We start from the raw sequence: 52,190 nt of genomic DNA on the forward strand, positions 1-52,190 counted from the left end.
CAGCGAGGCAGACGCCGGGCGCCATGCACCTTCTGGATGAAATGCTTGATCATCTGCTCGGCGACTTCGATGTCGGAGATGACGCCATCGCGGATGGGCCGGACAACCCTGATCTGCCTCGGTGCCTTGCCCATCATCAGCTTCGCATCGTCACCCACGGCCTTGACCCGGCTCGATCCGTCGACGGTCTCGATCGCAACGACGGAAGGCTCGTTGAGAATGATGCCCCGACCACGGACATAAACCAGCGTGTTCGCGGTGCCGAGATCGATTGCCATGTCCTGGGAAAACGCGCTTAGCCAGCGTTTGAAAATCATCGAGATCGAGACCCTGTTGTTCAGATGCGGCTTGGGGCGAACCCGTCTGGAGCCGGATCCGGGTAGGCGCTGCGCGTGTTTCGACCGCATGACAATGGAGACGGGAAAGAGCGTAGGCCGGTCCGCAGACGGAGCGGCAGATGCGTGGACGGAGCAAAATCCTCTTGGTTTACGGAAAAATATCCGGCTTAACGTGCCTTACTCGGCTTGCCTGAAACTCGTGAAATTCGACAGCTCCTTCCAGATTTGAGATAAATCAAATCGTTGCTGTATGCAAATTTAGTGTAAAAATATTGCATTTAATGAGAGGGGTCAGCGGTAACGTTTTTCTCAAGGTCAGGGGAATCAGGTGCCGTCAGGCAATTTGTTGAAGTCGGTCAAATCCGATGCTCCCGCTTCACTTGTCGTTTCCCTGGTCGCATTACCGCTTTGTCTCGGTGTCGCACTGGCGTCCGGTGCGCCGCTCTTTTCCGGCATCATTGCGGGTGTGGTCGGCGGCGTGGTCGTCGGGGCCCTGTCCGGAGCCCGATTGTCGGTGAGCGGACCTGCGGCGGGGCTCACCGTCATCGTCTTCGACGCCATTCAGGCGCTCCCGAGCTTCGAGGCGTTTCTGCTGGCGGTGGTTCTTGCCGGCATCATGCAAATCCTGTTCGGCCTGACCCGATCGGGCGTTCTCAGCGAGTTCGTCCCATCCTCGGTGGTTACCGGGATGCTCGCCGCGATCGGCCTCATCCTGATCCTCAAGCAGGTACCCCATGCGGTCGGTTATGACGGCGACTATTCCGGCAGTTTCGCCTTCTTCCAGGCGAACGGCTACAACACCTTCTCGGCAATCTCGCATGCGCTGCGGGAGAGCGTTCTGTGGGGCGCGCTCCTGATAAGCTCCGCAAGCCTCTTTTTTCTCTTCTGGTGGGATCATGCCCGCCCCTCAACGGGAGTGCTCAGGTTCGTTCCTGGACCGTTGATCGTCGTGCTGATCGGCGTTCTCGGCAATCTGATGCTGGGCCATGTCGCACCTGCGCTTCACATTCCGCCTTCGCATCTCGTCCAGGTGCCGGTTGCGAACGGTGTCGGCGACTTTTTATCGCTATTCGAACTTCCGGATTTCTCCGCGATCGGGAACCGCGCAGTCTGGGCCACCGCGGTGACGGTGGCGATCGTCGCGACGCTGGAATCGCTTCTCAGCGTCAAGGCGGTCGACGAGATCGACCCGCGACGCGCGTTGACGGACAAGAACCGCGAACTGTTCGCGCAGGGCAGCGGCAACATCGTCTCGGGCCTGATGGGGGGTATTCCCGTCACGTCGGTCATCGTCCGCTCGTCGGCGAATGTCGAGGCGGGCGCGGAGAGCAAGTTATCGACCATCCTGCACGGGACATGGCTGTTGCTGAGTGTCATGCTGATTCCGACGGTGCTGAACCATATCCCGCTGTCCGCGCTGGCCGCGATCCTGATCGCGACAGGCTACAAGCTGGCCAAGCCCAAGCTGTTTCTCCAACGCTATCGACAGGGCTGGACGCAGTTCATCCCCTTCGTCGCCACCGTCGCGGCCATCCTCCTGACGGATTTGCTGACCGGCATCCTGGTCGGTCTGGCGATCGGCTTCGTTTTCGTCGTGGGGAGGAATTTTCGTTCGGCGATCACCTTTGTCTGCGACGATGATGATTGCCTCATCCGCGCCCGACGAAACCTGTACTTCATCCACAAATATGAACTGCAACGCGAGCTGGCGCGCGTCCCCGATGGCCGCAACCTCCTAATCGACCTTTCGTCGACGAGCTACGTCGATCTCGACAATATTGATGTCATCAATGCGTTCATCACGGGAGCGAAATACCGCGACATCAGGGTGGTTGTCCGGGGCGACATCGCCCGCCGCAGCGCCCCGCTCATCAATGCCCCCGGGCTCGAGGTCAGTTTCGCATGAGATTGTACAAACAGCTGCTCCTCGCCAACCGCGCTTGGTCGTTTGAACTGCTCGACGAGAACAGTGACTTCTTCAGCCGGCAGGTTGCGGGTCAGAAGCCCGATTTTCTGTGGATCGGGTGTTCAGATAGCAGGGTTGGCCCCGAGCAGATCACGATGACGCCCCCAGGCGGCATGTTCATTCATCGCAACATTGCGAACCTGATCGACGACCACGACCTGAATTGCATGGCGGTGCTGCAATATGCGGTCTGCGTTTTGGAGGTGAAGCATATCATTCTGTGCGGGCACCATGGCTGCGGGGGGATCAAGGCGGCGCGAACCGGTGGCACCGAAGGTGCGGTCGATCGATGGCTTGCCAACGCCCGCGACGTTCATTCGGCGCACGCCGCAGAGATCGAGGATGCCGGTGACGAAGACGCGTGCATCAATCGGTTCGTCGAGGTCAATGTTCGCGAGCAGCTCATTCGCCTCGCCCGTACAGCCGTCGTGCAGAAACGCTGGGCATCCGGCGTTCCGCTGGCGCTGCATGGCTGGGTCTATGATCTGCGCGACGGCGTGATCAAGCCGCTGCTGGAACTCGATGCCGCAGCGCCGCTCGACGACGTCGAGGCGCCCGCGCCGGTCCTCTGACCGGCCTCGAAGTCTCGTCGTTTGGGGAATGACTCTTGGCCGGTACCGCCCCGCCTTGCGGCGCCAGGTGAAACGCATTCCGAGACATGGCGGGCATTCGTACCGGCGACAGTCTATGAAGGGGGCGTGCGGAGTCGTTCGGGCGGCGCAGACGACAGCGACTGCCCGTTGACGCGATATGTGTCCGCCGGCTTTCACGCCAAAGGATCATAGATGTCGCACGATACGACTCTCATCACCACGATCGTCATGGGACTGGTGTTTGCCTTCGGCGGCGGATTCGTCGCCATCAGACTGAAGCTGCCGCCCCTCGTCGGCTACCTGATCGGCGGTATCGCGGCCGGACCGTTTACGCCGGGGTTCGTCGGCAATGCCGGGCTTGCCAACCAGCTCGCCGAAATTGGCGTCATCCTCCTTATGTTCGGCGTGGGACTGCATTTCTCGGTCCGCGATCTGATGGCAGTACGGCGGATCGCCATTCCCGGTGCCATCGTCCAGATCATCATCGCCACGTCATTGGGCGCTGGCCTGTCCTACTTGTGGGGTTGGACCGCCGGCTCTGGCATCGTCTTCGGCCTCGCCTTGTCGGTTGGATCGACGGTGGTACTCTTGCGCGCGCTCGAGCAGCGCAATGCGCTCGATTCGATCGATGGCCGGATCGCCGTGGGATGGTTGATCGTCGAGGACCTCGCGATGGTGCTGGCGCTTGTGCTGCTCCCGGCGCTGGCTGGCGTTCTTGGCGGAACCGCGGGGAGCATGCCCGGCTACGGGGCGATCGCTTCAGCGCTGTTCCTCACGCTCGGCAAAGTGGGTCTCTTTCTTGTGCTGGTGCTCGTCATCGGCTCACGTGCCGTACCGTGGGTTCTCAAGCAGGTCGCCCGCACCGGCTCTCGCGAACTGTTTACCCTGTCCATCCTCGCGACCGCCCTTGGCATCGCTTACGGTTCTGCCGCACTGTTCGATGTGTCCTTTGCTCTCGGCGCCTTCTTCGCCGGCGTGGTCTTGAATGAAAGCGATTTCAGCCATCAGGCGGCAGCGGACTCGCTGCCGTTTCAAGATGCGTTCGCCGTTCTCTTTTTCGTATCAGTCGGCATGCTGTTCGATCCCGGCATTCTCCTGCGGGAGCCGCTGGCGGTCGCGGCGGTGTTTGTGATCATAACGATCGGCAAGGCAACGGCGGCCTTCGCGATCGTTCTTGCTTTTCGGTATCCAGTTCGGACCGCGCTCACCGTTTCCGCCAGTCTCGCGCAGATTGGCGAATTTTCGTTCATTCTCATCGGGCTCGGGACGGAACTCGGGATCGTGCCGGCGGAGTCCCGAGATCTCATTCTTGCCGGTGCTTTACTCTCCATCACGCTGAATCCGCTGCTATTCGCCGGCTTCGATCGCCTGGATCGGCTGCTGCACCGGCACCCGCGCATTCTTGCGGTGATCGAGCCGGCAGGCCTGGCGCTGTCCCACCTGTCTGACGTCGGCACCGCTGATGCGCCCCATGACCACGCGGTAATCGTGGGCTATGGTCGCGTTGGGCGGGTCGTGGGCAGACTGCTCAGGGAGCACGACCTTCCCGTGGTGGTCGTGGACAGGGATCGCCGCCGGGTAGAAGCGCTACGGGCCGAGGGGATTGCTGCAATCTATGGCGATGCGGCTACGCCGGGAGTGCTCGAAGCCGCGGGAGCCGGCCAGGCTCATTTGCTCGTCGTGGCAACACCCGAAGGTTTCCAGACCCGTCGCATCATAGCGAGCGCGCGGTCGCTCAACCCCGCAATCGACACCGCGGTGCGCACGCAGAGCGAGGCGGAAGTCGCGTATCTCGAAAGCCAGCGCGTCGGCCTTGCCATCCTCGGTGCGCGCGAACTGTCCTTCGGCCTGGCGAAATACGCGTTGCTCAGTTTCGGCGTCTCCACCGCGCGAGCGGCCGATATCATTCACCACCAGCGGATCGCCGGAGATGGCGGTGCATTCGAGCGGCGAACCGATGTTGACATGCTCGACGCACCGGAACGACGGAATCGCCGGTCGGACGACGGGGAACGCGCATAAATGGATGCGTCGAGGGCCTGCATGGCGTGGTGGGCGGAAGACTGCAGCCCGGTCGATTCGGCGGCGTCATTTCCCGGCTCGTTCTTCCGCGCGAGGAAGAAGCGAAGCATTTCGCGCGAGGCGTCCGGGTCCGCGGGATCGGTGTGAGAGACCAGCCGGCCGCCGCCCGACCAGCAATGCCCGCTGCCATGGATCGTCCAATCCTCCAGCATCACATGTCCAACCCGTCACGGAAGGTGCGCCCCGTGAACGCGCGGCCTAACGATGACGAGCCGGATTGAGCCTCGGAGGTGAGAGGTCCCGGGGCCGCCTGCTCGAGATTGGCCAGAAGGCCGGCGGCGTTCGATGGATGCACGATGCGATCATTGTCGCCGTGAAAGACGATGGTTGGATGCTGGGCCGGCAGTCTGCGATCTGGCGCGGCTCCCGGTTGCCGCCTATTGCCGCCGTCGCCTCCCTCAGCGTGCTGATATCGCCGACGGCTAGGCTGGAATGCACGCCCACTGCTGCAAACATCTCCGGATAGGCGGCGGCGATAATGGCTGCCGCGGCGCCGCCGCGGAAATGCCGGCGATGTCGGCGCGAGTGCTGAGCCTTGCCGAGCGCGAGGAGATTTCCAGGGGGGCCGGGGCGTTCGCTCCGCTCGACCGCTGCCCAACTCGGCCGGTCGCCGACGACGATCAGCCGGAAGATCGCGCGCATCGGCGGTCGGGACCGGTGTCGCGCTGCCCTGTCCGATTGGGCGGTGTGGGAGCGTGCGCTGCTCCCCAAGGCCTGCAAGTTGGCTTGCCATCCGAGCTTGCGCCGAAAAGTGCGGCGAAGCTGCGCCGTAAATGGTCGCCACAGCAAATCGCGAGTTGGATAGGGGGCAGCTTCGCCAACCAAGAGCAGCAGCGCGTGTCACACGCGACGATCTACAAGAGCCTCTACATCCAGGCGCGCGGCGTCCTGAAACAGGAGTTGCTCGAGCATCTTCGGGCGAAACGCACGATCCGGCGCCCGCGCCATGCGAGCCTCAAGGGCGACGGGCTCGCCCAGATCAAAGATGCGGTCCCGATCAGTGCGCGGCCGGCGTCGGTCGAGGATCGTGCCGTGCCCGGCCACTGGGAAGGCGATCTCATCGCCGGCGCACGCGGCAGCCATGTCGTGACGCTGGTCGACCGCCGGTCGCGCTACGTGATCCTGGCCAATTTCGCGAACCGGCAAACCGCGACCGTCGTCTCGGCTCTGATCGGGCAGGCGCGCAAACTCCCCGGCGAACTCTGCCGCTCGCTGACCTTGGACCGCGGCAAGGAACTTGCCGACCATCGCCGCTTCACCCTTGCATCAAACGTGCAGGTCTATTTCTGCGATCCGCAGAGCCCTTGGCAGCGCGGCACCAACGAAAACACCAACCGCCTGCTGCGCCAGTACCTCCCAAAGGGCATCGACCTCTCCACCTTCAGCCAGGCACGGCTCGGCGCTATCCACCGCCGACTCAACGAACAACCCAGCAAAACCGTGAACTACCAAACTCCAGCCGAGACCTTCGCCCGGGCCGTTGCGGCCACCGATTGAACCCGTCCCCAAAGCACGACGCAATCCGCTGTTTCAAAAGTGCCTTCGTATGGTCGCGCCCTCCGACTACCAAACCGTCACTTCTATTCATTTCTTCAGGAAACATCTGATCCGTTTTCGACACTGATATAAGCCAATATGATAACCGTTTTGAGCATGTAATGGTGCGGCGATGGACAACGCGTTTGTTTCGAAGCTCAAGGGTCTCGCGCCGTTGGTGCCAGGCGAGATCGCGGCATTGGAAGCCGCTACCGGTTCACCGTTGAGATATGGGGCCCGGCATGACCTGATCCGCGAGGGAGACCGCCCTGGGCCAGTGTTCGTCGTGATTGAGGGTTGGGCCTGCCGTTACAAGATCTTGCCCAACGGCACGAGGCAGATCCTCGCCTATCTGATGCCCGGCGACTCCTGCGATCTCCATATCGGCCTGCTGGCTGAGATGGATCACAGCATCCAGACGATCACGCCCGCCGTCGTCGCGACGATCGGACGCGAGGAGATGGATGATCTGATGGCGCGACATCGCGGCATCGCAAAGGCGATGTATGTCGCGCAGCTTATTGACGAGGGAACGATGCGCGCGTGGATCACCAGCATGGGGCGCCGCGCCAGTATCGAGCGCGTGGCGCATTTGATGTGCGAGCTATATCTAAGGGCGCGCAACATCGGGCTTACCGCCGAGCCAACGCTCAGCCTGCCGCTTTCACAGCTTCTGCTCGCGGACTCGCTGGGCATGACGCCGGTACATCTCAATCGGGTGTTGAAGGATCTCCGCCTTGGCGGTGCGATGAACCTGGAGCGTGGGCGACTCCTGATCACTGACCCCCAGCAGCTGATCGAGATTGCAGGGTTCGATGAAAATTACCTGCACAGGCGGCTGCGACCGGCAGGCTGATGATTGATGCGGTCTGTCCCAACCGAGCGTTTACCACCTCCTCAAACGACCTGAGGTCCACTGGACTTCAAGCCGCATGATCGCTTCCACGCCAAATCGATCAGTTCGATACCTTGCGCCTTCAACGCCGCCTGAGTCCGGTTACCGACCTGAAGCTTTCGCAACACCGTCCTTACAGTGAGCTTGACGGTCATCTCGCTCAGGCAAAGCGCTTCGGCGATCGTCTTATTGGACATGCCGTGAACCAATCCGGCAAGGACAGCTTGTCCGCGTATGCTGAGCACGCTCGCGTCCCACTCGCCGGCTTTTTGACGGGAAACGGGTATCGGTCGACCTGCGAACGTGTCGAGGAATGCCGCCGGCACTACCCGCTCGCCCAGCAGCACCAAAGCCAGCTTGATAAGGAATGACTGATGCGGCTCCTGGCTGCTGAGACAGCCACGCCCGCCAGCGGCAAAGACACGGAACATCAGATCGAGGTCAAATCCATCGGCAAGGACGACGATAGGTGGCATCTGGATGCCCGGGGCAATTTCGAGGATGTGGCCGAATCCGGCATCATCGAACGTGCCGCGATCGATGATGACAAGCTCCTCTGCCATCGAAACGCGGTTGTGCAGCGCGACCGTATCACCGCCGTCACCCGTCACTGCGTAACCGCCGCCGCCCAGGATCCGGCATAACCCTTCGCGTGAAAGCGGGTTGCGCACGATCAGCGTTGTCATGACAGTGCGCACCTCCGGCGTTGCGACGCGCGTGGGCAGTGCGTTCTCAGCCACAGCGATCCCTTCAGGTCACGAACTTTACCGCCCGATGCATCTCATCACGCCCGTTCGGTTCCCCTGTAGATGCAAATGTGCAATCAACTATCGAACATGGATCAATTTCCATATGATACGGTTCCGATCGCATCTCTGCAGGGTGATCAAAGATGGGGTCGGTTCCGGTTGAGGGCAAAAGGACGCCCTGGGCGGGAACGAGGCCAAATGGCAGGAGCCAATCACCATCTCGATCGCGTACGGCCGCTCACGTCTGTTGGCGAACATGGTCGCCGTTCGATAAGCCAACTCGAAGGTAGGGTGCATGCGGCTGACCACAGTACGATACATGTCGAGGATTGCGATGGCTGCCGCGTTGCTGATCGCGACACAGGCTTCGCTAGCCGAGGACCAACTTGTCGCTTGCCGCGGTGACGCAAGCGTCTGTCAAACATTGGTGAAGGGCGAGCAGGAACTCGAATCGATGCTGGTCTCCGGCGCTGTAAACATCGTTGCCGGGCTGTTCCCCGATGACGCCGTCTGGACGCTTGCAAGCGGCGAACGAAGAGGCGATCGCCAAACTGCGGGATGCTCCGCGATTGACGAGCAGTTGGCTCCTGCGAGCAGTGTCTTCCAACACGGCACGGTGGCAATCGTCGTTTGGAAGGAGAGCTGCCGAAATCGAGCGATGGACCGTGAGCAGCACTCCTTCGGCACCGACACGTGGATGTTGAAGGGCAACGGTTAGCAGATCAACGCTTCCCAAGAAGCGCGCCTTCCACCGGCACCGACGCGGTGGGTACGTCGGTGCCCCATCACTTTCCGACGCTTGCTGGCCAGCATCCTGGCGCCGACCCATGTCCGAGAGGGATAAAGACCCGCCCGGCCGCCTCGGGCGCACTGGGCGAAAAGCGGACGTCGCCCTCAATTCGGGGCTGCGAGGGCTGCTTCTTCCACATTTCGCCGATCCGCGCGCCGGGAGCCGACTGTGCGGACGACCCCAACGGGACGAATCGGTTCGGCAGCTCACGGTGCCGCCCCTGGGAGAAGTGCGCGCTGCTGGTGACCGCCAGGCACCGTCCGGTTTCAAGCCTCGCCCTTGCCGACCGCGGCGACGAGATTTGGCGCGAAGCGGACATTACGCGTGGAAATGGGGCCACGCCAGCTCACGCCCCATTGCAGACGCGGCTGCTACCGGCCAAAGCGATCACGACACAGGGGGCCCATGCATGCGCACAGAGCTGGTCGAGATATACTCCGATGCAGCGAACGCGGCCGTCATGCGCCATCCCGGACGAAAGTTTCCGGGAATGCTCATTCAGGGAGATTCGCTGCATAATCTCAGCCGCATGGCGGCCACGGCGCTTGCAGGAGCAGAGCCGGATTCAGACCATTGGTACGATTTGAAGGAGCTTGCGGATGACCTTCAGTCGAGGTTCGACTTCTATTCCCAAGTTATGCGCGAGCACAATTTGAAGCTCCCCTTTTTCGATGGGGGCGAATGACCTCTTCCCGCTTTGCGACGCTTCGTTGCCACCATCTTGGTGCCGACCTATGTCCGAAGGGGGACAACCGGGCCGACCGCTTTCGGGCGGGCCGGGACGGCGATGGTTGATGGATCCTGGCGCTAAGCGGACCTCGCGCTGGATGCGGGTATCGGCCGAAATGAAAGGACAGCTCTGCCGTCTGCAAATGTGCGCCGACCTAACCCTTGTCTGGTAGAGCCCTTGCCGCCATCCCATACCCCCCCTTCGATATCGCCGTGCCTCTATCGAGACACGCGCCTTGCTCGTCGGCTTCGACAACGCAAGCCAGTTCGTCATCATGCGTAACTCATGGGGCGTGCAGCGTCCAAAAGGAACGGCGGGTTCAATCGGTGGCTGCAACGCATCATTCGCCAGGCGGGAGGGGGCGCGATCGATTGACTCGGCGCGAGTTCATCGCGCTCACTGCGATGCACACACTATGGTGTCAGGTGCCACCAGCCCTAGATGGACTGATCAAGCGCCTCGTTCCAGACAGCGGCACCTTTCTCATGCCCATCGACGCCTTCGAAGAAGGATTGCACTGCTGCGTTGACGTCGAAATCTTCGCAGTTCGCCCACTGAACCAGCTTGGGCTTGTAAACACTAAAGGGGTCGGATGAACCCTTGGGCCGATAGGGAATAGCCATCACGGCTTCCGATCCCGGCGAGAAGTACGACCTGATCTCGACAATGATGGCATCGAACCTTTCATCGTTGAGCGGAATGCTGCCGTCGTACAACAACACGGCATCATTCGCGTCGTGCTCATTCAATGTGAGCTTGTCCTTTCCCAATGCGACGGCGGTTTCGAGGCTCTCCGTCACGAGCCGTTCCATTCGCCGCTCCCCCGCCTCGGTCGTATAGCCGAAGATCGGAGTAAAAATCTCCCCGTCCGAGACACACCAGATCGCGTGAGCCGAGAGAAATCCGGCCAGATTGAAAGCGGTAATCACGGTGTTTTCCTAGATTGCAGGGATGCCAAGGGTGAACAGGGGCGGAGTCTCATCCTGATATAAAAGGGGCTAGGGCCATCGCCCTGTCAAGAAAATGCAGCCGATGCTAAACGACTGCGATTGGGTCGCTAGCTGACGTCCCTGCCGCTAGGCGTCGAACGGCAATTTTCGCGGGTCACCTTTCTCGAAGCGGACAGATGCCTAGCGGCCCAATCTCAGTCGGCGCATGAGACCAGAGGAGCGAACCCTAAACGTCGGCATTTGACAGAACCTGTCATTCCAAGGGTCACCGGGGAATGGCAGAAAGGTCCCAAAAAGCGACGTGAGGCGCTGACCCGTCACGGCCGCGCACAGCGCGACATGGTCTGGTCGGAGGCAGACCCAACCCACCGCTCAACCCCGTCTGTTTTCGGCCATACTCTGACGTCAGGTCTTCGCCATGGGTCGGTGACGATTGCCCGTCACATCGCCTACATGGTCAATCAAGGCCGAGATCAGCGCCTGAACCTGTTCGGCTTTGAAGCCGCCGTCATAAGGCTGGACGCCCCCGATGAGGTGGCGCCGGTTCCATTTCCAGTAGGGCGCCAAGATCTGCGTCAATCGAGTTGTCTCATCGCAGTCGCAGCCAAAGCCCGTCACGTTGGCGTACGCCAAGGATCGATCAACATGCAGGCCGATATTGCGGGCGCACCAATCGTCGGGGAAACCGACGTCCAGCAGATGTGATGATATTGCGAGTTGTACCACGATACCGGCGGAGTAGAGGAAGTCCGTCCAATCCGCCGGCGCATCTGCCGAGAGAAGCATCATGAACCGCCGAGCCCTGTGGTAGCGTACATGGCTCAGTTCACGGCCATCCTGTGTGCGCTTGAGCCGGATCGGTTCTGCACCGTAGAGCGCCCATAGGTCTGCCAGCGGAGAATTGTAGATGGTCCGCGGCGCTAAGGCCGTTGGCGGTGGGGCATTCAACGCACGTTGCGATCCAGCAGGAACAGGATGGTCCATTGTCGCCTCCGGTCCGCATTGGGCTACCATGGCGGGGTAACGAGACGGATGCGGCGCAGTCCCGAACTCCCGCACGCTAGGCGCGGGAGCCGCCGGAGCTGGTAACATGCAGATCACATGCGCCGCCGCCTTTAACCCGGAGGTTTGGACATGCGCGACGGCACCCCGGAAACCGTAGTGTCCGAGTCCGTTTGATCTGCGGGATTACCAGTCCCGGCGCTGCCTTTTGCACAGCGCCTCAGTACGATAGCAGAAGCCGGCCTATGCGCAAAGGCGCTTCGCGAGGGAGAGCATCCCGATGGACGCAAGGCGCACCTGACGGGCGAGCCGCGCAGAGCACGAATGCGCCCTCGATCCCCGCGACGACGATCTGCAGTTCGCGCTGCCGGGCAAGCGGGGGATGGCCAAGACCGGTTCGTATCACGTCTGTCTTGGTCCGTTCGCCGCGCCGTCGCCACCACCCCGCACGGGATTGTCCATCAGGTCGGCAATCACGTCGCCGATGGTGTTGGCGGTTGCGATGAGGTCGCTGTCATCGAGGTGGGCATAGCGCACCGTCGACTGGATGTTGCTGTGTCCGAGCAGTTTGCCGATCATCGGCAGCGTCTCCGACATCGCCGCGGCATGGCTGGCATAGCTGTGGCGAAGGTCGTGCACCCGCACGCGGCCAAATCCGAGACGCTCGCGCAGACGAGACCAATAGCTGTAAAAGTCGATGAAGCTGCCTGTCTCATCGTTCCAGAATAGCTCCGCCCTGCCCCGCGCGCGCGGTATCTGATCGATCACCGCCCGCGCCGCCGATCCCAGCCAGACGGTCCGCGGCCCCGTCTTGCTGTCCACAAGCTTGAGCCGACGGCCGCTGACCTGTGCCCATGTAAGATTGCGGATTTCCGATAGCCGGCATCCGGTCAGCAGCAAGAGGCGAAGCCCCGCCACCTGGAGGGGCTGCTGCTCCGCGTCCTCCTCAAGCGCCCTGCCCAGCCGTGCAAGCTCATCAACGCGAAGGAAGCGCGCCTTCCGCCGCGGCGGATAGCGCCTGATACCACTGGCGGGGTTCGATCCCTCCGGCCGCAAGCCCCACGCCGTAGCCTTGTTGAAGGCGGCCTGCAGGATCGAGAGCGTCCTGTTCGCCGCCCCCGGACCGCCCGCCGCCGCGATGGCTGCGAACCAACGCGATACGTCGGCGCGATCGATCTCGTCCATGCACTTCGAACCGAATGCGGGATCCAGATATAGGCGTCGGTAGATATTGTGCGTCCGCAGAGTCGACGGCTTCCAGGTCGGAGCTGCGCGCGCCCAGTAGATCCCGAGGAAGTCCTTGAAGAATGGATAAGCGCGCGTTTTCTTCCGATCGGCCGCCGGGTTCTCACCGACCTGCGCACGCAGGATGATGCGGCGCGCAATGGCAAGAGCCGCACTCTTGCCGATGAGCACGGTGTTGCACATCGTCACTGTGCGCAGCCTTCCGTCCATATGCACCTGCACGATGTAGACGCTCTTGCCGCTGTAGTAATGGCGAATCCCGAAGCCGGGCAGCTTGCGCGACCATCGGGTAATGCGGTGCTGACCGATGCGGGCATCGCGAGACAGGGCCTCGATCCCGACAGTGCCCATCTCGTCGGCGATGATCCGTTGCAGGGTCCGCGCGTTCATGAGCGCATCCCCAGCGCCTGCGCGATCGATGCCGACACCCGCTCGGCGGCATCAACAATCGCCTCGTCCGCGAGATGGGCATAGCGCGCGGTTGTCTCGGGCAGCATATGGCCGAGAAGCTTGCCGACCTTCGCCAGCGAAATGCCGTGCATGATCGCGACCGAGGCGAATGTGTGCCGCAGGTCGTGCAAGCGTACGTCCGGGATCGCGGCGGCGCGCCGGACTTCATTCCACAGCGTATCGATCAGCTTCTGGTTCAAAACGCCTTGGAAGGCGGCGCCCGATGCCGCTCGCCCGAAACGGTCGAGAACGGAATTGGCCTGTGCATTCAGATAGAGGCGTTTTGGCCCGGTCTTGCTGTCGGGAAGGTCGATGTAATCCGCACCGATCCATTCCCAGTGCAGTCCAGCGATCTCCCCGCGCCGAGCGCCGGTATAAATGAGCAGCCGGACGAAGGCGGTAAATTCCGGAATGCTGCCCTCGCGCTGCGCCAGCACAGCCGCGAGCCGTTGAAACTCGCGCCTGGTCAGATAGCGCTCCTTGAGCGGCCGCTTGTAGCGGGCGATGCCCTTGCAGGGGTTGGACCCCTCCGGGCGATAGCCGAGCTTCTCGGCGTACCCCAGCATGATGGACAGCACCGGGATCGAGCGATTGAAGACCCCGCTCCGCTCGACCAGACTGTCGCGCCACGACACGACATCCGCGCGCGTGATCTGGGCAACCGGCTTGTCACCGAAGATCGACTTCAATCTGCCTTCGATCGTGTAGCGGTTGCTCCGTTGGGTGCTGGGTTTCCAGTGCGGAGCGTAATCGGTCCAGAACTCCTCCACGAACTCGGCGAAGGTCACCAGAGGTTTGGCGGCCGAGGGCAGCACGGGTTGCGGGAGTCCGTCGAGCGCCGCGGCGGCGAGAAGGCGCTTAGCCGCCACACGGGCGAGCGCGGGCGACATTTCGCGCGCGTCGCCGAGACTCTCGCGCCGGGTCTTACCGCGGTGGCGATATTGCACGATCCAGCGCTTCGCTCCGGCGGCGGTGTGACGCAAACCGAAGCCCTTGACCTCATTGTCCCAGACGAAGCCCGTCGTGGCGAACCGCCGACGCGCTACGTTTCCATTCAGCCGCTCGCGTGCCGGCTGAGCGAGGGGGTGATTCGAGCTCGATTCTGGCTGGAAATCAGCGAGCAAATGGCCATCGGAAGCCTTCAAACTTCGCTCACTTTTGACAACAGAATATGGTCTTATCGCGCTGTTTTGGTTTACTTTATTTTTCGGCTCGCGCTCCTCGGGGCATTCGGTGTGCTTCTCTCTCCGAGGTTAGTTCCTGTTGCTTTTGTTGTTTTGGGCCTGTTCCAGATTGCGTGGTTTCGCGGTTTCGGTGGGGCCTTGCCCGCCCTTTGGGCGGAACGAACCATCTCGTCGCGAAGCGTGAAGAGCCTTGCGGGCCGCAGCTGTTGGCGACCGGAGCGCCAGTAGTTCTGGGCGCGTCTCCGTGGATCGAAATCAGGCATCGGGCTGGGTCCGATCGTGGTTGATCATGGCGTCGTTCCGACGCCGGCGCGTGGCCGATTCATCCGCCGGAGCGCAGCTCGGGCGGGGTCGATCCGGCGGTGCGCAGCGCCGCCGGTCCCGGCAGCGGATCGTCACCCGGCAGGGCGGAGACAAGGCGCAGCCTTGGCTCCGGGAGCCCGTTCGGCGACGGCCCTGCAGGGGCCGGCGTTGAGCGGGCGAGTAGAGCCGCGGTCGGCGTCGCGGAACGCGGCGCCGAGCCGCCAGCGCTGCCCTGACTTCCTTCTTCTGACCCGCCTTCAGCCCCTGCCCATCGCAGCGTTATGCCGCTGCGTAGCAGCGGCCCGATCGTGAGGGCTCGATGCCCTCGCGATCGGTCGGCGCCGGCGCTGAACCCGGGCAGGTCGTAGCCATGCCGGCGATGCGTAGCGGCGTGCCGGCCGAAGAGCCGGCGCGTCATGCGAGCGAGGACGGCGCGACCGCTTTCCCGATCAGACGGCGTGCGATAAAGAGGCGGTGTCCACAGCCCGATCGCATGGACAAGGACCGACATATGTCGAAAGCATTGAAGTCGCAGCGAGCGGCCCTCGAGGCCGAACAGAAGAGGCTGGAAGCGCGTTTGAAGGAGCTGCAGCAGCGCGAACGCGAAGCCGCGATCGAAGCGGTGGAGCGGGCCGGATTGCTGAAGCTGGATATCGATCGGCTCGGCGAATTGGTGGGCCGTATAAAGACGCTTGGCGTCGACGAAGTCGAGCGCCGGCTGGGCGAGGCCGGCAAGCCGCGCGCTGTGCCAGTATCGGATGAAGGCGGGCGCCAGACCGCGATGTCCGATGCGGCGCAGGGATTGGCGGCATAGCAGTCGGCGCGGCGAAGCCGCGCCTGGACGGGGCGGGCTCGATGCCCGCCACGGCCACACGCCGCCGACAAGAAAAATGGGGACCGGCGCGAGCCGGTCCCCATGTTCGTTCAGGCGCCAGCGGGCGATGCGTAGCGGCGTGCAGGCCGGCGGGCCTGCGCGGCACGCGAGCGAGGCGGGCGGCGGCCTATATGGTGACCGCTTGCCCGCCTCGCCTGTGGGGTTAGTCGATCTCGATCCCGCGCGCGGCAAGCGTCTAGGCGGCGTCGTGTGGGATGATCTCGAAGTCGCTGGATCCGAACCGTGAATGCGGCGGAAGGGTCGACGCGGCGCCGATCCTTCCGAGCCAATCATGCGGCCTGTTCGGCGCGGTTGTTGGGGTTGTTGACGATGTGCAGCGGGATGCGCGCCGCGCGGAGGCGCTGCGCGAGATTGGCCTGAACGCCAGTCCCTTCGCAGACGACCGCTTCGACGGGTTTCAGCGCGAGAAGCCGCTCGTTGCGCACGAAGGCGGCGCGGTTCTTGAACCGGCGATCAAGCCGGAACTGGATCGTCTTGACGCCACGCGCGGCGGCCCATGCGTGCGCGATGGCATCGCAGCCCTTTGACTGGGCCGTGGTGACGAGGATCATCTCGGGAATGCGCGCCTTGATCCGGTCGAGGCCATTCCACAGAAGCTCGCTGTCGTCCCACTGGGCACCACCCGAAAACACGACGATCGGACCCTCGGGCGCAAATTCCTCGGTGCGCTTGCGGTTGCGAGCCGCGAGATAGTCGCGGGCGTCGATCATCGACGCGGTGACGGCACCCGAAACCCGGCTGCCGCGCACGGGCGAGAAAGGCTTGCCGGTCTCGATGCGGTACATTTCCGAGGCATGATCGCGCATGCATTCCAGCGCTTCGCGGCAACCCTGCAGGGTCTGGCAAAGGAGTTGTGTCTCTTCCAGCTCGTTCGCGTAGATCTCCGACGGATCGAAGGTGCGGGCCAGCTCGCCGAGCTGCCTGGCGGCATCGTCTTCGCGGTCGGCGACGCGCTTGGCGACGATGTGAAAGCTGTTTGCGAAACCCCATGCGAGTTCTGCGGCGTGCGCCTCCATGCGCGTATCGCGGAACACGTCGAACAGCGTCGCCATCATCAACTCGACGGCGGCGCGGGCCTGATCCGGATCCGGCATCGCGATCTCTTCGGGCGCGTCGACGATGGACATTTTCGCGAGCAAGCTATGCTCGATAAAGCCATCCTCGAAGGTCTGCGCGGCGGCTTCGTCGTGGTTGGTGTCGGCGATGTAGCGGGCGACGTCGGCGAAGTTGGTGAAGCGGGTCATGGGATGCCTCCGGAAAGTCTGGGCGGGAGGCTGATCCACTCCCGCCCGATTGCGATGTTTCAGCCTTCGGCGCCCTCGGTCTCGCGAGCCTTGCGGCCCTTGCCGCCGCGCGCGGGCGGGTTCGCGAAGTCGTTGGGCGCGGTGCCTTCGCCGAGGCCTTCGCCACGCTCGCCAGCGTCGTCCTGGGCGGCTTCCTCACCGGGGAGCGGCGGCATCTCGTCATTGCCCTTGCGGTTCATGGCGCGATCGACATCGGGGCGCGCGGTGCGGCGCTGCCAGACGATGTTGTAGCTCTCGTCTTCCTGCTGGAACGCGGTGACATAGAGCGGCTTCTCAAAGCTCGGATCGTCGATCTTGCCATTGAGGAAGGCCGAACCATCGCGGTTGGAAAACATCTCGAAGAAGGCGCCGACCTGCACCCATTCCTTGGCGGCCGACAGCGCGAAGATTTCGAATTTCGGCGCGTTCGGATTGGTCGAGCTGACTTCGCGCAGGGCGATCGTCAGGGAAAAGGCCATTGCCGAGACGCGGCCGGTGAAGGTGCCGCGATCGTTGCGCTTGATCGAACCGATGTTCATGATGATATCTCCCGATTTACTTGGTGGAACCTGATTTGAGGGGCTGGCTTTTCTCCGCCTCCCTCGCCCTATTCTTAGCAAAATCGGGGTTTTCGGCCTATCTCATTGTTTTCTTGACTGATTTCCATCGTACTTGGTGAACCGGAGCCTGACCGCCGCGCAGCGGCCGCAAGAGACGTATCGCCGAAGGCGATGCCGACATGGTCCTTCGAGCGCGCGGGGCGTGTCGCCGTCCATCGCACTCGGAGCCACCGTCGCCTGTGGCCCAAGGCGCAGGCCCTGTCGTCGCGGGCAACAGAAATGACGGAGGCTCCGCCGCTTTAGCGGTGGAAACCGTAGGGCCTTTAGGCCCGGTATTTCTGTTGAGCCGGCATCGGCGACAGACAGACGTATCGGCCGCTTGCGGCCGGTGCTTTTCATGGCGGCGACCGCGGACGGGCGGGTCTGCAACGCAGGGACACTGGCGAGGGTGGCGCAGAGTGCGATGGACGGCCCGCGCGAAAAGGACACCGCTTGCGCCGCCCCGGCGCAAGCGGGTGCGGAGCTGGCGCCAGGTGCAGGCTTCAGCCGGATGACCATGGCGGCTCGGGCAGATCTTGCGGAGCGTCGGGAGCGATCGTCTTGGGGTCGCGGATGAACTGGGTCTGGAACTCCGTCGTCATGTGCGGACGCCCTGCGCGGTCGCGCCATTCGCGGTGGTCCCAGAAGCCTGCGAGCGCGACGGACGCGCCGCTGCCGAGAGGCTTGCAGATCATCTGGATGTCGTCCTGATGATAGTGCGGCACCCAGTAGACGGCGACCACGGCAACCCCGGTATCGTCGGTGCCACGCAGGATGATCTGCTGGGCGCCGCCGCGGGTGAAGCGGTGCTCGGCGTCCTCGCTGAGCACGACGAGGATGGTCATGCGCACGCAGGTTTCCCGGCGGGCAATGTCGTCGCGAATGGCGCGCTCGCGGCGTTCGGTTTCCTGTCGCTCGCGGCGCGCATCGCGCTCGGCCGGGTCCTCGTCGAGAAGGCGTCTGAAGTCGATCATGGAATGTCTCCGGCTGAGTGTTGCTCGCCTGAAAGATCCGCCTCAGGCCCATTCGAAGACGGCGCTGTCGTCGCCTTCGGCTAGGGTCAGAAGCTGCTGGATGCGGGGCAGGTACTGCGTGACCTGATGACGCTCGCAGCGACGTTTGACGGCGGGGCTGGCAAGACGCGCACGGATGTCCGCGATCGCGAACTCGCCGACTGTCTCAGGCTCGCCGCCGAGCGCTTCCACCAACGCCAGGGCGTTGCCGCTGGCGAGGTTCATCTCGTAGCCGGGATCGGATTCGATCGAAACGCGCATCGTGATGATGCCGGTCTCGCAGGAACGATTGATCGAGATCCTGCGCTGGCGGAACTGCGCCTCGTCTACCACCGCGATGACCGCGGGATCGAAGTCGAAAATGGCCGCGATCGAGGCGACTGCGAGCGGACAGACGCGGGCCTGCAGATAGTGCGAAGGACGCTCGCCGTCCCCGATGTTGCCATCATCCATGTCGGGGTCGATGAGCTTTACGCCGGAGCGCGCTTCACGGGCGTGCATATGGGCACGGAAGGCGGCGAGGCTTTCCTCCGAGATCAGCGCCGTCGGGCTTTCACGATAGTCGGCGGCGGTGGTGATGCGGAACGTGACGGACATCTTGTCCTCCCATGTTGAACCACATCCCCCTCTCCCCCTCTGCTTTTAGCGCCGGCGCGCGGCGGCGGCCGTAGCACTGGCGGCAGGATGGTCGGTCGACGCGGGCACGATGGGTCACCGCGATGCGTAGGGAAGACAAGCGCCGCAGGGCGCGCGGCAGACCGAGCGAGGCGAACCGGGTGACGCAACCGATCTGGTCGAGCGCATCGCGGCACGCGGGGGTTCGATGCCCCCGCGTGCCGCATCGGTGCCAAAAAGGAAGGAGAGACACCGGCTGAGCCGGTGTCTCTCCCTGGAGGCTCACGCCTGACGCTGTGCAGCGGGCTTGGCCATGACCACGTGCAGCGGCACGCCGGCAGCGCGCAGCTTCTGGGCGAGGTGGGACTGGATGCCCGTACCTTCGCAGACGATGGCCTCCACCGGCTTCAGCGCGAGGAGCCGGTCGTTGCGGATGAATGCCGCGCGCTGGCCCTTGCTGCGGTCGAGACGGAAGAGGATGACCTTGACGCCGCGCGACGCGGCCCATGCGCCGGCGATCGCGTCGCATCCCTTCGATTGCGCGGTGGTTGCGAGCACCATCTCGGGAATCCGCGCCTTGATGGCGTCGAGGCCCTTCCAGAGCCGGTCGCTGTCGTCCCAGCTGGCGCCGCCGGAAAAGACGACGACCGGGCCCTGCGGCGCGAACTGCTCGCGGCGCTGGCGATCGCGCGCCGCAAGGTAGTCGCGTGCCTCGATCATCGATGCGTTCAGGGAGGTGGAGACCCGGCTGCCGCGGACGGGCGAGAAAGGCTTGCCGGTTTCGACACGGTAGACGTCGGCGGCATGGTCGCGCATGCACTCCATCGCCTCACGGCACCCCTGCAGCGTCTGGCAGAGGAGCTGGGTGTCTTCCAGCTCTGCCGCGTAGATCTCGGAAGGGTCGTAGGCGCGGGCAAGCTCGCCGAGCTTCAGCGCCGCATCGTCCTCGCGATCGGCGATGCGCTTCGCGACGATGTGGAAGCTGTTGGCGATGCCCCATGCGAGGTCGGCTGCGTAGGCTTCCATCCGTGTGTCGCGGAACACGTCGAAGACGGTCGCCACCATCAGTTCGACCGCGGCGCGCGCCTGATCGGGATCCGGCATGTCCAGTTTCTCGGGGGCGTCGACGATGGACATCTTGGCCATCTCGCTGTGCTCGATGAAGGCACCCTCGTAGGTTTCGGTGAGGGCTGAATCGTCGCTCTGGCTGGCGACGAAACGGGCGAGATCGGCGAAGTTGGTGAACTTGGACATGAAAGCCTCCTTGGACAGGATCTGCTCATCCTCGTGATGAGGCCTTCTTCACGGGGTGCGGGGTCGAGGCAGTCAGGGACGTTAACCGGGAAGCCGGCGCAGCCGGACCCCGGTTAACGCCGCGCAGCGGGGAGCGGGGGAACCGATTTTCTCGGCGCCGGAATGGAGCACAGCGCAATGGAGGTGTCGTGAAAATTGGGGGGACCGCTCATCCTTGACGGCCGACAATCCCCGCACACCACAATAGGACCTCAAAGAGAGAGAGGTTTGTTTGAAGGTCTGGCACCAGGTCGCGAGGCGTAGCGGCGTGCAGGCCGACGGGCCTGCGCGGCACGCGAGCGAGGCGACCTTTCGAGGCCGGAGGCTGATGGGCTATGCCGGCGGCGTACAGGCCGTCGACCAGTGTCCCGCGCAAGCGATCGTCACCGCTTGCGGCGGAGACCCGCCAAGCGGGGCTCCGGGAGGCGCAGCCGAGTAGAGCGCGGTCCCCGGCATTGCCGGGATGCGCCCAATCCTCTGCAACGCGGATTCTCCGACATTGCGTATGGCGGACCCGAGTTAACCCTCTAATGTCGACTGCTGTCGGCACAGCTTAAACCGTGACGCCACGCCGCGCGAGCAAGCGGTGACGCCGGCTTCTGGCGCAAAGCGGACGGAAGAGCTGCCGCAGACGGTTCGCCAGGCCGGACAAAATGTCGCGCGTCTGCCGCCTCGGCGACGTCCACGGCCAGCGTCAAAAATATGACCCTCGTCCCCGGCGGGATGTTTTGTCCGGCGATATAATGGCTGACCGCAAAGGCGGGTGCCGCTTCCATGGCAAGACCGTTCGAACGTACGTGTCGGAGGGTACCAGGTATCGTGAGGATGGCTACCCAGCACCGTGACCATCGGCTTCAGGCTCTCTTCGACGCAGCCATTCCCATCCTTGACTAAATCACATTATGCGATTTATTCGACCCTCGTTGGCTGCTTACCACGGCGGCGGAGGAGAGGCATTCCCGAGGGAATGAAAAGGGTTCTTTTTGATAGAGACAGGCTTGCTATTTGGCGCTGCGAGACCCGCGATATCCTCACGGCTGCTCCTGTTCGGAGCGACCGGCGATCTTTCCCAGCGAATGCTCCTGACATCCCTTTTCGGTCTTGACGAGGACGGGTTGCTGAAACCTGATCTTCGGATCGTCGCGACAGCCCTCGAGCCGCTTTCCAACGAAGAATTTCGCCAGCTTGCCGAACGAGCGCTCTTCAAATATCGCGATACCGCGCGCGCGAAGGCGTCGGCGCTTAAGCGCTTCCTTGGCCGTCTATCCTATGTTCGCGTGGACGCATCCGACCCGACCAACTTCGGCCAGCTTGCAGACGTGGTGGGGCCAACCGGCGGCGGGCTTTCGATTTTCCTTTCGACGGCGCCCAGTCTTTTCGGATCGACTATCGCGGGCCTTAGTCAGGCGGGGTTGGCCGGCGAGACGGCGCGCCTTGCGATGGAAAAGCCATTGGGCAGCGACCTTGCTTCGAGTCGGTCGATCAATGATGCCGTAGCGGCTGTTTTCCCGGAAAACCGAGTGTTCCGCCTCGATCACTATCTTGGGAAGGAAACGGTCCAGAACCTGCTCGCCCTTCGGTTCGGCAACACGCTGTTCGAACCCTTGTGGAACGCGCACGGCATAGAGCATATCCAGATCAGCGTGGCAGAGACGGTTGGTCTCGAGGGGCGTGTCGCCTATTTTGATGACATGGGTTCGTTGCGCGACATGGTGCAGAACCACATGCTGCAGCTTCTGGCTCTTGTGGCGATGGAGCCGCCATCATCGTTAAATCCGCAGTCGGTCCGGGACGAAAAAGTCAAAGTGCTGACCTCGCTGCGATCGGTCGATCCACGGAACAGCATCTCAGGGCAATACACCGCCGGTGCAATTGCGGGCGCCCTTGTGCCTGGCTACCTCGACGACCGTGGTGGACCGTCAGACACCGAGACATTCGTTGCAATCAAGGCTCTTGTCGATAACTGGCGTTGGAAGGGCGTGCCATTCTATCTGCGGACCGGCAAGCGCTTGCCCGTCCGCCGGTCTGAGATCGTCATCCAGTTCAGACCGGTGCACCACTCGATATTCGGCCCCCCCGGAGGCAGCCTCCGCCCTAACAAGCTCGTGATCGAGCTACAGCCCGAAGAAAACATTCGTCTTCTGTTGATGACCAAGCAACCTGGCCTCGATCGAGCCGGTCTCCGGCTGCGTGAAGTGCCGCTTGATATCGGTATGACGGATGCCTTCTCTGACGTTCGCAGGCGAATCGCTTACGAACGATTACTGCTCGACCTCTTCGACGGGGATCCCACGCTTTTCGTTCGCAGGGATGAAGTCGAGGCACAGTGGCGATGGATAGATGACATCCGGGCCGGCTGGGCCTCCCGTGGAGTTTCGCCGCGCCCCTATAGCGCCGGGACTTGGGGGCCCTCGGCCGCAATCGCGCTTGCCGAACGGGACGGCGTCAGCTGGCATGAGTGATCCTGATGTTAATGCGCACGATCCGCACGGTGAGCACGCGTCGCATCGCACCCGATCGGGGATCCACACATTCGTCGGCTTTGTTGCCGGCTGGCTTCGTCGATGATCGCCAGAATGTTCCTCGCTGCTTCGCGCCGGCTGCGCATTGAACGCCGGGCGCGACCTGCGGGGCGTTATCAATCTTCCTAGACTGGAATGCCCGATACGCTTCCCGTTCGTTTCCCTTAATAGGCCGGGGCACTCGCATGATGTACAAGGATGGATCCCTGAATTCGGAAATCGCCACGGTGACCACGCGCATCGTGGAACGATCACGGCGAACCCGCGCAGCCTATCTTGATCTGATCAGGCGAGAACGTGAAAGCGGCGTCGATCGGCCGAGCCTCTCCTGCGGGAACCTCGCACACGGCTTTGCCGCCGCCGGCGAGGATAAGGCTTCGATCCGCGCGGGGCGGACGATGAACATCGGTATCGTGACAGCCTATAACGACATGCTGTCGGCGCATCAGCCCTACGGCCGGTACCCGGAGCAGATGAAGATCTTCGCGCGGGAGGTTGGCGCTTCTGCGCAAGTCGCGGGGGGCGTGCCGGCGATGTGCGACGGTGTGACCCAAGGACAGCGTGGCATGGAACTGTCACTGTTCAGCCGTGACGCCATCGCGCTTTCAACTGCGGTGGCGCTCAGTCACGGAATGTTCGAAGGAGCCGCGCTGCTTGGTGTCTGCGACAAGATCGTGCCCGGCTTGCTCATTGGCGCGCTGCGCTTTGGTCACCTTCCGGCGGCTTTCATTCCGGCGGGCCCCATGCCATCAGGCCTTCCGAACAAGGAGAAGGTCCGCATTCGGCAGCTTTACGCCGAGGGCAAGGTCGGACATGAAGAACTTCTCGAGAGCGAGAGCGCGTCATATCACAGCGCAGGCACCTGCACTTTTTTCGGCACCGCCAATTCGAACCAGATGATGCTCGAGATGATGGGATTGCAGCTCCCAGGATCCTCCTTCATCAATCCTGGTACCAAGCTCCGTCAAGCGCTAACGCGGGCGGCGACGCAAAGGTTGGCTGGGCTTGGTTGGGATGGCGATGACTACCGCCCGCTCGGCCTTCTCGTGGACGAGCGCGCGATCGTAAACGCTGCGGTAGGCCTTCTGGCGACGGGCGGCTCAACCAACCATGCGATTCATCTGCCTGCGATCGCACGCGCGGCAGGCATTGTGTTCGACTGGCAGGATCTCGATCGGCTCTCCGCTACGGTGCCGCTGATTGCGCGCGTGTACCCGAATGGCCCGGGAGACGTGAACGCGTTTCAAGCCGCCGGCGGGATGGCCTTCCTTATCCGCACGTTGCTAAATGAAGGATTGATGCATCGCGACGTCAAAACAGTCTGGAAGAGTGACATGGGGGCCTATGCCTGCGAGCCATCGCTCGTTGGCGATGCGCTGGAATGGACGCCCGTTTCCAGCAGCCGTGACGATGGGATCCTCCGGTCGGCGACGCGCCCCTTCCAACGGGATGGCGGCATGCGCCTTGTTGAGGGCGATCTTGGGCGCGCGATCTTCAAAACCTCGGCAGTCGATCCATCGCGAATGACGATCGAAGCGCAAGTTAGAATTTTCGACGATCAGGACGAGGTCGTGACTGCGTTCGGCAACGGCGAGTTGGACCGTGACGTGATCGTTGTCGTCCGCTTCCAGGGGCCGCGGGCAAACGGCATGCCCGAACTTCACAAGCTCATGCCGCCTCTCGGCGTGTTGCAGGATCGCGGCCACAAGGTGGCTCTCCTTACCGACGGGCGCATGTCAGGGGCGAGTGGAAAGGTGCCGGCCGCCATCCATCTTACCCCGGAAGCATTTGGCGGCGGCCCGCTTGGCAGGCTGCGCGATGGAGATGTGGTCCGGCTCTGCGCGCTTCGGGGGGAATTGACAGTGGTGGGGGGCGACCAAGACTGGGAATCGCGTCGTGGGGCGCCGCCGCCACCCTCGGGAACGGGTACTGGTCGCGAACTCTTCGCTTTCATGCGCAACGGGGCCGGCGGAGCGGAACAAGGCGGTTCGGCAATGCTCGAGGCAGCGGGCCTCTAATTGTGACCTCTTGATGTTACCGCCGGAGATCTCGCTCGATATCGGGCAGGGCGCAGGTGCATCAACCCAGCCGTGCCCGACGTCGAGAATATCAAGATGAGGTCTAGCCATCCATCAGGCTCAAGACCGAAATCGGGAGGGCTAAGAATGAGACTGTTGAGCGATGAGTATGTCGACCTGTCCGTGGCGGGAGCCGGAAAAATGCGCGTGCATCTTTTCCGGCCATCGGGCGACGGGCGCTTTCCGGCTCTGATTTTCTACTCGGAGATCTATCAGGTTACCGGTCCGGTCCGCAGGCTTGCAGCAACGTTCGCGGGACATGGCTTCCTGGTTGCCGTCCCCGAAGTCTATCATGAGTATGAGCCTTCGGGGACGGCCTTTCCCTATGATGCCAAGGGGACCGATCGAGGAAATCTGCTGAAGGCAACAAAGCCGCTGGCGGCCTTCGATGCCGATACGCTGGCGTGCTTGGACTATGTGACGGCTCACCCGGCCTCCAATGGCTTCGTGGGCACCATCGGCATGTGTCTCGGGGGGCATCTGGCGCTGAGGGCAGCATTGTCTCCGGCAGTCAGTGCTGCTGTCTGTTTCTATCCGACCGATCTTCAGGGGGGAATTCTGGCGGAAGGGCGCGGCGGTGACACGCTTGAGCGCCTGGACACATTGCAGGCCGAATGCATGTTCGTATGGGGACGGCAGGATCCGCATATTCCCGCCGACGCGCGCGAACTTATCAGAGCGCGCCTCAATGCCGCGGGCGTCTGCTACGAGTGGCTGGAGTTTAATGCGGCGCACGCATTCATGCGCGATGAGGGGCACCGCTACGACCCGGTGCTTTCGTTGAGATCGATCGCGACGGCCGTCGAGTTGTTCCAGCGCAGCGCGACGGAGAAGCGCGTGATGCGCGCCTGACGGGCCCGACCTGTTCGCGTAAGGCACTTTGTCGAAAGGATCTGTGATCGCGCCGTGATTATCCAGCGTCGGACCTAACGTGCGTGTCGGCGATGTCGCTTCGTTGATAAGCCGTCTTGGTTATTGGTTCATTGAGCTTCCACGCGTCACCCGGGACGAAAGCATCAGGCGGATGCCGGAGAGCCATGTCCCTTTTGAAGGGAGACAAGGTTTGGAGTGTAGGTAGAGAACAGAGGCAATAATGCAGCGCCGATCGCCGGCGCGCTTCCACAGTTTTCTCCGATTCTCAGTTCTGGGCAAAAGAAATCCTCCGGCGCAACGCGCCGGATCTTTTCATGGATGAGCGTCTGCATCGACGCCAGCCGCTCCTGCGAAAGCGTTCCTCCGATCACGACAGCATCGAGATCGAGAAGACTGTTGGCGCCGATGATGGTGAAGACGAGCGCATCGGTACAGCGTGTCATCCACCCATTCCATGCAGCCTCCGTCTGATTTCCGCTGCCCGGAAGGTTGTAGAGCGACGCAGAGTGCAACAGGAAATCAATGCCTCCGCTGCCCGGAACGGGCATGGAAGCGAGCGCGCCGGCATTGCCATTCTTCCCGCGCTTGATCTCGCCATTGAGAATGAGGCCGCCGCCAACAAAGTTCCCGATATGGATGTAAAGGAAGTTCGTGAGGCCGGCGCCGGTGCCTGACATGAGTTCGGCCAGGGCGCCTGCGTTGCCGTCATTCTCGAAAATGACGGTGCCGGCCAGTTCATGCTGGAAAAACGCCTCCAGACCGGGGTTTGCCCAGTCCGCGGCCTGTTGGGACGCAATGCCCGCTTCCTCGCGCCACTCGCCGATGAACCAGGGCATGGCAACGCCGTAACCCAGAAAGCCGTCACGCTGCTGTTTATCCAACCTCCGCATGGATTTGCGGCTGAAGGCCTTGATATACTCGACCGCGCTGGCCGGGCTGGGAAAGGGAGTATTCGTGCTCTCGGAGGTAATGATGCGACCGTCGAAATCGAGCATCGTGCATACCAACCGATCGCGACCGATTTCGACACCGATCGTGCAGCCGCTGTCGGCGTTGATCCGATAGATGATCGAGGGCTGGCCGATGCCGCCTGTGCGCTTCCCGGCTACGATCAACCGGCCTTCTTCCGCAAGGCTCTCGACGATGCGGACTGCCGCCTGCGGCGACAGGCCGGTAATCCGGGAGAGATCCGCCTTGGAAGCGCCGTTCAGCCGCCTGACGGTCGCAAGAATGAGGCGCTCGTTGTAGCGCCGTATTCCGACCGCATTGCTGGCACGCTTGTTCACCTGCGACCCCGCTCAAACTCACCGACCCCGAAATGGTGCGCGATGGCAATGGACGTTTGGGCCAGACCGCTAACAAATGACAAGTCCGCCTTTGCCAGCTTCACACGGTCGGCACCTGGCCTCGGCGCACTCGGCCGATGGGATGACAGCCGAAACCCAGGATATCGAACGGCGGGCACGGGCCAGCGCGGGACGCATGTTGCGCACCAGGCGCAGGAAGCGTGGCAGCGTCGACGTCCGAAAAGGCACTGGGGCAGCGGCTCGGTTCGGCCGGACCAGCGGACGGCTTCTTGATTCAAACGCGAAAAACGCAATTGACAGACTAAATCACCTCGATAGATTTATCCCAACAGAGCAGTACCCGGCAAGTGAGGGTCTGCGGACGGGGAAGAGGATGACGGTCGAGGCTGATCCACGAGAATCGGATTGCGATGTCGAATCGTGCTATGCGGTTCCGGAGCGCGTGTCTCGCCGCCAGCGTCGACAGCCGGGCGCGGTCCGGGCCGCCATGCGTCACTCCCTATTGCCGACCCGGCCCGCGTCGGCGCGGATCGGGCCTTTCGCGAGATTGAACCATGCAACATGAAAACCTTCTTCTTGGCGCAATCGAGGCCGGAGGCACAAAATTCCTTTGCGGCATCGCGGGCCGAGATGGCCGCATTATTCGGCAGCAGCGGATCCCGACGACCTTGCCTGGCGAAACGCTCAAGGCGGCAGGAATCTTCTTCAAGGATGCTATTTCCGACATCGGACAATTATCGGCCTTCTCGATCGGGAGCTTCGGGCCACTTTCGCTGAATCCGGTTGCACCCGATTATGGCTGCATCACGTCTACGCCCAAGATTGGTTGGGAAAATAACGACCTGCTCGGCCACTTTGCTGGTATGATAGATGCGCCGATGGCGCTCGATACAGACGTCAACTGTGCAGCGGTCGGCGAGCGCTTGTTTGGCAGCGGGCGCGGGCTCGATACTTTCTGTTACATCACGGTTGGTACTGGGATTGGCGTCGGCCTGCTTGTGGACGGCGCTCCTCACGGTGGTGCCAATCACCCCGAGGCGGGGCACATTCGGTTGCCGCGTGCTGCCGGCGATGAGGGGTTCCCGGGCATCTGCCCTTTCCATGGCGACTGCCTTGAAGGCCTCGCAAGCGGGCCGGCCATGCGTGCGCGATGGAACATGCCTGGCGAACAGCTGCCGCCCGACCATCCGGGCTGGGACATCGAAGCTGACTATCTCGCCGGGCTGTGTGCGACTTTGACCTATATCGTGCGTCCGGATCGTATCATCATCGGCGGCGGTGTCATGGAATCGCCTGGAATGTACCGGCGCGTGCGCGACGCCTTGGCTGCCAAGCTGGCCGGCTATGACGCCAGCATGCGTACATTGGAAATGGACGATTATATCGCAGCGCCGACGGCAGGCGCATCGGCGGGGCTGACGGGCGCGCTCGCGCTCGCCTATCGAACCGCGACACGGCAGTGGCCGATGCATTGGTCAGTAAAGCGCTCGTCATCTGCCGCCCCAACTTCTTGGTCAGGAGCCGCTCTTGCATAGTCCCTCCCTAACGGTTCGCGGGGGACGCAACGTGCCCGCGGGGACTGAGGCCCGCGTAACCGCGGCCATCATCCTGAGTGCGGCCGGGGCGGCGCTAGGCGGTCTCCTGTTCGGCTTCGATACCGCGGTGATCTCCGGAACGACCACGGCCCTTCAGGAGCGTTTCGGGCTTAGCGACAACATGCTGGGCTTTACGGTCGCGTCCGCGCTCATAGGAACGGTGCTCGGTTCGCTTGTGGCAGGCGCGCCGGCCGACCGCTTCGGCCGGCGGGCGGTGATGTTGACCGTCGCCCTTTGCTATGTGGTCTCGTCGCTGGGCACCGGCCTCGCCGGCAGCTGGCTGACATTGCTTGCGTTCCGGTTCCTGGGGGGGCTTGCGATCGGCGCGGCCTCGGTCGTTACCCCCATCTATATCGCGGAAGTTTCGCCTGCGCGCTTTCGTGGGCGGCTGGTCGCGATGAACCAACTCAACATCGTCCTCGGCATCCTGATCGCATTTCTATCGAACTACATCATTGCCAGCTTCGTGCCTGCTGAAATTGCGTGGCGATGGATGTTCGGGATCGTCACACTGCCATCGGCACTGTTCCTCATGGTCAGCCTGTTGCTGCCGGAAAGCCCACGCTGGCTGGCGATCAACGGCAAGGATAGGCAGGCAATCGGTGTCATGAAAAGGTTGGGGTTTGTTGACCCCGACGGTGAACTTCATCTCATCCAGGCAGCCGAGATGCGTGTCGATCAATCGGCCACGCCCAGGCTTTTCCAATCCGCCTATCTGCGCCCCGTGGGCTGCGCAGTCGCCATCGCCATGTTCAACCAGCTGTCCGGGATAAACGCACTTCTCTACTATGCGCCGCGCGTTTTCGAACTGGCCGGTGCTGGCGCTGATAGCGCATTGCTGCAGTCCATTGCGATCGGCGGGACGAATCTGTTCTTCACGATCTGCGCGCTGTTCCTGATTGACCGCTTCGGGCGCAAGCCGCTGCTCTTCGGCGGGTCCCTTGCGTGTGCCGCGGCTCTTTTTCTCGTCGGCTATCAACTCGAAAGCGCAACGCCGGATGGCACGTTGATCCTGGTTGGCCTGCTCGGCTTCATCGCGGCTTTCGCCATGTCGCAAGGTGCCGTGATCTGGGTGTTCATCTCGGAGGTGTTTCCAAGTGCCGTGCGTGGCAAGGGGCAGGCGCTCGGCAGTACCACCCATTGGGTCATGGCGGCGGCGATTACGTGGGCATTTCCGGTCTTCGCGGCCTCGGTCGGTGGCTGGGTTTTCGCCTTTTTCGGCGCGATGATGCTTCTCCAGTTCTTCTGGACATGGAAGGCTATGCCCGAGACCAATGGCGTCGCGCTCGAAGACATGAATCTCGAGGATGCAAGAACATGATCAGGACGCTTCTCATCGTGACCGCCGCGGCCACAATGCTTCCTGCCGTAGCAGATGCGCAGCGGCCCGACCCTCGGCCCGTCTACCATTACGCACCAAAGCGAAACTGGATGAATGACCCCAACGGTCTGGTCTACTTCGAGGGCGAGTATCATCTCTTCTACCAGTATAATCCGCACGGTGATCGCTGGGGGCATATGAACTGGGGCCATGCCGTCAGCCGTGATCTCGTCACGTGGGAGGAGTTACCGATCGCGATCCCGGAGACCGAAGAGGTTATGGCGTTTTCAGGCAGTGCGGTGATCGACTGGAAGAACAGCAGCGGATTTGGCCGGGACGGCAGGCCGCCCATGATCGCCATCTACACGGGGCATAATCCCAAGGCGAAGCTGCAATCCCAGTATCTTGCCTATAGCAATGATCGCGGTCGCACATGGAGCGTGCACGGCGAGGTCCTGAGCGTTGGTTCGGCGGAATTCCGGGATCCGAAAGTCTTCTGGCATGGGCCAACGAAGTCATGGGTGATGATTGCGGTCATGGCACTCGAGAACCGCGCGGTGATCTTCACGTCCCCCGACCTCAAGCAGTGGAGCTACGCCAGCAGCTTCGGACCTGCCGGCGCGCGTGGCAAGAACTGGGAATGCCCGGATCTCAACCTCCTGCCCGTTGAGGGTGGAGCACCGGGCGAACAGCGCTGGGTCCTCAGTATCAATCTCGGCGATCAGGCGGTCGGCGGCGGATCGGGTGGGCAGTACTTCGTGGGTGACTTCGATGGCCGTCGCTTCACGCCCGTCGAAGGGTGGAGCGGCGAACCGGTGTGGACGGACTATGGCGCCGACTTCTATGCGGCGGTCGCCTGGAACGATCTGCCAAAGGATGACGCGCGTCGGATCTGGATCGGATGGGCCAATGACTGGCGATACGCCGAGTCCATCCCAACCTGGCCCTCGCGCGGCATCATGACAGTTCCGCGCAGCATCTCGCTCCGGAAAACACCTCAAGGTTACCGCCTTACACAGCAGCCGATCAAAGAATTAGAGCGTCTGCGTGGGAAGGCGCCGATCTCCCGACAGTTGTCGCTGCGCGAGGAACCGCTCGCGCTTCCCGTTGAAGGCGGCGCGGTGGATTTAAGCGCGAGCCTGACACTTGGGAAGAGCGAACAGGTGGCAATCACGCTCAGCGACGGCGAGGGCTATCAAATGGTGATCGGCGTCAATCCTGGCGTGGACGAAGTCTTCATTGATCGCTCACGTGCTGGACCTCATTTCCATGACGGGTTCGAGAACCGACATGTGGCACCCGTCGATCTGACGCAGGGCAAGGTTTCCCTAAGGCTGCTTGTCGACGAGTCGATCGTCGAGTTGTTCATCAACGACGGCGAGCAGACCATCACCGATCGCTTCTTCCGCGGGTCGGGGCCCCTACGCTGGAGCGCCTCAGCGCGGGGCGGCCCTGCAACGATGACTGTCACCGCCTGGTCGATCAAAGCGGAGGGGCCTCCCTGACGATCGAGTCAGAGAGCGGCTGAAAGGCCGTATTTTGCGAGTTCATTGGCTAGTTCCGCTGACAGAGGCAGTCGGGAAACGATCGACTGCGCCCAGCATAATTAAAAAAGGGGAGGATTATTATGAACTTCAAGGCAGCTGCGTTGCTCGGATCGACATCCCTCGTGTCGCTTTTTCTGGCAGTACCAACCTACGCCCAGAATAATGAAGCCGACCAAGCCGCGCCGGTGCAGAGCGAGGACACCATCGACTCTGTACCGGTTTCGGATATCGTCGTGACGGGATATCGTGCGGCACTGGGATCCGCGCAGGATGCAAAGCGTCGATCCGATGCGATTTTGGACGCCATCGTTTCCGAGGACATCGGCAAGCTGCCCGACAACAACGCCGCCGAAGCAATCTCCCGCGTGGTCGGTGTTCAAGTGCTTCGCTACAATGACGAAGCGGGAGTGGTGTTGGTTCGCGGTTTGCCGGACGTGAACACCACATTCAACAGCCGCGAATTCTTCACCGCAGATGATCGAGTCCTGCATCTCCAGGATTTCCCCGCTGGCGTTGCCGCGGGCCTTGAAGTGTTCAAATCGGGCACGTCCGATCTCATCGAGCCGGGGCTCGCTGGTCTCATCAACCTGCGCTCGCGTCGCCCACTGGATGTGACAGATACCGAGATCGCAGGGGAAGTTCGCGCCTCCTACAATGACCAGTCCAAGGCGTTCGATCCCTCCGGAAACCTCTTGCTGACCAAGCGTTGGGATACGCCCATCGGAGAAATCGGGGCGCTTGTTAATGTCAGCTACGTTCGCACGACGTACCGCAACGCAGATCGCTATGCCGACTCCGCCATAATCAGTCCGCTGGGCTTTGGCATCGATGACCCCTCTGATGACATGACTGTCACGACCCCCGGTGTCGGCAATTTCCGGTTTCCGGCCAACGCCGGCAATTTCTACGAGACGGGGATCCGTCACCGGCCCGCAGTAAACGGCACGATCCAGTGGCGACCCAATGCCGACCTTGAAATCTATGCGGAGGGCCTGTGGCAGGCCTATCGCGGCAGGGTCATGCGTGACGGGTTCAACGTTAATTTCGAACGGCGCAGCATCGATGGCGTGCCTCCGACGCTCAGCAATGTGGTGCTCGTTGACGGCGAGCCGCTGAAGGCGGCCAGTTTCACCAAGACCGGCGGCTATGTGCCCGAATTCTTTCGCGCGACACAGAATGACCAGACAGATACATATCAGGCCGCCCTCGGCTTCAAATGGAAAACTGGAAGGGCGACGCTGTCGGGCGATTTCGCCTATACGAACAGCAAATATGAAGCGGATGAAGACAGCCTTGACGCACAACTGGCAACCGCGCCAACCATCGATGTCGCATGGGACGTTAAAGGATCTGCAATATTCGATCTCGTTGGCTTCGACAGAAATAATGCAGCCAACTATGTCTGGCGCGGATATTTTCAACGGCATTTCGTCACGAAGGGCGATGGCGTTCAGGGTCGCCTCGACCTCGATCTCGAGACCGATATCAGCTGGTTGCCGAAGATCCAGGTCGGCGTCCGTGCGAGCGATCGAACTGCCCTGTCCCAGAATAATAACCGCTATGCCTACACCGCAGGTCTCGGCTTGCCGTTGGCCAGCCTACCTACAGGCGAGCTGCAGCTCATAAAGGACGGCTTTCGTAACGATCCGCAGCCCTTCCAAAACTGGCTGATGCCGACACGCGGCGCGATACGCGACAATGTCGAAGCCCTGAGGCAGCTTTCCTATGCCGCCGTACAGGACCTCACAGTACGCTTCCCGAACGACAACGGAATTCGCGAAGCCGTGACCGACTTTGCGAGCGAGGATATTCCGTACGACCCCTTGGGCGGGTTCACGGCGAAGGAAGCAAGCTACGCCGTTTACGGCCAGGGCAAATACGCCTTCACCCTGGGCGGTGTCGAGGCAGACGGGACGTTCGGCGTGCGGGTCGTCAATACTGATGGGCGTTACTCAGGCTTTTCCCGCGTTAACGATGCCGATGGAACGTCGCAGATCATCCCCCAGGTCTCGCGTCAGAATTATCTGGACGTGCTGCCCTCTATTCAAACACGTTTTCGGTTGACGCCGGAGTTCCAAGTACGCCTTGCCTACAATCAGACGCGGACGCGCCCCGGGTTCGGACAGCTGAATCCGTCGCTGAACATCACCCGAAACAGCCCTGGCCCAGATGGCTCACCACCTCAATATGCGGCCTTCGGCAGCGGCGGAAATCCGGATTTGCAGCCCCTGACGTCGAAGAACTATGACGCCACACTCGAATATTATTTCTCGAAGAACGGGTCGGCGACCCTGGCAGTGTTCTATCGCGATCTCCGAGGCTTCATCAGCAACTACACACGCGACGTAATCGATCCGGACTATGGTCGTATTCAGATCAATCGCCCTGAAAACGCGGGCAAGGGTGAAATCAAGGGCGCGGAAGCGTCCTTCCAGACGTTCTTCGACTTCCTGCCCGGCTATCTTTCCGGCTTCGGCGTGCAGGCCAACGTCACCTATCTGGATGGCACCAACGCCCTTCCAACCGTTCTGGGGGAAGGCGCGCGCCAGGTCAGGATCACGGGCCTTTCAAAATGGGCCTATAATCTCACCGGCTTTTTCGAAAAGGGACCGGTAGCAGCGCGACTGTCCTACAATCATCGTTCGAGCTTCATCAACAGCTACAACCGCAATTCGAACGAGGAGCAATATGCCGGCGAGATCACCCGGGGAATCTCTCGTCTCGACTTTTCCGCGTCGTACGAGGCGATCAAGGGCGTTACAGTTGTTGGTAATGTCAGCAACATCCTTGGAAAACCGTTCAATAATTTTAGATATTACAACGAGACGCAGTATTTTCCGCGGGATCTGCGCATAGAGGGGCGTTATTTCAGCCTCGGCGTGCGGTTCAAAATGTAGACAAATGCCACCTGAGCGGTGGATTCGTCGAACACAGTTTGACGGATGTGCCGTCGGGAGTGCGTTGCGAAGAATCTGCTCGCCTGCCGACCTGAGAGCAGAGACTATGGCTATTAGCATCGTACGTTCGCTCGACATCCGGCGCCGCACCATTCCGAATACGCTTGATACATCGATCAAACCGCGAGCCTGAGCAACCATACCTGTGAATGGCCTTGTTCGCGGTTTGGGCATTCACCGGTGTTAAATCGCAGACGCTGATAAGTATAGCGATTGATCGTCGTAATTGTCTGCGCGCTCAGCGAGCGCGCTTGCACTGAAGATGATAGATAATAACTTTGGGAGGAGGTAGCGATGATCGATTCTTTGCCATACTCGCGTCGCGCAGCGTTGCATCTGCTCGGCGGTACGATGCTCTACGTCCCGCTGGCAGCGTGCGGCGAAGACGAGGCCGCGAGAGTCCTCCCGGCAGCACCCGCGTTGCCAGGCCCAGCGCCCACACCGGGGCCCACGCCAGGCTCAACGGCGACGTCGGCCGCCGACCTTCGTCCGCGCTACCACATCGCGGCGCCGCCCGGTGGCTGGATTAACGACCCGCAGCGCCCGATCAGGACAGCCGACGGATGGGCGCTCTGGGCCCTATTCAATCCGACTTATCCCGACGGCGGAACTTCGTGGCGGCGGTGGACCTCCACTGACCTTGTCACGTGGCGAGATCGCGGAGTCTCCATCCCGCGCAACACGACCTCGTTCGGCGACGTCTGGACGGGCAGCACGGTCAGGGACACGGACAACACATCCGGTTTTGGTGCGGGCGCCATAGTTGCCCTCGCCACTATGCCAGCGAACAACGCTGCTGGTCAAAATCAGTCGTGTGCGCTGTGGTACTCTCTCGATGAGGGAGCAAGCTTTACCTTCCATGAGATCGTTCTCCCCAATTATCCTGGCAACAAGCCATTCCGGGATCCGACGATCTTCTGGCATGAACCGACGCGCCGCTGGATTTTGACGCTGTCGGAAGAAGGTAAGATCGGCATCTACACGTCGCCCGATCTAAAGAGCTGGAGCTATGCCAGCGGCTTCCTGTCGGATCTCGTGGGCAGCGTCATGGAATGTTCGCACCTCTTTCAGCTCCACCTATATGACGATCAGCTCGCCACGAGTTCGGCCAAGTGGGTTCTGTTGGTCGGTGGCAACGGCACGGCTTTGGGCTTCACTGTCGGCACATATTATTGGGTAGGAGAGTTCGACGGCGCAACCTTCACGGCCGATGACACCACGGGCCAATGGCTCGACAATGGTGCGGACTTCTATGCCGCGGTGGTCTGGACCGATCCTCATGCAGCTGATCCAATTGGAAGCGCATACACGATTGGATGGATGAGCAACTGGGATTACGCCAACCAACTCCCCACGAACGCGGGCTATCGTGGACAGCTCAGCATCGTTCGACAGCTTTGGCTCCGACGGAACGGCGAGTTGACTCATCTGTGCAGTATGCCGCTTGCGGAGCAGAACTTGGCATTCCCGCGAGCGGTCAGGGGATCCGATCAGTTCGTATCTGCGGGTACAGACTACGCTTGGCCCTCGGGTGCCGAGCTGCTCGCCGGCCGGATCGACATGACGCTAACCCGCGTCGATGACAGCTGGCCAACAGGGCTTTGGCTATCGGTGCGGGGCGGCGGTGGCTATTTCACCCAGATCGGATTCCAGCTTCGTGACAACGCCGTTTTCCTCAAACGGGACACAAGTGGTCCGGACGCGCCCAACGTCGATGCGTGGAGGCGAAACCGGACCGCAAATTGCAATTTCAACGGCGGCACGGCAAAAATCAGCCTGTTTGTTGACGCTGGCTCGATAGAGATTTTCGTCAATGACGGGGCAGCAGTGCTGTCGGAGCTTATTACTTCGCCTGCGGGTTCGACGGAACTCCGCCTCAATGTGGCCGGGGGCAGTATTAGGGTCAGCGAGGTCACCATTTGGGCTTGAGACAGGAGAGAGTGCCGCGTCTCTATGTCGATTCAAGGTGCATTTTGCTCAAAGGCTGAAAACGGTAGGCGATCATTCCCATTTGCATAGTTGAGGCCGTTACTAGTGACGCGATTTACGTCATCGGGGCCAATGGCAGGTGACGGCTCTATTCATGCGGCGCGCAAGTATGCCATCGGCCATACTTAAGTCCGCTATGGGGACTAAACCGACCGTCCGTGTGTGGACGCCCCGCCGGATACAAGGGGGTGTTCCAGAGATTTGATCGCGCAGGTTCAGGTGCTTCCGTGTGTCCGGCCTACTGATGCAGCCATCATCACGGCTGCTGGCCTGAATGGAGATCGCGGATCGGGTCCACACCGCTTTTGCGCGCTCGAGGCGCTTGGACATTTCACTGGTTATCCCGACCCCGTCTTCTGACCGTTGCGCCATACCTCTCTACTGACCTTCCTTGCGTCCCTGACGCCTCGAGCCTTGGCGGTCACACCGCCGCAGCTGGAGCTCTGTAGGATCCTCCATGCGCCATCAGCGCCCAGACGATCCGTGCCATCTTGTTCGCGAACGCGACGGTCACCAGCATTCGGGGCTTGCGCGCGAGCATGCTCGCCAACCATGGCCCCGCCTTGTCAGGGTCTCGCGCCGCGACCTTCGTTGCCGAGCTGGCGCCCAGGATCAACAACCGTCGCAGGCTGCGCTCGCCCATCTTGGTCGTGCGCCCGAGCCTTTCCTTGCCGCCGCTCGAATGTTGTCGAGGGACGAGGCCGAGCCAGGCTGCGAAATCGCGCCCGCGGCGGAAGGTGCTGGCGGCCGGCGCCAGCGCTGCCAGCGCGGTTGCGGTCACGGGGCCGACACCGGGAATCGACATCAGCCGCTTCGCCAGCGGATCCGCGTTGGCCCGGCTTGCGATCTCGCGGTCGAGAAGAGCGATCTGCGCCTGTAGCGCTTGCAGGCCCTGCGCAATGACGGCCAGCACTGGCCGCGCCTCGGCCGGCACATCGGATGCTGGGTCAGCAACGATCTCCGCGAGCTTCCCGACATGCCCGCCACCCTGGCGCACGATGTAGCCGAACTCGTTCAGGTGACCGCGCAAAGCGTTGATCAGCTGCGTTCGCTGCCGCACGAGCAGATCACGCGTTCGGAACACTACCGCCGATGCCTGTGCCTGAGCGCTCTTGCCCTGAACGAACCGCATTGTTGGGCGCTGCGCCGCCTCGCAGATCGCCTCTGCATCGGCCATGTCGTTCTTCTGCCGCTTCACAAACGGCTTTACGTATGCTGGCGGGATAAGCCTGGTGTCGTGACCAAGTGCGGCGAGCTCGCGCGCCCAATAGTGGGCACTCGCGCACGCCTCCATCGCGACCACGCACCGCGGCAAGGTCGAGAAGAAAGGAAGAACCTGATCGCGTCGCAGCTTCTTGCGGAACACGACCCCGCCGCTCGCATCCCCGCCGTGGATCTGGAAAACCGACTTGGCCAGATCAATGCCGACTGTGCTAACCTCCCTCACGGACGCCTCCTGCAGTGGTGTTTCAACACCTCCACTCTGGCACATCGATGCCGTCAGAGGGCGTCCACCCCAACGCTTTTGGCGCGCCAGAGTTGAAAGCGGACGGAACCCTCATTTGCGGCAGCTGGATCTGCTTTTGCTAGAAGCGGCTCCCAGGAACACGGAGGGAACGACCGCATCGTCCCGTTACGAGGCGATCGCCTCTTCGCAACCAAGTGACCGGAAAGGGGAAACGGCGCCAGGCAATTACTCAACGAGCGACCGCGTAGGGATGCGCTTCCCGCAGGATCTTGATGGCCGCCTCGGCGATCTCTCGCTCGCGTTTTGTGCCGTTCGGGCTGACCTTCCAGTTCCCTGTCGGGTGCATTGCGAGTGAGAGTTCCTCGACTTCGCCGATGACGGCGCGCCACCTCGTTTCGTCGCCGCCGACGCTGCCGACAATCATCTGCAACAGGATGTCGCGGATCTCGTCGGGCGTGCGCGTCATGGTCTCAGGCCGCTTCAGCGATCCGAACGTCGAGACGAAGGCCGACCTGGTGCGCCATGTTCGCAAGCGCATCGATGCTGAACTTGTCGATCTTGCCGCGCATCAGGTCCGAAACCCGGGGCTGCGTCACGCCAAGGCGTTCGGCGGTTTGGGTTTGGCTCCAGCCGTGGGCCTTGATCGCGTCGATGACGGCGCCGAGCAGCCGCGCACGGATCTTCATGTTTTCAGCCTCTGCGGGGTCGCTCTCGATCGCGTCCCAGATGTTGGTGACGACAACTTCGGTCATGATTTCAACTCCCTCTCAAGCTGCCGGAAACGAGTTGCGGCAAGGTCGATGTCGGTCTTGGCCGTCGTCTGCGACTTCTTCTCGAAGCAGTGCAGCACATATATCGCATCACCGAACCGCGCGATGTAGATTACACGGAACGCGCCACCATCCTCGCGGATGCGGATCTCGCGGACGCCGGCGCCGATTGTCGCCATCGGCTTCCAGTCTGCTGGTTCCTTGCCACCCTGGACGCGTCCGAGCTGAAAGCCCGCTTCGCGCCGCGCCTCACGGGGAAACGCCATGAGGTCGTTGTAGGACGTGCCGCGGAATTTCAGCGGCTTCTCGGTATCCATGTCGATCCTTATATCAAATTTTGTATGGATGTCGACGCGAGTTCGATCTCGAGGGCGGCGATCCGGGTCGCGCCTTCGGCGAGATCATGATCGATGGCTTCGTCATCCATCGACGTCTCGAAGGCGAAGCTGTCCGGCATCGCGTCCCAGTCGAGCGCTTCAAGGAAGCGCTCGCGGCGCGCGGCATAGCGGCTGATCTCGGCAAGCTGCTGGCGTTCGCTGGCGAGCCGTTGTTCGATGTGAAGGGGCATGTTGATCGCTCCTGGCTGAACAAAGGCAGGATCCGCTTCGCGTGGGGGGTGCGAAGCGGATCCTGCAGGGGTGCGCCGCTCGCCCGAGGGGAGGCTTGCGCGCGGCGCGGGGGGCTGGTTCAGGCGTCCGCGGGTGCGGGGTCGTTCGCCTTGCGGCCGCGCTTCGGCGAAGCCGGCGGGGTGCCGGTGCCGAAGGCGTCAGGCGCCGTGCTCTCGCCGAGACCGCCGGTGTCGGCGCCGCCGCCCTGTGGGGCGGTGTCGCCCGCGTCCTCGCCGGGGAGCGGCGGCAGCGTGTCGCTGGTGCGTGCGGTCATCGCGCGATCGACGTCGGCGGCGCGATCCTTCGGCCGAGACCAGACGATGTTGTAGGAGTTGTCCGGCTGGTGGAACGCGGAGATGTAGAGCGGCTTCTCGAAGCTGGGATCCTCGAGCCTGCCATTGAGGAAGGCACTGCCATCCTTGTTCGAGAACAGCTCGAACAGCGCGCCGATCTGGACCCATTCCCGCGCGGCGGAGAGCGCGAAGACCTCGTACCTGGGGGCGCGCTCGTTGGCCGAATTGACCTCGCGCAGGGCAATGGCCGCGGTGAACTGCAGAGTGGAGATGCAGCCCATGTAGGTGCCGCGGTCGTTCTGCTTCATGCTGCCGATGTTCATGGTGGTAACTCCTGGGAAAGTTGCTCTCGAACCCCTTGTCCGAGACATCTTCCCCTCTCCCCCTCCCCTCCTCGGCCGTTCGGCCGAGCGGGCGCGTAAGCGCGCCATCTCGTGCGGGCATCCGCACGGGCGACGACGGTGACGTCAGAGGGCCGATCAGCCGTCGTTGGCGGGGCGATCAGTCTCCGGTGTGATAAGCAGGGGTGGCATCGGCGCACCCCCATGGTCGAAATAGAGGAGGATTGCGGTGAACGAGCCAAGCTCCTGCGCAGTGGCTCGGTTGAGCAGGATCTCGCCGTCCTCGCTGGCCGGACAGGTAAGCGGTTCGCCGCGCCCGAAATAAAGCGTGCGGCTCGAACCCCATGAACCGGGACGGGCGTCGGAGAAGCGTGCGAAGTGCAGGCCATTGGCCATGCACCAGTCCTCGATCGCCTCGAAGCGGCCCCATGCAGCCTCGTGCGCATAAAGCATGAGCGCTGTGCCGCTGCGATGATCTTCGGGCCGGAACAGTTCGCCGTCCCAGTCGTGGTCAGAGCCTCAGCCGCGATAAGATCGCAAAGCTCGCAATAGAGGGCGGATGAAATCGAGCCGCCGATTGTAATCGACGCGGGCGAGCGGTCAGCCATTGTGATGGATCTCCATCATGGAGAAGCCGGCGCATGCCGGCCCTGTTTATGATCAGCCCGCGAGGCGCGCAGCGGCGACCGCGGCCTGCGCGGGATAGGCGGCGGCAAGGTTGCCATGGAGCGTGGCGAAGTCGGCGACGGGAAACGTCCCGTCGGGACCGGGCCGGGTGGTAAGCAGCGCACCGACGATGGTTTCGTCGAGCGTGCGCAGTTCGATCGGCGTCGCGCCGTCGTAGCGCACCGGGGCGGTGAAGCCGGCTTCGATCCACGAGCGAAGCCCGCATTCGACCCGGGTGAAATAGGCTTCGATCTCAGCGGTATCGCCCTCGCTGTCGGCATCCGTGAGGTGAAGACCAAGCGTCAGATAGGTACCGAAGTCATGCGCATTGCGCACCGTCCGGAAGCGGCAGCCGGTGGGCGGCGGTCCGTGGCGGGCGATGATCGCGGCCTGATAGGCTTCGACCTCGAGGCGGTTGATCGCAGCAAAGCCGTCGGTGTGGCCGAGTTGGGCACAATCTTCCTCGGCGGGAGCGCCACCGATGTCGAATACGGGCATGGAATGTCTCCTGCTGTGCGGCGCCGGCGCGGCCGAGGGCCGCCCGCGCTGGGCGCACAAGAACAGGGTCCGCTTCGCCGGAAGCGGACCCTGCAGGCGTGCGCGGTGAGACGGGACGCGCGGGGTGATCAGAACGGTAAGTCGTCGTCCAGGGTGTCGGAGCCGCCGGCGAACGCAGGCTGCGCCGTGCTGTTGCCGAGACCGGCGCTCTCGCCGGTGGGCGTGGCGTCGTTGCCTTCTTCGCCGGGGAGCGGCGGGATGGTGTCTGCGGTGCGACGCTCAAGCGCGGCGTCGGCACTGCGGCGACGATCGGGCCGCGACCAGACGATGTTGTAGGAGCCGTCCTCCTGGCGGAACGCGGAAATGTGGAGCGGCGCCGCAAAGCTCGGATCGTCGATCTTGCCGTTGAGGAAGGCATCGCCGGTGCGGTTTGACTCCAGTTCGAACAGCGCGCCGATCTGGACCCAGCTCTTTGCACTGGAAAGACCGAAGATCTCGTACTTGGGTGCCCTCTCGTTCGGCGAGCTCACCGCGCGCAGCGCAATGGTGATCGCAGCCTTCATCGTCGAGATGCGACCGGTAAAGGTGCCGGAAGCGTTCTGCTTGAGCGAACCGATGTTCATGGTGGTGACTCCTGAAAAAATTTCTCTCGAACCCTTCGTCCGAGATATTTTCCCCTCGCCCCCTCCCCTCCTCGGCCGTCTGGCCGAGCGCGCGCGTCAGCGCATTGTCTCGAGCGGGTAACCGCGCGGGGGACTGATCGGAGTCACTGAATACTTATCACCGCCGCCTCGATCACCTCCCGCTCGCGCGCCGAGGCTGCTGGCCAGCTGGATGATGATCGGTCACAGCGAAACATCCCGCCGACGCGGCCGCCGGACGCAGAGTTCAACTTATTATAGTGCGGGGCCTTTTCTGCTGCCTGATGCCGGACCGCATGAGTCGGGTTGACCATCTCAACGCACAGATTTTGCGTTGCCATAGGCTCGCCGCGGCGATTTTTGATGACGATGCGGCGGAGGCGCTAAGGAAGCTCGCTGATCGCTATGCCGCAGAGATCACGGAAATCGAAATTGGCGACGTGGCAAAGCCGCATCAAGTCTAGCGAATGACTGCAGGACCAGATCGGAGGGGGCTGCAGGAAATGCTCTACTGCACGCGCGCGGATCGTAGCCGCTCAACGAACGCCGCCTTCTCCGCAAGTGAGGTCCAGCGTTTCGCCGCCTCCAGGTGAATGCGCATGCGCTGCGGCAGCTTTTCCGCGTTTGCGGCATCTATGCTCGCTTGGGCGCGGCTGACATAGTAGCGGTAGCTCTGCAGCCGTTCGTCACCGCTCGCGGACCCAACTACATCTTGAGCCATTGCCACCTCCAAGCTCGGGCGCGAGTCGAACCGTCCGACAGCCGATCAGTTCCTGAACTCCCACTTACCCAAAGCGATGAACCGGGCGGAAGACCGGTTGAGCCGATTCGCCACTTTCGGCACTCAAGCTAGCTTGATAAAGCTGTGGGCTGGAGTTGGAGCAATCCATGAGCAGCCAAAAACCGTTCGCCGGTTTGAATCTCCTCGTTGTCGAAGACGAGTATCTGCTGGCTGACGATATAGCGGCTATGGCGGAGAGCCGAGGTGCGCGTGTTCAAATGGCCAACAGCGTAGACGGCGCGCTCGCGCTCGTTCAACGAGGCGATGTTGATGCTGCGATCCTAGATGCCGGCCTTCGCGGCACGCTGAGCGACGCCGTCGCCGAACAACTGGCCCAGCAAGCAATTCCGACGCTGGTGGTGACCGGATATGACCGCGAGGCGCTTCCTCCCGTGCTCGCGACGCTACCCTACCTCTGCAAGCCGTTCTCGACAGTGGGGCTAAGCTCGGCGCTGGAGAAACTCGTCAGCGACGCCGCCAGCGGCTTTAGCGAGCCCGAGACCGGCCAGGATCGCAGCGGCGACGCTATGCAGTCAAATGGATAGGCACACTCGCTCTGACTGGGATCGTCGCTAGTCGACGCCCGTTCTCGTCATCAAGACGGAGCGTAAAGGTCACGTCGCACAGCCTGTTTGCGATTTCCGCCGCGATTATCTCACCGGCTGCGCGCAAACCGATATCGCAGGCCGCGACCTTGTCAGGGGCCACGAACCCCTCACCATCGTGAAGCTCACCGTCTTCGTTGAAGAAGTGCAGATAGTATCGAGCCATGCGGCCAAAATGCCATAAACCTCAATTGGATGCGCCAACCGAGGTTAGATGCGGCTAATTCGGATGCGGCCCGGCGGCGCCGTGGGAACGCCGCCGAGCCTAACCGCCTCCGCTCAAAGAAGGCGGCTGCCGGCGACCTACTGGCAATAGTGAGGATCGCCCGTGACTGCCATCACGGACACGTAATGAAAAAGGCGGCGGAGCCGAGCCCCGCCGACCAAGTATCTGCCGCACACGGCGCCGCGGATGCAATGCCAATCCCAGGGCACACCCGATGTTCCTGAGATGCAGGAATAGCATGCCGGGGGCGCCGAACTTAGATCGGCATGGTCCCGCTCAAGAACGCCTCCCACGCCTCCATGAGCTTGCGCCGCTTGTCGAGCGCCGTGCCGCGCCGCCTGCGGTTGTCATTTCAAACGTCGAAGCTGAAGCAGGCCTATAGGAAGCGCCAGAGAGCCCCACACCCCAAACCAGGTGACAATAATGGCATCGCCGTTGGTGTAGCTCTCGCCGCGCAGCAAGGGCGCGATCGCGCTGAGTGCGCCTAGCAGCAGGGCGCCAATCCCACCAACGACATTGATCGTGGCCGCGCAGCCTCAAGCGATGGACCATTGCGGATCGCGATCCGCGCAAAGCAGAGAACATGATCGGTCGCAACACGATGTGTCGTATCCGAGTAACCTTTCCCGATCAGGTCACGAAGCATCTCGTGGGCGGCCTCTTCGGCGCGCCTGCGCAGCGCAGGGTCCACCAGTATCTAGGCAAATGTGGCTTGAGAGTCTGCGATCTGATTGGTCGAGGCATCGGTCATGGCGTGGCTCCATGCCTTCAAGATTTGCTGCTATGTGAGCTCTGGTGGGCAAAGGCACCGAACACTCCGCTTCGGCATCGACGCGGAATGTTCAGCAGAGGAGTGATGTTGAAGCCGGCTTGCAGTCGGTACCGCCGAGGCCACTAGGGTACGCTGTTGGGCACAGGAAGAGGCTTGCCGTCGCCTGCGCCGAAGCTGATCGCGCCGAGTCCGGCACCCCGCTGCATCGCGGCAAGTCGTCTATGGGTGGTGACGAGAGCGCGGCGAGCGGCGACGGTCGCGGTGGACGTCGATGCAAGGTCTTCGAGGCTGCCCTGCGTGAACTCGGCTGCCATGCCCGCGCCAACGCGAGTATTGGCGATCGACGCACCGAGAAGGGCCAGTTGGCCGATGGCCACATCGAAGGTGGCTTCCGTTCGGATCAATAGGATTGCGATGTGCTCTGCGGCTTCGAGCTTGCGGTCGGACGTTGTGCGGTCGTCGGGTTGAACAACGCTGAATTTCGTGGGCATGGCTTGTCCCCTTATCGCTACCGCAGTCGATCAGGACGCGCGTCGCGGGTCGTTGCCGATCGAGGCGAGCAACGCCTTCATCTGCATCTGCAGCGGTGTGTCGCGGTGCCCTGCCGTCGCCGCGCGATCCGCTTCTAGCGTCGCAAGAAGATCATCGGGGATGATTGCATGCGGTTCGACGATCGCGATGGCGTCGGCGGCGGTCGGAAGGTCTCCGGGACGGTCTCCGCGACAGATGAGTGTTCGCGTCTTGCCCGGCTTGCCAGGAACGTTGACGTAGACCGAGGCGAAATAGGTCTGAAGAGGCCGATCCCAGCCGATGGCGGCATCCGCGACATCGGGACGATCGGTGCGGGCGGAAAGAATGTGGCGGCTCATGTCGGTCTCCTGGGCGTGCGTCCCGGACCCCTTGTCCTGGGACACAATCCCCTCTCCCCCTCTCCTTTGCGGCTGAGCCGGTGGGGCGGCCGCCAGGGTGCGGGCGATATGACCGGCGTAGACACTGACCGCCTTCCAATAGGCGGCCATCGGCGCTTTTTGGCGGCGCCAACATTCGTTCGCGCGCTCGCGCGCATCGTTACGGAGATCAAGGAGGACGGCGCGCAGCGCATCCCGTGCATCCGGGTCGAGTTGCTGGAGCCGGCAGGCTGCTGGCAATGCCAAAACCGGGTTGCGCACCTCGGCGCGGGTGGAACGGGTCATTCCGGTGATCCTGCCGCCGGCAGGAAGGCGAGCGCACCCTGCGGGTCGATCGCGGTGCGGGGGTAAGGCAGTCGCGGAAGACGGCGACCGCGGCGGCGCGCTTTCCGGGTCAGTTCGAAGCAATAGGCAAAGAGACCGCGCCGGCGATGGCGGGTGAGATGATGCTCGCGCACAAGGCGGTCGAGCCATTGGGCGGGCGTCTCGCCGATCGCCGGCTTCGGTGCGCCCAGCGACACGATGCGATCGATTGCGCCGCCATGACCACGCTCGCCGAGCCGCAGCTTGGAAAGGGTGCGGCCGGAGACGGTGACCCCGGCGATCTGCAGTGTGGTGCGCGGCGGCGTGACAGCGCGGTGCGCAGCGGACAGCGCGGCGTAGACGCGCCCGACATGGCCGGCCTCCGGGTCACTGTAGGAGACGACAGATTCGATGCGCGTCCGCTCGGCGCGCAGCACGCGGAACGCGCGCGCGACGAAATGGCTCTCGCCGTTCTGCGGTACCTGATCGAGCAGGATCAGCCGCGCGAGCGCGCAGCCGGCGTGGGGATCGGCGAAGCCGGTGTGGGCGGTGATGACCGACGGCGTCGTCGGCACCGCGAAGACGGCGACGCCTTCGAGCGCGGCGCCGCGGCCGAACAGGCCGACGCTGAGATGCGCTGCCGGATAGGTGCCGAGATAGTGATGCGCGGCGATGAAGGCGCGCGCGGCGGCGTGGTCGACGACATCGACCGAATATCTGCGCGGATCGACGGTCTCGGTGTCGTCGGTCCAGCGCGCGCGACGTTCGCGCCAGCGCTGCGAGCGGCTGGTGTGCATGGGCTTAATCCTCGATGGAGATGCGGTCAGGCGGCGCGGGGCAGCGGGATCGGCACGGCCTGGCCGCTCGCGAGATTGATGAAGGCGCCGGCATGGCCGATCGAGCCGCGTCCGAGCAGGTCGAAGAGCAGCGCCAGCGCATGGCTTGCGACGACGCGATTGACGAACAGCGACTGCCGCTCGAGCGCTTCTGCGACAGAGCATGACGGCGTGTCGTCGTCGGGCCGGCTGTCGTCGGCAAGTTCCGGGAAATATTCCAGCACGGTCGGAAGACGATGCTGGTCGCCGCCGAATCTGCGCTCGGGACAGCCGATCAGGAACTGGCCGTCGGTCGCGCGATTGCCGAGGTCCAGCCAGTATGTCGGCGGCGACGGGCTCCGCGCGCACGCAGCGCCGAGTGCGCGCCGCGCCGACGCGGTGTCGACGCAGGTGATGAGGATGTCGATATTCTCGACGCCACAGTCCTGTGGCGCGCGGCCGTGGATCGCGTGCCAGCCAAGGCCGTGGGCGATGTTGATGCGCTCGACGAGCGTGCGCGCCTTGGAGGCGCCGAGATCGCAGCGATAGAAGGGCTGGCGGCCGAGATTGGCCTCGCTGACGGTATCGTCGTCGACGACGATGACATCGAGCGACCGCGTCGAGATCGCGCGCAGCGCGGTGTCGAGCGAGGCGAGCCCCATCAGCATCTGCGCGCCATTGCCGCCGCAGCCGACGAGCATGACGCGGATCGCGCGGTTGGCGAAGGCGGGCGGGAGAAAGTGGCGTGCGCCGGTCTCAGGCATGATGGTGGTCTCCTGCAAAGGGGCTGCGCGGAAGGGGCAGGAACATGCCGCCAGCGCACAGGCGCCGCGCTGTCGCCGGCCCGGCAGGGTGGTCGAGCTGACCGAAGACGAGCGCGAGCTTGGCGGCGTGGAGGTCGTCGGCATCGTCCGTGGCGCTGAAGAAGGGGTTGCCAATTCCATGGCTGTGGACGTCGCAGACGATGTGCCATCCTGGCGCCGGCGCCGGCGGGCGATAGACGAGCCGCGATGGCGTCGCCTCGTCGATCTCCGGATATTCGATGGCAAATTCGCCGCTGGTCTCGTTCCAGAGGATGAATGCCGCCGCCTCGTTGGGCAGCGCCGCGACGAAATGGTCGACGATGCGGGCGCGCAGCGAAGCGGGAATAAGCCCGCAACGAAGATCCGCGCGCGGTGCGCCGATGCTGCCATAGGGAAGATAGGCCGTGGGCGCGCGCGTGATCGCCACGTCCAGCGCAAGCCAGTGGCGGCGCAGGATCAGCATCACGCCGTCCTTGCCGATGGCAAGACCTTGTCCTGACTGCGCGTCGCGTAGCGCGTCGATCGCCGGCGAGGCGCCGATAGGCGGTACGGGATAGCAGGGCACGGCGGCGAGGATCGCAGCCGCCGTGGCATCGTCGGCGATCACGGTCATCGGCCTGCCTTCAAGGCGATAAGCTGGCCGACGGTCATCGGCTCAGGCGGGGCCGTTGTGCTCCTGAGCTGCCGATTGGCTATGAAGGGCTTCAGCCGCTTCACGGGGAAGCGTGTCGCACCCCGCGCAGCGAGATCGTCCCAGAGGCGGACAAGGCCGCCGCGCCCCGTGACGGTCAGTTCCTGCCCGATATTAGGATGCGTCGACCAGGAATCGAACAGCGCGCGCTCGAATTCGGGGATCGATGCGGTAGCCAATGTCCTCGGCCTCGCAACATTGCCCCAGCACAGCGAGCCGTCGGCATAAACGTTGAGGATCGGCGAGTGCAGCACCGATGTCTCGGCGTTCGGTCGCTCGCTGGTGGGCAGCGTGAAGATGTCGAGACCGCGATGCGTCGCGATCAGGAGCTGCGCCGGATAGGGCACCCTGACGGTCGCGCGTTCGTGCAGCGCGCGCAGCCCTTGCGGCGGCTTCGACAGCGCGAACCATGCAGTGCGCACCTGCGCGGGCGTCCACCACGCGAGCATGTCAGGGTGGGCGACGAGCACATTGGCGGGAAGGATCTCGGGCGCGATATTGCGCCCCAGCGCCTCCGTCCACTGGCGGAGCTGCGCGCGCGACAGGGGCGCTCCGGCCTCGATGACGGGGGTGCCGTCATCGTCGAGTGCGACGGGGTGGATGCTGGCGAAGGCCGGCGCCACCTTGCGCGTCGTGCCGCGGGCATTGGTGATGTCGCGGCTGTTGCCGCTGTAGAGCAGGATCGCCTTCGCCAGCGCGAGCCCGCCGGCGGTGGGCTCGAAATGGGTGGGATGATCAGTCATCGGGGTCTCCCGGGTTGCTGGGGTAGAGCTGGATCAGCGCCTGCGCTGCCAGCAGGAGGTCGACGCCGATCCGCAGAGAGGCGAACCAGCGGTCGATGCTGTCGGGTTCGGTCAGCGGGCAGAGACCGGCGACATCGAGGAAGCGGGTTTCCATGCCGATGCGGCCGACATCGTCGAGCTCGCGCGCGAAATGCTCGAACGGCACGAGCGTCAGCGGCGGCAGCGTCGAGCAATCCTCGTAGGACGGATCATAGTCGCAGATCGTGGCATGATCGAAGTGCCACGCACTTTGCTCGTCCAGGAAACGCTTCACCTGCTTGTGCGCGCCGCGAAGCGCGGCGATCGCCTCGCGCAGTTCAGTGGGCATCCGTGACGGACGTGCGGCTTTTGTCGCGAGCATCCAGTCGGGCCGACGCGCATTCATCGTCGACGGCACCACCATGTCATCGGCATCGGCGGGGTCGGCGCCGTGCATGTCGATTAGGGTCTGGCGCGCAGCCTCGTCGTCGGTTTCGCCTTCCCAATAGTAGATCGAGATTTCCTCGAAGAGATCGTCATAGCCGAAGATCGGGAGCACGCTGCCGAGGGTACCGCCGAGGGCCTTGTAGGCAGCCGCACGCCATCCCGTTGGGTTGTCGCTGTCCTCGATCCAGCCGAGATCGATCTGGCCAAGGCTCTGGCAAATGATGCCCAGCGCCGGCGGACGTTCTTCATCGCCCGTGAAGACGATGGTCAGCAGCTCGGCTATCTCGACGACACTTCGACCTGGATCGAGCCATGGGGGCTCGAAGTCGTAGCATTCGAGCCCTTGGAGCCTGTTCGAAGGCTCCTCAAGGATAACATAGCGCTCAACCCGCAGCTGTCTCAGCGAATCACGGTGGAACCTTTGGGCTTGTCACGCAACGCCGGATCGTTCACTTTCTACGAAACCATCAACAATCGCGGCTTCGTTTCCACAAGTTCCTCCCTCGAACACACGCACGCGGAGATGGTGGGAGACGAATATATCGAGAGAACTATTCAGACCATCACACTCGATAGCTTCGATCAAAACGTCGGCGATAAGCACGTTTCATTCATGAAAATCGATGTGGAAGGCCACGAGCACGCTGTTATAGCGGGAGGGAGGCAGTTTCTTGCTAAGCATCGGCCGATCCTGACAGTCGAGCTTCTCGGCAATGCCGAGAGAACTGCAATCGATGACTTTATCATCGAAGAGAATTACCTCGCCTTTGCCATGGCCCCCGGTACGCTGCGGCAACGTGAGAGGATGATGTTCTTCTCTGACGCATGGAATCACATTCTCGTTCCCGCAGAAAAGGTTAGGATGGTTTTCGCCGCCTGCCGGCACCTAGGTCTGCAAATGGAGCTTTGAGGCCCACAATACTCCAAGCTGGGCCCGTCTTTTCTCCTTGATCTGTCAGAGCATCATACCGAAGCGAGGCACTGACCGGCGAACCGGCCGCAGAGTTGTCCGCGGCGCAGCCGCGGTGGGCAACATCGTGCGCTTTCCCATCGCGGTGCTCCCGGCGCAACCATGATCCGGAAGCCTGACCTCGGCGAAAGAAAAGGCGACGCGAACTGATCCGCGTCGCTCGATGCCTTCTGTCAATGACTGCAGGTGCGTTCGTGGGTGCGCATCTGCAAGCGCGCTGGTCCGTTCGGCAGTCGGGCTTCGCTGGGCTCCAGCCTCACCGCGCATCGGATCGTGGGACAATCTCGCGGGGCGGTGAACGGAGGATGCGGCGCCCGCTGACGCTCTGCACCAGCAATATCGACCGCGGAAATGTTGCTTCCAAATTGGATCGAACGGCCGGGGCTAACCTTCGTCCCACCCGCGAGCGCGAAGCTGAACCTTTTCTTCCATGACTTCGGGCCGCCCTTCTACCAAATGACAGTAATCCGGCATGCGAACCCGCTGCGTGCTCGGTCAGGTCCGGCGCGATGATCCCCCAAGATGCCGCGCCGGGCCGCCCCTTTGGCTTCCATCCTCTGTCACGCGGAGATCAGTTGCACGTCGGAGAGGCAGAGCCGTTCGCGCCCTCTCGAGCGATCATTTCGGCGTCGATGGCACGCTGATCGAAGCCTTCTTCGCGGCGAAGCGGACCCTGGCGGTTCAGGAAAGATGGTCCCATGGATTGACGATCGTGGCACCGGAGTTGGCGAAGTCGGCGACGTTGCGCGTCACGATCGTCAACTCATGGACGAGCGCCGTGGCGGCGATCCAGGCGTCGCGCTCAGGGCGCGGATCGGGAACATGCAGCAGCGCGCAGCGCGATGCGATTTCTATGCTGATCGGCAGAATGCCGTCGCTAAATGCGGGCTCGACATGCTGGCGCAGCCAGCGCCGCAGCATTGCCGCCTGCAATGGGTCGCGCCGATCCAGACGCGCGATACCGAGTTCTATCTCCATGATCGAAACCACGGAGAGAAAAAGGTCGCTGTCATGGGCCGTACCGAACCAGGCAGTCACCGCCGGATTTGCGCGGCCATCCGCGACCTTGCGCAGCTCGGAGACGACGTTGGTATCGATCAGAAACATCAGTCGAAGATCGCTGCCTGCGGTCCGCCTTTGGGCAGAATCATGTCGAGATCGACATCCGAGAGACCGGGCATGGCGATGCGGTCGAGAAAGGATCCCGTACCGGCGGTCAGTTCGGTGTATCGCTGGTAGGACATTACCACGATATCGGGGTTGTTGCGTTCGGTGATGATCACCGGCGCGCGCTTGGCTGCGCGTTTAATTCGGCTTGGCTCGCGATTAAAATCGCGGCTGGTGAACGTCTCGGTTGTCATGTCGACCTCCAAAATAGTTACGTAACTACATACATTATGGCGAATATCTTGTCCAGCGGTTTGCGGAAGGTCAGGCGGGCTTCGGGGTGGCCGCCTCTCCGGACATCAGACCGGTGAGGTGTATCCAGCAGGCCTCGATCGCCGCATCGAGCGTCGGCTGATCACCGAGATTGACCAGGAGCGCGCAGGTCGAACCCACGACGCGCTTCGGGCATCCAGACCGGCAGCGCGAGGTCTCCCGGCCATTCATGGAAGCCGTTCGGGTAGGCGTGGATCTTGTAGGTCGCCCAGAGGCGCGGATTGGAGCTGGGTGCGCCGTTGGATATAGGGTCTGGCCATGCTGGCCTCCTTTCGATGGGTGAATTAGAGGGGCGGCGCGGAACCTCGGTCGCGCCGCGCGGAGCCAGGCGAGAACTGGCGCGAGAATCGCGTCGGCTCGGTCGACGGCGTATGATACCCAAGCTAATCGGCCTAAATCGGACGTGTGGGGCGCTATTGATGAAGCGGGAAATGTTAGTTTTGGCATCGCTGGCTCTGGCAGGTTGCCAAGGTGCGACGTCGTCCGAGCACGAAGCGATCTGCAAGAGTCAGATCATAAAAACGTTTGGCGTTCCCGAAGATGACATCGCCTTTGAGAGCTTATCGAAAACTAGCATCGAAGCTTCTAAGAGCCCGTTTGAGAATGTGTTGAACGTCTGCCAGGGGTGTGATTCAAGCTTGGGATGTGGACCCGAGCGAGCCGTGGCCGGATGGCTGGATTTG

At 62.6% G+C, this 52,190-nt stretch carries 53 protein-coding genes and 1 pseudogene; 21 read left to right on the top strand and 33 right to left on the bottom strand.

From position 1 onward, the window contains the following. Nucleotides 1-317, bottom strand: a 317-nt coding sequence (locus FHS96_RS28435; RefSeq protein WP_429599965.1) for a rod shape-determining protein, incomplete at its 3' end; no start/stop codon positions are given. A 367-nt stretch (nucleotides 318-684) separates the two neighbouring features. Here FHS96_RS28435 and FHS96_RS28440 point away from each other — a divergent pair. The 5 genes and pseudogenes from FHS96_RS28440 (at nucleotide 685) to FHS96_RS28460 (ending at nucleotide 7,371) form a co-directional block, all read left to right on the top strand. Further along, nucleotides 685-2,244, top strand: coding sequence for a SulP family inorganic anion transporter (locus FHS96_RS28440; protein WP_429599967.1), 1,560 nt, complete (start codon nucleotides 685-687; stop codon nucleotides 2,242-2,244). Further along, on the top strand, nucleotides 2,241-2,876 hold the full coding sequence (locus tag FHS96_RS28445) for a carbonic anhydrase (RefSeq protein ID WP_429599969.1): 636 nt from the start codon (nucleotides 2,241-2,243) through the stop codon (nucleotides 2,874-2,876). Before FHS96_RS28440 ends, FHS96_RS28445 begins: the two co-directional genes overlap by 4 nt. Before the next feature lie 213 nt (nucleotides 2,877-3,089). Further along, a complete protein-coding gene (locus FHS96_RS28450; RefSeq protein ID WP_429599972.1) occupies nucleotides 3,090-4,919 on the top strand; it encodes a cation:proton antiporter domain-containing protein in 1,830 nt (609 codons plus the stop codon). Nucleotides 4,920-5,732: 813 nt separating this feature from the next. Further along, a pseudogene (locus tag FHS96_RS28455) lies at nucleotides 5,733-6,476 on the top strand (IS30 family transposase); the annotation flags it as partial. A 172-nt stretch (nucleotides 6,477-6,648) separates the two neighbouring features. Then, on the top strand, nucleotides 6,649-7,371 hold the full coding sequence (locus FHS96_RS28460) for a Crp/Fnr family transcriptional regulator (protein ID WP_429599975.1): 723 nt from the start codon (nucleotides 6,649-6,651) through the stop codon (nucleotides 7,369-7,371). Nucleotides 7,372-7,412: 41 nt separating this feature from the next. Here FHS96_RS28460 and FHS96_RS28465 read toward each other — a convergent pair whose 3' ends face one another. Then, complete coding sequence (locus FHS96_RS28465; protein WP_429599977.1) at nucleotides 7,413-8,150, bottom strand: helix-turn-helix transcriptional regulator; 738 nt, start codon at nucleotides 8,148-8,150, stop codon at nucleotides 7,413-7,415. Nucleotides 8,151-8,493: 343 nt separating this feature from the next. Here FHS96_RS28465 and FHS96_RS28470 point away from each other — a divergent pair, with 343 nt between their 5' ends. Next, on the top strand, nucleotides 8,494-8,877 hold the full coding sequence (locus FHS96_RS28470; RefSeq protein WP_429599979.1) for a hypothetical protein: 384 nt from the start codon (nucleotides 8,494-8,496) through the stop codon (nucleotides 8,875-8,877). A gap of 481 nt (nucleotides 8,878-9,358) precedes the next feature. Next, nucleotides 9,359-9,634: a DUF6959 family protein gene (locus tag FHS96_RS28475; protein ID WP_429599981.1), complete on the top strand. Its 276-nt coding sequence runs from the start codon at nucleotides 9,359-9,361 to the stop codon at nucleotides 9,632-9,634. Between the two features lie 482 nt (nucleotides 9,635-10,116). Here the strand turns inward: FHS96_RS28475 and FHS96_RS28480 are convergent, their stop codons facing one another. The 4 genes from FHS96_RS28480 to FHS96_RS28495 all read right to left on the bottom strand — a co-directional run bounded on the left by FHS96_RS28480 (nucleotide 10,117) and on the right by FHS96_RS28495 (nucleotide 14,471). Beyond that, entirely contained in the window at nucleotides 10,117-10,608 is a 492-nt protein-coding gene (locus FHS96_RS28480) for a hypothetical protein (protein ID WP_429599984.1), read from the bottom strand. Nucleotides 10,609-11,034: 426 nt separating this feature from the next. Further along, nucleotides 11,035-11,613 carry a hypothetical protein gene (locus FHS96_RS28485; RefSeq protein WP_429599986.1) on the bottom strand — a complete coding sequence of 193 codons (579 nt, stop codon included), beginning with the start codon at nucleotides 11,611-11,613 and terminating at the stop codon, nucleotides 11,035-11,037. Between the two features lie 420 nt (nucleotides 11,614-12,033). Next, entirely contained in the window at nucleotides 12,034-13,266 is a 1,233-nt protein-coding gene (locus tag FHS96_RS28490) for a tyrosine-type recombinase/integrase (protein WP_429599988.1), read from the bottom strand. Beyond that, nucleotides 13,263-14,471, bottom strand: coding sequence for a tyrosine-type recombinase/integrase (locus tag FHS96_RS28495; RefSeq protein WP_429599990.1), 1,209 nt, complete (start codon nucleotides 14,469-14,471; stop codon nucleotides 13,263-13,265). Before FHS96_RS28495 ends, FHS96_RS28490 begins: the two co-directional genes overlap by 4 nt. Before the next feature lie 712 nt (nucleotides 14,472-15,183). On the opposite strand from FHS96_RS28495, the gene FHS96_RS28500 reads away from it, so the two are divergent. Then, nucleotides 15,184-15,627 carry a hypothetical protein gene (locus FHS96_RS28500; protein WP_429599992.1) on the top strand — a complete coding sequence of 148 codons (444 nt, stop codon included), beginning with the start codon at nucleotides 15,184-15,186 and terminating at the stop codon, nucleotides 15,625-15,627. A gap of 127 nt (nucleotides 15,628-15,754) precedes the next feature. Then, complete coding sequence (locus FHS96_RS28505) at nucleotides 15,755-15,934, top strand: hypothetical protein (protein WP_429599994.1); 180 nt, start codon at nucleotides 15,755-15,757, stop codon at nucleotides 15,932-15,934. A 43-nt stretch (nucleotides 15,935-15,977) separates the two neighbouring features. Here the strand turns inward: FHS96_RS28505 and FHS96_RS28510 are convergent, their stop codons facing one another. The 5 genes from FHS96_RS28510 to FHS96_RS28530 form a co-directional block, all read right to left on the bottom strand. Further along, entirely contained in the window at nucleotides 15,978-16,952 is a 975-nt protein-coding gene (locus tag FHS96_RS28510; protein WP_429599997.1) for a DUF2493 domain-containing protein, read from the bottom strand. Nucleotides 16,953-17,011: 59 nt separating this feature from the next. Beyond that, nucleotides 17,012-17,530: a DUF736 domain-containing protein gene (locus FHS96_RS28515; protein WP_429599999.1), complete on the bottom strand. Its 519-nt coding sequence runs from the start codon at nucleotides 17,528-17,530 to the stop codon at nucleotides 17,012-17,014. A gap of 563 nt (nucleotides 17,531-18,093) precedes the next feature. Continuing rightward, the gene (locus tag FHS96_RS28520; RefSeq protein ID WP_429600001.1) at nucleotides 18,094-18,564 is read right to left on the bottom strand and encodes a hypothetical protein; all 471 of its coding nucleotides are present in this window, start codon (nucleotides 18,562-18,564) and stop codon (nucleotides 18,094-18,096) included. 42 nt (nucleotides 18,565-18,606) lie between these two features. Then, a complete protein-coding gene (locus FHS96_RS28525) occupies nucleotides 18,607-19,200 on the bottom strand; it encodes a hypothetical protein (protein WP_429600003.1) in 594 nt (197 codons plus the stop codon). Between the two features lie 300 nt (nucleotides 19,201-19,500). Next, the gene (locus tag FHS96_RS28530; RefSeq protein ID WP_429600006.1) at nucleotides 19,501-20,472 is read right to left on the bottom strand and encodes a DUF2493 domain-containing protein; all 972 of its coding nucleotides are present in this window, start codon (nucleotides 20,470-20,472) and stop codon (nucleotides 19,501-19,503) included. A gap of 1,064 nt (nucleotides 20,473-21,536) precedes the next feature. On the opposite strand from FHS96_RS28530, the gene zwf reads away from it, so the two are divergent. The 3 genes from zwf to FHS96_RS28545 all read left to right on the top strand — a co-directional run bounded on the left by zwf (nucleotide 21,537) and on the right by FHS96_RS28545 (nucleotide 25,963). After that, entirely contained in the window at nucleotides 21,537-22,973 is a 1,437-nt protein-coding gene (zwf, locus tag FHS96_RS28535; RefSeq protein ID WP_429600088.1) for a glucose-6-phosphate dehydrogenase, read from the top strand. 245 nt (nucleotides 22,974-23,218) lie between these two features. Then, on the top strand, nucleotides 23,219-25,051 hold the full coding sequence (gene edd / locus FHS96_RS28540) for a phosphogluconate dehydratase (RefSeq protein WP_429600009.1): 1,833 nt from the start codon (nucleotides 23,219-23,221) through the stop codon (nucleotides 25,049-25,051). A 147-nt stretch (nucleotides 25,052-25,198) separates the two neighbouring features. Next, nucleotides 25,199-25,963: a dienelactone hydrolase family protein gene (locus FHS96_RS28545; protein ID WP_429600011.1), complete on the top strand. Its 765-nt coding sequence runs from the start codon at nucleotides 25,199-25,201 to the stop codon at nucleotides 25,961-25,963. A gap of 164 nt (nucleotides 25,964-26,127) precedes the next feature. Here FHS96_RS28545 and FHS96_RS28550 read toward each other — a convergent pair whose 3' ends face one another. Then, nucleotides 26,128-27,270 carry an ROK family transcriptional regulator gene (locus FHS96_RS28550; RefSeq protein ID WP_429600014.1) on the bottom strand — a complete coding sequence of 381 codons (1,143 nt, stop codon included), beginning with the start codon at nucleotides 27,268-27,270 and terminating at the stop codon, nucleotides 26,128-26,130. A gap of 575 nt (nucleotides 27,271-27,845) precedes the next feature. Between FHS96_RS28550 and FHS96_RS28555 the strand changes: the two genes are divergently transcribed. The 5 genes from FHS96_RS28555 (at nucleotide 27,846) to FHS96_RS28575 (ending at nucleotide 36,640) form a co-directional block, all read left to right on the top strand. Further along, nucleotides 27,846-28,826 carry an ROK family protein gene (locus FHS96_RS28555; RefSeq protein WP_429600016.1) on the top strand — a complete coding sequence of 327 codons (981 nt, stop codon included), beginning with the start codon at nucleotides 27,846-27,848 and terminating at the stop codon, nucleotides 28,824-28,826. Nucleotides 28,827-28,857: 31 nt separating this feature from the next. Then, nucleotides 28,858-30,207: a sugar porter family MFS transporter gene (locus FHS96_RS28560; protein ID WP_429600018.1), complete on the top strand. Its 1,350-nt coding sequence runs from the start codon at nucleotides 28,858-28,860 to the stop codon at nucleotides 30,205-30,207. Then, on the top strand, nucleotides 30,204-31,712 hold the full coding sequence (locus FHS96_RS28565; protein WP_429600021.1) for a glycoside hydrolase family 32 protein: 1,509 nt from the start codon (nucleotides 30,204-30,206) through the stop codon (nucleotides 31,710-31,712). The genes FHS96_RS28560 and FHS96_RS28565 overlap by 4 nt, the downstream gene beginning before the upstream one ends. 122 nt (nucleotides 31,713-31,834) lie before the next feature. Continuing rightward, on the top strand, nucleotides 31,835-34,651 hold the full coding sequence (locus FHS96_RS28570) for a TonB-dependent receptor (RefSeq protein WP_429600024.1): 2,817 nt from the start codon (nucleotides 31,835-31,837) through the stop codon (nucleotides 34,649-34,651). A 354-nt stretch (nucleotides 34,652-35,005) separates the two neighbouring features. Then, nucleotides 35,006-36,640: a glycoside hydrolase family 32 protein gene (locus tag FHS96_RS28575; protein WP_429600027.1), complete on the top strand. Its 1,635-nt coding sequence runs from the start codon at nucleotides 35,006-35,008 to the stop codon at nucleotides 36,638-36,640. A 481-nt stretch (nucleotides 36,641-37,121) separates the two neighbouring features. Here the strand turns inward: FHS96_RS28575 and FHS96_RS28580 are convergent, their stop codons facing one another. The 9 genes from FHS96_RS28580 to FHS96_RS28620 all read right to left on the bottom strand — a co-directional run bounded on the left by FHS96_RS28580 (nucleotide 37,122) and on the right by FHS96_RS28620 (nucleotide 41,967). After that, nucleotides 37,122-38,147, bottom strand: coding sequence for an IS110 family RNA-guided transposase (locus FHS96_RS28580; protein ID WP_429600029.1), 1,026 nt, complete (start codon nucleotides 38,145-38,147; stop codon nucleotides 37,122-37,124). A 250-nt stretch (nucleotides 38,148-38,397) separates the two neighbouring features. Next, nucleotides 38,398-38,634 (bottom strand): hypothetical protein, encoded by a 237-nt coding sequence (locus tag FHS96_RS28585; RefSeq protein WP_429600032.1) that lies wholly within the window; start codon nucleotides 38,632-38,634, stop codon nucleotides 38,398-38,400. A 4-nt stretch (nucleotides 38,635-38,638) separates the two neighbouring features. Further along, nucleotides 38,639-38,920: a helix-turn-helix domain-containing protein gene (locus FHS96_RS28590; protein WP_429600034.1), complete on the bottom strand. Its 282-nt coding sequence runs from the start codon at nucleotides 38,918-38,920 to the stop codon at nucleotides 38,639-38,641. Next, nucleotides 38,917-39,255 carry a type II toxin-antitoxin system RelE/ParE family toxin gene (locus FHS96_RS28595; protein WP_429600037.1) on the bottom strand — a complete coding sequence of 113 codons (339 nt, stop codon included), beginning with the start codon at nucleotides 39,253-39,255 and terminating at the stop codon, nucleotides 38,917-38,919. Before FHS96_RS28595 ends, FHS96_RS28590 begins: the two co-directional genes overlap by 4 nt. An 8-nt stretch (nucleotides 39,256-39,263) precedes the next feature. Continuing rightward, nucleotides 39,264-39,506, bottom strand: coding sequence for a hypothetical protein (locus FHS96_RS28600; RefSeq protein ID WP_429600040.1), 243 nt, complete (start codon nucleotides 39,504-39,506; stop codon nucleotides 39,264-39,266). 119 nt (nucleotides 39,507-39,625) lie between these two features. Beyond that, a complete protein-coding gene (locus tag FHS96_RS28605; RefSeq protein ID WP_429600043.1) occupies nucleotides 39,626-40,162 on the bottom strand; it encodes a DUF736 domain-containing protein in 537 nt (178 codons plus the stop codon). 156 nt (nucleotides 40,163-40,318) lie between these two features. After that, nucleotides 40,319-40,633, bottom strand: a complete 315-nt coding sequence (locus tag FHS96_RS28610) for a hypothetical protein (protein ID WP_429600045.1) — start codon at nucleotides 40,631-40,633, stop codon at nucleotides 40,319-40,321. 207 nt (nucleotides 40,634-40,840) lie between these two features. Continuing rightward, the gene (locus FHS96_RS28615; RefSeq protein ID WP_429600048.1) at nucleotides 40,841-41,344 is read right to left on the bottom strand and encodes a hypothetical protein; all 504 of its coding nucleotides are present in this window, start codon (nucleotides 41,342-41,344) and stop codon (nucleotides 40,841-40,843) included. A gap of 128 nt (nucleotides 41,345-41,472) precedes the next feature. Then, nucleotides 41,473-41,967, bottom strand: coding sequence for a DUF736 domain-containing protein (locus FHS96_RS28620; protein WP_429600051.1), 495 nt, complete (start codon nucleotides 41,965-41,967; stop codon nucleotides 41,473-41,475). Between the two features lie 314 nt (nucleotides 41,968-42,281). Between FHS96_RS28620 and FHS96_RS28625 the strand changes: the two genes are divergently transcribed. Next, complete coding sequence (locus FHS96_RS28625) at nucleotides 42,282-42,449, top strand: hypothetical protein (protein ID WP_429600053.1); 168 nt, start codon at nucleotides 42,282-42,284, stop codon at nucleotides 42,447-42,449. 44 nt (nucleotides 42,450-42,493) lie between these two features. On the opposite strand, the gene FHS96_RS28630 is transcribed toward FHS96_RS28625, so the two are convergent. Next, nucleotides 42,494-42,706 (bottom strand): hypothetical protein, encoded by a 213-nt coding sequence (locus tag FHS96_RS28630; RefSeq protein WP_429600056.1) that lies wholly within the window; start codon nucleotides 42,704-42,706, stop codon nucleotides 42,494-42,496. Nucleotides 42,707-42,873: 167 nt separating this feature from the next. On the opposite strand from FHS96_RS28630, the gene FHS96_RS28635 reads away from it, so the two are divergent. Then, nucleotides 42,874-43,311 (top strand): response regulator, encoded by a 438-nt coding sequence (locus tag FHS96_RS28635; RefSeq protein WP_429600058.1) that lies wholly within the window; start codon nucleotides 42,874-42,876, stop codon nucleotides 43,309-43,311. Here FHS96_RS28635 and FHS96_RS28640 read toward each other — a convergent pair. The 8 genes from FHS96_RS28640 to FHS96_RS28675 all read right to left on the bottom strand — a co-directional run bounded on the left by FHS96_RS28640 (nucleotide 43,292) and on the right by FHS96_RS28675 (nucleotide 49,380). Continuing rightward, a complete protein-coding gene (locus FHS96_RS28640) occupies nucleotides 43,292-43,537 on the bottom strand; it encodes a DUF6894 family protein (protein ID WP_429600060.1) in 246 nt (81 codons plus the stop codon). The genes FHS96_RS28635 and FHS96_RS28640 overlap by 20 nt on opposite strands. Before the next feature lie 954 nt (nucleotides 43,538-44,491). Continuing rightward, nucleotides 44,492-44,860 carry a hypothetical protein gene (locus FHS96_RS28645; RefSeq protein WP_429600062.1) on the bottom strand — a complete coding sequence of 123 codons (369 nt, stop codon included), beginning with the start codon at nucleotides 44,858-44,860 and terminating at the stop codon, nucleotides 44,492-44,494. Between the two features lie 30 nt (nucleotides 44,861-44,890). Then, a complete protein-coding gene (locus FHS96_RS28650; RefSeq protein ID WP_429600065.1) occupies nucleotides 44,891-45,562 on the bottom strand; it encodes a hypothetical protein in 672 nt (223 codons plus the stop codon). Next, nucleotides 45,559-46,377, bottom strand: coding sequence for a Mom family adenine methylcarbamoylation protein (locus tag FHS96_RS28655; RefSeq protein ID WP_429600067.1), 819 nt, complete (start codon nucleotides 46,375-46,377; stop codon nucleotides 45,559-45,561). Before FHS96_RS28655 ends, FHS96_RS28650 begins: the two co-directional genes overlap by 4 nt. Nucleotides 46,378-46,403: 26 nt before the next feature. Beyond that, nucleotides 46,404-47,096, bottom strand: coding sequence for a PRTRC system ThiF family protein (locus tag FHS96_RS28660; protein WP_429600091.1), 693 nt, complete (start codon nucleotides 47,094-47,096; stop codon nucleotides 46,404-46,406). A gap of 55 nt (nucleotides 47,097-47,151) precedes the next feature. After that, on the bottom strand, nucleotides 47,152-47,811 hold the full coding sequence (locus FHS96_RS28665) for a PRTRC system protein A (RefSeq protein WP_429600070.1): 660 nt from the start codon (nucleotides 47,809-47,811) through the stop codon (nucleotides 47,152-47,154). Continuing rightward, on the bottom strand, nucleotides 47,808-48,632 hold the full coding sequence (locus tag FHS96_RS28670) for a PRTRC system protein B (RefSeq protein ID WP_429600073.1): 825 nt from the start codon (nucleotides 48,630-48,632) through the stop codon (nucleotides 47,808-47,810). The genes FHS96_RS28665 and FHS96_RS28670 overlap by 4 nt, the downstream gene beginning before the upstream one ends. Further along, nucleotides 48,625-49,380: a hypothetical protein gene (locus FHS96_RS28675; protein WP_488168736.1), complete on the bottom strand. Its 756-nt coding sequence runs from the start codon at nucleotides 49,378-49,380 to the stop codon at nucleotides 48,625-48,627. Before FHS96_RS28675 ends, FHS96_RS28670 begins: the two co-directional genes overlap by 8 nt. Between FHS96_RS28675 and FHS96_RS28680 the strand changes: the two genes are divergently transcribed. Further along, nucleotides 49,345-50,007 carry an FkbM family methyltransferase gene (locus FHS96_RS28680; protein ID WP_488168737.1) on the top strand — a complete coding sequence of 221 codons (663 nt, stop codon included), beginning with the start codon at nucleotides 49,345-49,347 and terminating at the stop codon, nucleotides 50,005-50,007. The two genes, FHS96_RS28675 and FHS96_RS28680, sit on opposite strands and share 36 nt — an antisense overlap. Nucleotides 50,008-50,748: 741 nt before the next feature. On the opposite strand, the gene FHS96_RS28685 is transcribed toward FHS96_RS28680, so the two are convergent. From FHS96_RS28685 to FHS96_RS28695, 3 genes are all read right to left on the bottom strand, one after another. After that, nucleotides 50,749-51,174 carry a type II toxin-antitoxin system VapC family toxin gene (locus tag FHS96_RS28685; protein WP_429600078.1) on the bottom strand — a complete coding sequence of 142 codons (426 nt, stop codon included), beginning with the start codon at nucleotides 51,172-51,174 and terminating at the stop codon, nucleotides 50,749-50,751. After that, complete coding sequence (locus tag FHS96_RS28690) at nucleotides 51,174-51,428, bottom strand: type II toxin-antitoxin system Phd/YefM family antitoxin (protein ID WP_429600080.1); 255 nt, start codon at nucleotides 51,426-51,428, stop codon at nucleotides 51,174-51,176. The genes FHS96_RS28685 and FHS96_RS28690 overlap by 1 nt, the downstream gene beginning before the upstream one ends. 70 nt (nucleotides 51,429-51,498) lie before the next feature. After that, entirely contained in the window at nucleotides 51,499-51,627 is a 129-nt protein-coding gene (locus tag FHS96_RS28695; RefSeq protein ID WP_429600083.1) for a hypothetical protein, read from the bottom strand. Between the two features lie 299 nt (nucleotides 51,628-51,926). Here FHS96_RS28695 and FHS96_RS28700 point away from each other — a divergent pair. Continuing rightward, nucleotides 51,927-52,190, top strand: a 264-nt coding sequence (locus FHS96_RS28700; protein WP_429600086.1) for a hypothetical protein, incomplete at its 3' end; no start/stop codon positions are given.

Origin of the sequence: Sphingomonas zeicaulis (assembly GCF_050433225.1) — a bacterium.
GTDB lineage: Bacteria > Pseudomonadota > Alphaproteobacteria > Sphingomonadales > Sphingomonadaceae > Sphingomonas_D > Sphingomonas_D zeicaulis.

Bases quoted from the DNA above. Each gene is read 5' to 3' on its own strand.
- FHS96_RS28445 (WP_429599969.1), top strand. From the start codon at position 2,241: ATGAGATTGTACAAACAGCTGCTCCTCGCCAACCGCGCTTGGTCGTTT.
- FHS96_RS28450 (WP_429599972.1), top strand. From the start codon at position 3,090: ATGTCGCACGATACGACTCTCATCACCACGATCGTCATGGGACTGGTG.
- FHS96_RS28460 (WP_429599975.1), top strand. From the start codon at position 6,649: ATGGACAACGCGTTTGTTTCGAAGCTCAAGGGTCTCGCGCCGTTGGTG.
- FHS96_RS28470 (WP_429599979.1), top strand. From the start codon at position 8,494: ATGGCTGCCGCGTTGCTGATCGCGACACAGGCTTCGCTAGCCGAGGAC.
- FHS96_RS28475 (WP_429599981.1), top strand. From the start codon at position 9,359: ATGCGCACAGAGCTGGTCGAGATATACTCCGATGCAGCGAACGCGGCC.
- FHS96_RS28485 (WP_429599986.1), bottom strand. From the start codon at position 11,613: ATGGACCATCCTGTTCCTGCTGGATCGCAACGTGCGTTGAATGCCCCA.
- FHS96_RS28490 (WP_429599988.1), bottom strand. From the start codon at position 13,266: ATGAACGCGCGGACCCTGCAACGGATCATCGCCGACGAGATGGGCACT.
- FHS96_RS28500 (WP_429599992.1), top strand. From the start codon at position 15,184: ATGCCGGCGATGCGTAGCGGCGTGCCGGCCGAAGAGCCGGCGCGTCAT.
- FHS96_RS28505 (WP_429599994.1), top strand. From the start codon at position 15,755: ATGCGTAGCGGCGTGCAGGCCGGCGGGCCTGCGCGGCACGCGAGCGAG.
- FHS96_RS28510 (WP_429599997.1), bottom strand. From the start codon at position 16,952: ATGACCCGCTTCACCAACTTCGCCGACGTCGCCCGCTACATCGCCGAC.
- FHS96_RS28515 (WP_429599999.1), bottom strand. From the start codon at position 17,530: ATGAACATCGGTTCGATCAAGCGCAACGATCGCGGCACCTTCACCGGC.
- FHS96_RS28520 (WP_429600001.1), bottom strand. From the start codon at position 18,564: ATGATCGACTTCAGACGCCTTCTCGACGAGGACCCGGCCGAGCGCGAT.
- FHS96_RS28525 (WP_429600003.1), bottom strand. From the start codon at position 19,200: ATGTCCGTCACGTTCCGCATCACCACCGCCGCCGACTATCGTGAAAGC.
- FHS96_RS28530 (WP_429600006.1), bottom strand. From the start codon at position 20,472: ATGTCCAAGTTCACCAACTTCGCCGATCTCGCCCGTTTCGTCGCCAGC.
- edd (WP_429600009.1), top strand. From the start codon at position 23,219: ATGATGTACAAGGATGGATCCCTGAATTCGGAAATCGCCACGGTGACC.
- FHS96_RS28545 (WP_429600011.1), top strand. From the start codon at position 25,199: ATGAGACTGTTGAGCGATGAGTATGTCGACCTGTCCGTGGCGGGAGCC.
- FHS96_RS28555 (WP_429600016.1), top strand. From the start codon at position 27,846: ATGCAACATGAAAACCTTCTTCTTGGCGCAATCGAGGCCGGAGGCACA.
- FHS96_RS28565 (WP_429600021.1), top strand. From the start codon at position 30,204: ATGATCAGGACGCTTCTCATCGTGACCGCCGCGGCCACAATGCTTCCT.
- FHS96_RS28570 (WP_429600024.1), top strand. From the start codon at position 31,835: ATGAACTTCAAGGCAGCTGCGTTGCTCGGATCGACATCCCTCGTGTCG.
- FHS96_RS28575 (WP_429600027.1), top strand. From the start codon at position 35,006: ATGATCGATTCTTTGCCATACTCGCGTCGCGCAGCGTTGCATCTGCTC.
- FHS96_RS28585 (WP_429600032.1), bottom strand. From the start codon at position 38,634: ATGACGCGCACGCCCGACGAGATCCGCGACATCCTGTTGCAGATGATT.
- FHS96_RS28590 (WP_429600034.1), bottom strand. From the start codon at position 38,920: ATGACCGAAGTTGTCGTCACCAACATCTGGGACGCGATCGAGAGCGAC.
- FHS96_RS28595 (WP_429600037.1), bottom strand. From the start codon at position 39,255: ATGGATACCGAGAAGCCGCTGAAATTCCGCGGCACGTCCTACAACGAC.
- FHS96_RS28600 (WP_429600040.1), bottom strand. From the start codon at position 39,506: ATGCCCCTTCACATCGAACAACGGCTCGCCAGCGAACGCCAGCAGCTT.
- FHS96_RS28605 (WP_429600043.1), bottom strand. From the start codon at position 40,162: ATGAACATCGGCAGCATGAAGCAGAACGACCGCGGCACCTACATGGGC.
- FHS96_RS28610 (WP_429600045.1), bottom strand. From the start codon at position 40,633: ATGCTTTATGCGCACGAGGCTGCATGGGGCCGCTTCGAGGCGATCGAG.
- FHS96_RS28615 (WP_429600048.1), bottom strand. From the start codon at position 41,344: ATGCCCGTATTCGACATCGGTGGCGCTCCCGCCGAGGAAGATTGTGCC.
- FHS96_RS28620 (WP_429600051.1), bottom strand. From the start codon at position 41,967: ATGAACATCGGTTCGCTCAAGCAGAACGCTTCCGGCACCTTTACCGGT.
- FHS96_RS28625 (WP_429600053.1), top strand. From the start codon at position 42,282: ATGAGTCGGGTTGACCATCTCAACGCACAGATTTTGCGTTGCCATAGG.
- FHS96_RS28630 (WP_429600056.1), bottom strand. From the start codon at position 42,706: ATGGCTCAAGATGTAGTTGGGTCCGCGAGCGGTGACGAACGGCTGCAG.
- FHS96_RS28635 (WP_429600058.1), top strand. From the start codon at position 42,874: ATGAGCAGCCAAAAACCGTTCGCCGGTTTGAATCTCCTCGTTGTCGAA.
- FHS96_RS28640 (WP_429600060.1), bottom strand. From the start codon at position 43,537: ATGGCTCGATACTATCTGCACTTCTTCAACGAAGACGGTGAGCTTCAC.
- FHS96_RS28645 (WP_429600062.1), bottom strand. From the start codon at position 44,860: ATGCCCACGAAATTCAGCGTTGTTCAACCCGACGACCGCACAACGTCC.
- FHS96_RS28650 (WP_429600065.1), bottom strand. From the start codon at position 45,562: ATGACCCGTTCCACCCGCGCCGAGGTGCGCAACCCGGTTTTGGCATTG.
- FHS96_RS28655 (WP_429600067.1), bottom strand. From the start codon at position 46,377: ATGCACACCAGCCGCTCGCAGCGCTGGCGCGAACGTCGCGCGCGCTGG.
- FHS96_RS28660 (WP_429600091.1), bottom strand. From the start codon at position 47,096: ATGCTCGTCGGCTGCGGCGGCAATGGCGCGCAGATGCTGATGGGGCTC.
- FHS96_RS28665 (WP_429600070.1), bottom strand. From the start codon at position 47,811: ATGACCGTGATCGCCGACGATGCCACGGCGGCTGCGATCCTCGCCGCC.
- FHS96_RS28670 (WP_429600073.1), bottom strand. From the start codon at position 48,632: ATGACTGATCATCCCACCCATTTCGAGCCCACCGCCGGCGGGCTCGCG.
- FHS96_RS28685 (WP_429600078.1), bottom strand. From the start codon at position 51,174: ATGTTTCTGATCGATACCAACGTCGTCTCCGAGCTGCGCAAGGTCGCG.
- FHS96_RS28690 (WP_429600080.1), bottom strand. From the start codon at position 51,428: ATGACAACCGAGACGTTCACCAGCCGCGATTTTAATCGCGAGCCAAGC.